We start from the raw sequence: 56,460 nt of genomic DNA, 5'->3' as shown, positions 1-56,460 counted from the left end.
TCGCCAGAGTCGATGCTGCCAAAGCATCTGCTGAATCGTCCAGTCGGCTATTCCAATGAAATCGAGTTTGATGGGGTAACCAAAATACTAAACGTCGAGACGGTCGCCCAACCACCAGGCCGTCTCTACGTGTCTGAAGACATTACGATTATGGAAAACCGGGAATCCCTGATTCAGATCGTACTTCTTTCCCTGGCTGCCGGGCTCATGCTTGTAGGCTTGTTCGTGTCGAAATTTGCGTCCGCTCATCTGTTAAAACCCTTGAAGACCCTGACCAATGATGTGCTGGCCACCGAGCCAGGCGCGTCCATGGAGCGACTGTCACGTAACTATCGGCATCAGGAGTTCAATCAGATTGCAGACGCGTTCAATCGGTTCCTTTCGGCCATGGAGGCGGTGCTTGAACGGGAAAAGTCGTTCGTTAAACTTGCCAGCCATGAACTCAGGACGCCTCTGGCCGTTATTCTGGGTGCACTGGATGTTCTGGAACAGCGCCAGACACTTTCGGAAGCGGACCAAAAAACGGTGAAACGAATCCGCAAGGCCACCCGCACAATGCGGGAAGACACAGAAATGCTATTGAGCATTGCCCGCGGACAACCGGAAATGGGCGACTCAGACAGGATCGATGTGGTATCGGCCATCGGCGAAATCATTTCCGACATCAAGGATCTGGACCCGGCTTTTTACGGCCGAACGGTATTTCATCATGACCGGGATCACGTCATCCTGAACTCTGAGCCTTCCCTCGTCAGAATGATTATTCGCAATCTGCTGCAGAACGCTCTGGGACACACCGAAGCCAACGTGCACATTGCTGTGGCTGACCAGACCCTGCGAATTCAGGACTTCGGCAAAGGTCTTAACAAGTCGGTCATTGAGAACATTTCAGCCGTCAGCAGACCCGGAACCAGAAAGCTTGATCAAAGCAGCTTCGGCCTGCTGATCGTGCAACTCGCTTGTGAACGCCTTAACTGGAGGTTTCAGGTGGAAAAATCGGACGCCGAGGGCACGGTCTTTCTGGTTTTAATGAAAGACCTCGTCAGCTAACAGCCTACTGGCCCGCCGGCGCTAATGCTCAATCCTTCTGGGGCAAGTCGTATTTTTGCTCCCGGTAGAGCCATAGTGGAAGCTGGGCAAATGCCAGAGCGCGCTGGAACGACGCTCCCGGAGGCGGCGTATTCAGATAGTCAGTTTTGCCAGACTCAAGATCATAAAGGCCGTCCAGCGGCGCCCGGTCTGGCCTGAGAACCGTAACCCGATAATCGCTTCCCATCCACGCATAGTAGTCATTGAACTGCATCATCGCGCGACCGGGCGCATCCGGATCCCTGGTGATGTCACGGCCAATCATCGGGTGATCCGTCTCAAGGCCCATCAGCGACAACAGGGTGGGCGCCAGATCAATCTGACTGGCAATGGTGCTTACGCGCTTTGGCTCAATTTCGCCGCCAAGGATCAAGCCCGGAATGTGGAAATTCTTGATCGGCACCAGCTCGTCACCCCACACACGGGCATCATGGTCGGCGACGATCAGAAATACAGTATTCTTCCAGTAGTCCTGCTGGCGCGCGGTTTCTATAAACTCGCCCAACGCATGGTCGGCATATTTCACCGCGTTGTTAACGGTGTTTTTCTCGCTGTCATACAGCGAGATCCTACCATCGGGAAATTCGAATGGCGTGTGATTGGAAGAAGAAAATACCAGACGAAAAAATGGCTGGCCAGACGCATGCAGCCTCTCTAATTCTTCGTTTGCCTTGTTGAACAGGTCCTCGTCACTGACGCCCCAACTGCCGGTAAAATTCGGGTTAGCATAATCGCCTTGGTCCGCAATATGCTGAAACCCGTTCCCAGAAAAGAAGCTACGCATATTGTCAAAATGCGCCTCGCCTCCGTAAATAAAACCGGTGTTGTAGCCGTTTCGCTCCAGAAGCCCCGCCAGGGTGAAGAAATGTGATTGCGATAATGACAGCTTCACCACACTGCGCGACGCTGACGGCAGAAACCCGGAGATCACCGCTTCGATCCCCCTCACCGAGCGGGTTCCTGTCGCGTAGAGGTTTTCAAACCACCAGCCATCGCTTTTCAGCGCCTCCAGCCGGGGCGTAACCGGCCGGCCGCCGAGCGATTCAACAAACGTTGCGCCAAGGCTTTCCTCCAGCACAATCACCAGATTCAGGGGAGTGGCCCTCTCAGTGCCAGGCGTTTGATGATGCATGGTGGGATAGCGTTCGGAGGGAAACTGGTAGCCTGTCAGCCAGGGAGCCGTTGTGACCTCGTTCAACATCGCCTCATCGGTGATTGAGCCATAACTCTGATTGTTTTCGGTTTCATGTTTGAGATTATAAATCGCAAAGGAAACCGACCAGGTTGAATTGATAATCAGTGAATTAACCAGCGGATCGGACGTCAGGGCAAACATGGCCGGATTCGCCGGACGATGGCCTGTGGTTGAGCGCACGCACATAAACACGGTCAGAACCACCAGGGGCCACACCAGGAGCGCCTTTTTGTGGCTTGAGGGTACAGGTGCGCGAAGCCAGGGCCGTAGTGCTCGCCAGAACAACGCAATGGCGCCCGCGGTAAACCCCAGACTCAGAAACACCGTGGGCTTGAACCCGGTCCACAGCATCGAAAAAACTTCCCGTGGGAATTTCAAATATTCGATAAACAGACGGTTGGGTCGTACATCGTACTGGCTGATAAACGTCGGTGTGGCAAGTTCCATAAACACAACCAGCGTAATCGCCAGAACCGCCCAGAACGCGGTGAGCTTCTTCCAGGCAGACCAGCTGTAGCGGTGACCCAACACAGGCAGGACAAGCAGAAGTGGCGCTACCGCCATACCCGCCAGGATCAGATCCACTCTCAGTCCCTGCAGAAATACTGTCGGCAGGATACCGGTCTCCCACACCCGATCAAGCTGCCACAACACAAGCATAAGGCGGGAAAGGCTGCCAATCAGCACAACCGAGCAAAATAGGATAATAAGAGGCGCGTAGGCCCCGGCTTTTGTCAAAAAGGAACTTTGCGGATTGATACTACTGAGCTTTTCAGAGGGCATTCAACGACATTCCTGAGAGGAGGAAACCCTTCCGGGCTGTGCTTTTCGAGCCCGAGCTTAGGTCATTGGCTGTGCAGAAAACCTCACAGTAATGTCAAAAAAACATCAAATTGCCTCGTTGGGACCGGGCGGCAATCAAACATGTTATTGATTGCGTCATTGATGAAAACCGGGGCCTGCGGGTTTACGTTGAGGATCTGGCTCTTGCGCCACTGACCTGCCCCCAATCGCTGCTTAGCAATGTCGGTTAATTTACGTCCCCACTGAAGTGGGGGAAGTCCAAGGTCTTATTGCTAGACTAGTTAGCCGTTTCCACCGCTCTAAAAGTGCCGCCATTATCAGAAAGCGGTCATTATTGGCAGTGTGAAATACGCCTCGAAAATGTCCGCTTATAGGTGAAAGGCATCAATGTTCGCTTTTGTTTAAGAGCGGCGGTCACGACTAAGGGTTATGTCAACATAACTTGGTCGAGCCGGCCAAAATATGATGTCAAGAACACCACTCACGGTCGGCGGTAGGCCCAAACCCAAGCGACCTTCAAAGGATTGACGGATCCGACTGCGCTTATCTCAGTATAGGACCAAGCGGCCCGGCGGCAACACTCTGTATAGAGGCGGGCCTGCCCCTGGGGTTGCGGGTTTCAAAACCCATGAGACATTACTCATATTGAGAGTGCGCGGATCCTGTGGTGGGTGTTGAGTGAGGTTGGCCCTCGAAAGAGGGCCCTTTTTCAACCGTTAAAGGGACATCAACGAAAGACCTATTCTCGATTTACTCCCCGCAGTCCCGGCATACCATGGATTTTTTTCTGAGGAGCCTTGCCATGCCCCACCTTAAGTTTGCGTTAATAGGACTCACAACCTCTCTTCTCCTCGGTTGTGGTGGGGGAGGGGGCGATGGGGCTGCTATCGAGAAATCCTCATCATCAGGCAACACTGACGCAAACAAGGAACTTGTTTTCGAGTTTTCCGGTTCACCACTGGAACCGAGTGTTTTCAATCTGGCCGCGTTCTCAGAAGACCAGGAAAATCAGTTCTCACCGGGAGATATCATCAGTCTGACCTGGAATACGGATGTCTACTATGACGACCTCTCGGTTCCCGGGTTCGATGAGACCTTTCCCTATACAGCGTCTGTTTATCTGAGTGAGGACGGCGCGTTCCAGGTGGAAGATGACGTAGAGCTGTTTTCGGTTCAGTGTGTTTTTCCCTCCTCAGAACAGACGGCCTGTGGTCAGTTTGCATCGTTCCGGTGTGACTATGCCCCTGACAATAGACATGAGCTTGTCTGCTCAAGCTTACCGGCTGGGCGAGAACGGGGGCTTGAAAGTCATGTGGTGGATATCACAGAGTTTCTGAATGTCATTCCTAGAACAGCGGAGCTCTTGATTGTGGCTTGTTTAGATAATGAGCCCGAAAAGTGCGACTCCCACCAGCTCAGCCTGCAGTTGAACTGAGCGCCGTTGCAGATTCTGCGTGATCCTTTCGTACGCGAGGAGGAGGGGCGACAGAACAACCGTGATTTATGTGCGGCTCTGGTGGCCCGTACTTTACGGATACTGATTCGAATTCATCGTCGTGTTGGCCGGCTGTTCCGGAATTCAGGATGGGTTAGAATAGAAAACAGCCTGTCGCGGATTCACAGCAAGGAATGGGATGAGTAAACCCGGTGCCATCAGACCCGAAATCAGATACATTCTTTACTTTGCTGTTTTTTGGGCTGTATTGATCGGTGTTGTGACATATTTATTCGACCGAGTGGATGCCCGCAATAACAACCCCAATCAGCAACTGGTCAGCCATGTCCGTGGCGGTGCCACCGAAATTGAGCTGAAAGCCAATCGCCAAGGGCATTATCTGGTGGACGGCACCATCAATAACCACAGCGTCACCTTTATTTTGGACACTGGCGCCACTACCGTGTCGATTTCAGAATCGGTAGCCCAGAAAGCGGGCCTTACTCGGGGCCGCCCCGGCGTTGCACAGACGGCGGCTGGTAAGGTGAAAGTGTGGAGTACTATCATACCGGAGCTCCGTCTGGGCGATATGAGGTTCACTAACGTGCCCGGCACCATCAGTCCCGCCATGGATCCCGACATGGTGTTGTTGGGAATGAGCGTCCTCAGCCAGCTGAACTTCACTCAGCAATCAGGCGTTCTTACCTTGAGCCGGGAAACTCAGTGAGTCAGAAATGGTTCTCCTGGTTGTTTGAGCCCGCCGCAAGACGTTGCATCCTTTTTTAGTCGAGGGCGACCCGGCGGAGAAAGGGCCTCGCTGATGGGAAACTGAATGCTGGGGTGAGTCGTATTCCTGGTACTTGGCGTACTGCTTTCAGAAGTAAGACCCATTTGTGCAATTTTCCACTAACCAAAACGGAGGTCTGATACCGACCTATGGCCATCCATTTCTATGAGAAAGGCCAGCTATCCTCTGGTTTTCATGGCTGGCAGGTGACAGCGACACTAAGAGGTAAGCGCTACCAAAAGTACTTCAGCCTGGTTCCTCCAGCGTCTGCGATTCCAAATGAATTCTGGCATCGCTATCAGGAAACACGAGCGCGTTATTACGATGCCCGTTGGTCTGCCCGCTCGGCGGCTTTGAAATACATCGATGCCTTAAAAACGAATCACCCAAACACGCGCCCATGCCGTGGTGTGGGGTTCCGGGGTATCACTATGGGAATCACTACCGGGGAACGGATTGATCAGGAGCGGTGTTATTTCTCCGTGAATGAGCCCGGCAACCCAGTCCGCTTCTTCATCACAAAAGACTGCACCTTATCTCAAGCCTGGGAGCAAGCGGTCGACCATTGGGGCAAGGTTTTCGATATTCGGCCTAAAGATATTGAAATGAAGCGCAAACATCCGGTTGGCCCTTCTGCCTTCAAAGCGCTTCGTAAACAACTCAACGAGCATGAAGGCTATAACATCTCGGTTGAAGCACTTCACGATGTCTATGCTGAACAACGCGCCCAGATCGAGCGTCAAAAGGCCAGTGAGCAAACCCAGGGTGAGGTCACCGAGGATGATTTGCTGGGATGGTATGCCAGCCTTAAGCAGGAGATTTCAGAGTACCAAAATCGCTGAGTTTAGACGGTGCCGCGACGGACAGGGATTGAAGAGCATTGCTCGGTGGATGTATTAATTACCTGCAGATTCCCGACAATGGTCCCGGTAGGCACAGGAACGGCATTTCCGGGGCGCCGGCAGACAGGGTACCACCTCGCCATTTTTTGCTTTTCTGGCTAGAATTGTTGCGGATTCAATCTCCCGGTACAGGGCACGGTCAGAGCGGGGCAGGATAATGTATTTCTCGGCCTGTCCTGTTTTGACTAGGATTCTGGAGACCTTGTACTGATCGCCCCTTGCGGACAATGCGGCGCATTTTGCCTGCACGATGTCACTCTCAAAGATCGGGCCATTCCGGCTTTTGTATTCGACCGCCAGAACACCGCCGTTCACGCGATAGAGCAGATCCGGTTTGCCGAACACCTTGTACCTGGCGTTAAAAAACGGCTTGGTACGCCGTCCGTCGTCGACCCAGATTAAACGGCCATCAATGCCAAGCGCATCTGAACGTTTGAGACGGTGCCAGAGAATGACGACTGCGATAGCGAATAAAAGCAGTGCCGAGGCAAGAAAACCTGTCATGACTGATTCCCTCTTCGGGAGCACCAGCACACCAGTCGATCCACCAGGAAGCGCAAAATGCCTGTAATCCTGGGCGATGACTGGCTCAAGTGAATGGCCAGTGGGGACAGTCGATAATAGAGCCTGTCGAGCAGGGCTCCTCCGGGCCACTTTAATATCGCGTCATCTCGAAACTTTCGGAGAACATTGGTTCGTGGATCATCCACGCCATAGAGATATGACGCCACGTAGCAGCGCTTGTCCTGTCGAGCCTGCCGGTTCAATGCCTCATGCTTTAACTCACCCTGCTGCCGGGCCAGGACAGCCTGCTTGGTTGGCTTGGCACCCTGATATTTGAGCGCCACAGAATGCGGGCAGAAAACGGTGCGTCCGACGTCAGAAGCCGAAATCCACTCTGTTCGTTGTTGAGGCTGATTCTTCCCCATGTTCAGTCCTGCTCGGTCGTGCCATTCAGTGCAGACAAATATCCGTCTACCGTTACTCTGGTTGTATCATCTCGATACAAACCCGCAACTGGGTCTTTGCTGGACGGCTTTCCGCATAGGTACACGAGATTCTCCAGTCCATCCCGGTAGCCAGTGATGTCTGTCACGCACCGGGAAAACGCCCGGCGAACCGTGTTATCCATAGTCAGGGAATACTGATCCGTCAGCCTGGGGTTGGCTGCGATATTCAAAATGGCTTTGCCGTCAGGTAACAGGCGTTCGGATACGAGCGAAAAGAATTCAAAGGTGGCCGTATGCATCGGGATGGTGGCGGCGTTCGTGTAAAGATCCACGACGATGACATCCCATTGCCGCTTACTGGTCAGCAAATAGGCTCGGGCATCTTGAGCAACGAAGTCCCCCTGAATCTTTTCCTCCAGAAAGTTTTCCTCAACCACTGATTTCAGCTTTGGATCAATGTCGAGGTAGGTAAACCGCGCACCACCGGTCATTTCTGCGGACAAAGTGAATCCGCCGGCGCCCAACACGAGGATGTGCTTTCCGGTCACATCATCGGAAAAAATGGCCTGCTTCATCATCTCAATGTAGGGCCAGCCTTCGCGATTCTCCCTGCCAATATAGGAGGCGGAGCTGCGGTTGATGATTAAGCGCTTGCCTTCGGCATCCTGCGCAATATGAATATCGCTGTACGGGGTGGTCGCGGCAAACAGCTGGCCCGGGATGCGCACGTTGGCAACAAATGTGATGGCGAGTGAGAGTGCGGCGGCGCCCATCAGGGCGGATTTCAAGGGCGATCGCTCGGGACTGATCACCAATACAGCGCAAATAGCCAGAATTGCGCAATTAATGACGATGGAATAGCCCACGCCAAGAAAGTACATCAGCACCAAAGAGGTTAGCAGGCAGCCAACAACATTACCGATCGTGCTCAAAGCCGTGGCACTGCCGGCCGCTTCACTTTTTCGGGTGTTTTGGTCTGCTGTGTTGAGTAGCAGGGGAACTGTCTGTCCGAGTAAGAAAACCAGTGGCCCCATGATGACCACACAGAAACTCAGCAGATGGATCAGGGGATTGCGGAGTCCCGGGATGCCCGCAGTAATGTCTGCGACCGTCAGAAAATACCAGCTGACAAACGGGTAGGAGAGACCGATGCCGAACAATCCGATGGCAACAATGAGATTTACCAACAGGGCTCTGGTAAATTTTTCAGGTGCCGTTTTCCCGCCCTGATAATAGCCAAGCGCCAGGGCCGCTAAAAAGCAACTGATGATAATAGAGGTGCAAAGCACGGAGCTGCCGACAAACGCCACCGTCTGGCGTATTGTGACCATTTGTACGCCAGAACTGGCGAGACCCTCCAGTAGGAGAATAAGAGCCACACGCTGCTTAGAGATCATTGTTCGCCCTGCCTGAGGTTGCTGGCCAGCGAGCTTATCAACGGTTAATCAGGTGGAGTGATGAAATGGGTCTTGTCCAATAAACCCAAACCGCACCACAACCTGGTTCATATCTGCTGCGGGTGGCTATGGGTTTCTCAACACCTCCTTGATAACGTACGCCCAGTCTCGACCAATCAAGTATGATTGAAAGGATGTTGCAGCAGCGGTAGGTCACGCTGACAGCGCGATGCACCAAAGCAAAGAGCTTGGCCATAATCGGGTAACTATGAACTCCATTCCGCACTATCTAAAAAAACTATTTTCTCGGGCGTATCGCCGTCAGCTTGCCGCTGAAGAACGCCAAAGCGAGCTGAAGGTCTTGATTCAAGAGCATCTTGAGAAACTTCCCAGATGTGAGGGGCAAATACTGGTAGCCACCAGCGAGGACCAGGAAGAGGGTTTTTTCTGCGATGTGACGGTGCCTGCAAGAGTGTTGTTGGCCTGGGCCAGGGAAGACGCCGAGAAAACGGTGATTCAAAACGTCAGTGCCCAAGCGGCGAGGGAGGCTCTGCCGATCTGGCTAGCCAACTCGACCTTCGACACCCGCAAGGTGAGTCGGTTACCGGACGGCCATTTCGGCCTTGTTGAAGAGCGGATTAATGACTGGGTAACCGATGGAACCGCTACGGTGTATTGCCCGGAATGCGGCCATGAAGTCCAAGACGTTGCGATCACGAAGGCAAACGAAGTCCAGGCCGGCAGGGCCTATTTCTGGTGGACAGATATCTGGAGCTGCCCCCGAGGTCACCTGTTACGCCAAAAGGATCAGGAAATACGGTTTATATTGAGGCCTCACCGACAGGGAGCTTGATTCTCAGCAGGCTTCCGGGTAACTCCTGAGTGCGTCAGGGCGCGGCCTACCACGTAGCCAGCTGCCACACCGACCAACGCTGTCACCGGTCCGATCAGGCCGCCGACCAAGCCACCAACAAACATCAGTATCACGCTTTTCATACAGACTTCTCCCGCCTTCTAGGCAGCTGCATTAGTCCGAGTATAGGACATTGTGTCCGGCGATGGGTTGATCCGCTCGTGTTGTCTCGCCAAAATACTGTACATTAGAACAGTGTATGAGGTAAGCATGTCCTGCACTAAGCCTGGTAACTGCGAATTCGCCTCAAGCCTGGGCCTAGAGCGCCCTTGGATTTTGGCTACACTGCCTCAGATAGGTCGGGCAAGGATTCAGTGTATGTGCGGACGTTACAACGTAACCGACTCTCCGGAAGTCCAAACGCTGATGGAACAATTGGGGCTGTCTGGCATTGCACCCAGACCCCAGCACAACGTCCCACCGGGCGGAATCGGCGAGTTTGTCATAGAAGCGGCGGATGACCGGTATCTGCTACCAGGTATCTGGTCGCTATTGATCGAGCCAAACCCAAACGGCTATGGTTTTCGGCCCAACCCGAAATTCCACACCTTCAATGCCCGCAGCGATCGGCTGACCAGCAGTCCGTTATGGAAAAAGGTGTATCCGACCAAGCGTTGCATTATTCCAGTCAGCGCATTTCACGAATGGAAGGGTAAGCAGGTCTACAACATTCACCCGCAGAATGAGGCCACTGCACTGGCGGGGCTATGGCAATCCTGGCATTTCGGGGACGAGCAGGTGAATTCATTCACCGTCATCACACTGCCGCCGCACCCGAGGTTCAGCCATATCCACCCGAAAAGCATTCCGCTGATGCTCCGGCCAGAGGAGTTTGATCTGTGGCTGGATCCGGAATTTCACGAGACGGATGCGTTTCGGGGGCTGATGCGAGCGCATATTTCCGCACCGTTGGTGTGTGAGCCGGTACGGAGTACTCATGACTTGGAGCCGGTAGGCGATGTGGAGGTTATCTCAGCCGATGGTTAGCTGTTTTTAACGCACCCACCAGGAAATAAAAAATACCGGCGCAACCACCAGGATCGGAATCTTTATCCACACCGGGAAGGCCTCCCATTCCTCCCAGCCAACACCGTGGTCATTGAAATAGCTTATGCACAGCATCGACACCACTACCCAGAGAACCGCCCCCAACGTAGCTAATATCAGAATCATCACGCACCTCGCTGGATGTTAAAGACAAACGTCATCGCATTGGCTTTGCTGATGGTCAGCACGTGAATGCTGGCGGTATCTTCGTGCATCTCCAGATTGAGCAACTCCAGCACAGAATTCGAATAGCGAAGCTCCTCAAACCATCGGGCATAGAAATGCTGAACGGCTGCGGGAAGATCATCTGACTGGGTGACGAGCTCGCAGCGCAAGAGGGCATCGGGGCAATCGGGCTGCTCGCGAATGAATGATTGCTCGCTGAACACGGGGTCGTTGTGGATCAGGGCATTAAAGATGTCGTGCTGGAACCCCAGCATGGTGGAGTCGAAATCGTAGGTTTTTGGGGTAAACCCATGTTCTAGCAGGAGGGAGGCAAAGTTGTGTTTTTTCAGGGCAGGGCTCCTTGTGTCGTTGGCAGAATTGGCCACCGGCTTTACTTGGGCAGCACAAGAATCTAGCATGACATAGCGTCAGAATGTGTCGCTTAAGCTGTCGACTTCGAGAAAAGACAAGGATCCCGCTATGTCCAACACGGCCGTTCGCTACCTCACCATGCTCCGGATGGTGCCCCGGTACCCAAGATCCATCACCACCACCGAACTGGCGAGCCGCCTGGAAGAGCAGGGCTTTTCGGTAACCATGCGCTCGATCCAGCGGGATCTGGAAAAGCTGAGTGCAGATTTCCCTTTGTTGGTTGATGAAAACTCCCGGCCTTACCGCTGGTCGTTCGATCGCAATGCGACCATGGACATCATACCGGCGCTGGATCTGCCGGCAGCACTCACGTTTGAGCTGGCGAAGGCCTACCTCTCGCCAATGCTGCCCCCAAGGGCGCTGTCCCACTTAAAGCCTCACTTCGATGAAGCCCACCGCACGCTGCTGCGTGAAAAGAACCCCCTTGGCCAATGGCCAGACCGGGTCAGGGTGATCAATCGGGGGTTAGGAGGTGCGCGCCCGCCTGTTGATGCCGATGTTCTGGAAGCGGTCACCGAAGCCTTGCTCCGGGAATACCAGTGCAAACTCACCTACCAGGCCCGAACCTGGCCGGAGCCGGAAGAGATTGTGGTGCATCCGTTCGGGCTGATATTCCGGGACCCGAACGTGTACCTGATCGGCACTATCGACGGTAGAGAAGGGGTTCGCCAGCTGGTGCTGCACAGGGCGACGGCAGCTGAAGTGGTGGAAGAGCTCATCGAGCGCCCGGAAGATTTTGATCTGGATTTGTACATCCACTCCGGCGCTATGGGCATCCTGAAATCCGATGAGCCTGTGTATCTGAAGTTACGCTGCGACAAACCGGTGCTGAACCACCTGATCGAATCCCCACTGGGGTTTGATCAGATCACCACTGAGATTGATGACAAGACCTTCGAAATGGCCGTCACCGTGGGCGACACCCAGGACTTGCGCTGGTGGCTCACCGCTCAGGCGGTGCATTGCGATATTCTGGAGCCGGCGTGGTTGCGGGATGAGATTGAAACCACGCTTAAGCAGGGGCTGAGGCGGACTCGAAGGACAGGTGACGCATGAGATATTTCGCCAGTGCTGGAGCATACGCTCCAGCCGGTCGTAGTGATTAAAGCAGCGAAAAAACTATGTTTCCTTGGTGTTAACTCTCCGCAACGCTTCTTCCCGGGCAACCTCCCAGCTAGAATCATCTGTAGGCAATCCGTTAGCTCCCAGCGGTGGCACCCCGCGCTCTTTCCGGCGGGCGTTTACCTTCTCGGTGTAGTCCACACTCATAGGATTAATACCACGGCGACGGTCATTGGCGTCTGCGATGGAATCCATCATGGAATCGTATTCTTCCGGGAAGAGTTCGTAGTGTACATCGTGGACCAGCTTGTTGAGCTCATCCAGCTTTCGGCACTCTTCCTCGGATAAACCCTCGCGTTCTGCGGTGCGTTTCTTGAGCATTTCTTTTTCGGCACGATTCATCACTTTCTCGCTGTTTGTTTCAACTTCGGTAATCCTATAGCCGATATGCGACAGTGGATGTCGCACCCTGTTGTAAGAATGGTTTGCGATCAAGGGGTATGCCGGGACAGGTCAAAAGGTGACGTGATTGGCGAAAAAATTCTCAGACATGTAAACAATAGTTACGTTTGTTGGTATCGTCCCAAACTTCACGCAGTATTGCTTATACTCCGAATGACACGCAGCCTAACCTTCTTGCCTGTTAAAGCTGTGCTGTGCGAGAAAGATTCACCAAGCAAGGATGAATGATGTACGACCTTATCGGCGATATTCACGGCCACGCCACTGAACTCAAAGCCCTCCTCGCCAAGATGGATTACCGCGAAACAGACGGCGTGTGGCAGCACCCCGAGCGCACGGTTATTTTCCTGGGTGACTTTGTAGACCGCGGCCCTGAACAGGTGGAAACCGTCACCATTGCCCAAAATATGGTCGAAAAGGGCCACGCCCTGGCGGTCATGGGCAACCACGAATTCAACGCAGTAGCCTGGGCTACGGAAGACCCGCAAAACCTTAGTGAACATCTTCGCCCCCATACCGAAAAGAACCTGAAGCAGCACAGAGCCTTTCTGGAGCAAGTAGGTGAAGGCAGCGAGCTGCACCACAGTATGATCGAGTGGTTCAAAACCTTGCCGGTGTATCTGGACTTGCCGGAATTTCGAGTAGTACACGCCTGCTGGCACCCGGAGCATCTTGCGGCCATAGCCAAGTACACCAATAAAGAAAACCGGTTACTTCCGACCGCTTGGGAGGAGGCAAGTCGAAAGGGCTCAGAAGCCTATGAGGCCGTTGAAACTCTTCTCAAAGGGTTGGAGATTCCGCTTCCGGGCGACCATCACTTCTTCGACAAAGATAAGAATAAGCGAACCAACATCCGCACTGAATGGTGGCGCGAGGGTGAGCTGACCTATCGCGATCTTGCCATGGTACCGGAAGAGGTCATCGATAAAATTCCCCATGAACCAGTAGCTTCTCACGTTTTACCCGGTTACGACGGTGAGAAGCCGCTGTTTGTGGGGCATTACTGGATGAAAGGGGAGCCGGCTCCATTGAATGAGCGCATTGCTTGCCTGGATTACAGCGTTGCCGGTGGGATCGGCGGAAAATTGTGCGCATATCGGTTCGATGGAGCACAAAGGTTGAAAGCAAAGTGTTTTACCTGGGTCCAGGAACAGTAAGGCGCAGATTATAAAAATTTTTTGCTGATTTAGTTGGCGAAAGCAGTAGCTATGGTCAATGAAATCGTCCAAAGCAAATGAAGAAGAAATGCCGTAAAAAGGACTTTCAAATGGATATGGGCATGAGAAGTAAGTCAAAAGCCTGGGTGAATGAGTTTTTGTTCATTAGAGGTATGATTTCGGGGCCAGATGGAAGTCCGTTATACCTATACCACGTGACTGATGAAGAATTTGCCTATCTTCCGACTTTATTGAGACAGACTTTGCCCGATATCGAGAGTCCCGTGCATTCGGTATATTGGTCGGCTGCTTTCTGTCTTTTCGTTGCTGAAAAATATCGCAGAGAATACGACGGCACCAACCTCGGATGGTCTTGGGAGGGATTCGAGAAACCGCTTTCAATCAAGCTTCCAAGTTTGCGTCATTCAGAAATTGTCAGAAAAGGGCTGGAGTTTTGGCGACGTCCAATTCGCCTGAGAACCAATGGTCATGATTATCTTGGCTCTCTGTTTGATGAAGGTGGATTACCCTGGCGCCTGATTCAGAGTGACACGCACGGCTTCGGTCGGGCTGTTCGTGGGACGATTTCTAACTATTATCGAGTCCAGCAGTTAGGCGGCGACATAGCTTCGACTGTGTCGAATTACGCCCAGTATTTTCCGCAGACATTTAGGACCCATGAAAAATATCTATTGATCGCATCCATTGTTGAGTGGCTGATGGGAATTGCAGAAGCCCATCCCATTGCATCAATTGAAGATCCGGCCGATTACCTTGACGAGCATGCACCTGACTGGCGAAAGCTTTCTCCTCTCCCTGTGAGCGAGGGTAATGCGCGCAATCTCATCAATGAATGGCTTAAAGATGCTGGCAAGAGTCGATCTGAGAAAAAGCGGATTGAAGCAGACGAGAAAAACTTTTCCTGTGATCACTGGTTAAAAGGCACCTATGAAAATTGGGCGCTCGAAACAGAGGTATTTCTGCCTTCAGAACTTTCGATTTCGCTTGAAGGTGCCCCCATTCAGAGCACTAGGGTAGAGGTCGCTTTCTACGAAGGCGATGAACTGCTAAGGCGATCGGGAATTGTTCATGGCAAAGTGAATGACGATCGTTCGCAGATTACGTTAAAGATTAACAACCGAGTAATTCGAGTTGGCCGGGTGAATCCGGAGCTCCCTTTGACCGTTCAGCTTCTATCGAACGGACAGCGAATCGATGCCTTCTATTTCGAGGGAAGCGAAGTCGATTTTGCATCATTGCCACTAATTTTCATTGAGGACGGAGGGCAGTTAAAACTAGCCTCAACAGCGTCTACAACCTTGGCGGCTTCATATGCGTTGGTGAGAGTGCCCCCGGCGTTGAGCTCTGAGGATTTATCCAAGAGTGAGCTGTTAGGAAGTGATCAATTGGGAGCAGAATGGATCCGCGTATCGGAAGACATCACCTTCGTAGGTGCGGATTCGCGAGTGGTTGTGCGGTTTGACCCAAATGCAGTAATCACAAAGCCAACTTTGGCCGGAACGGTGTCGTTGTACGACACACTTCCCAATCTTGTCTATAGGGGGTGGCCAAACCTCAGGGCTACTGGAAATGAGGATAATCAGGACATCAGTCTGTTCGCAAACGGTAAATCCCTGGAATTCGATTATCAAAAAAATGAAGTTGGCAGCTTCAGTCTGAGCGCCGTTGCGAAGGGAGGAGAAACCGTTCTTCGCCGAAAGATTGGTGTTATACCCAAAGATCTGCGAGTAATTTCGGTTCCCGCTTCCACTCACAGCTCCGCCAAAATAATTCTGAGGAGTGTGAGGAAGCTTGCGGTTCATATACTTGATGACTCGATACGGGCCGAAACTCAATTAATAGACGATGGTTGTGAGATAACCCTGGAGCCGATTGTACGAGGGAAGGTTCCGCAAAAGGTTAACGTTGCGCTCTCGGATGGCCTTCATCCTGGTGAACCAGTGATTCTGAGATTACCTTATCCAAGGACTGGGGCTCAGCTTTATGACGATGTGGGCACTGAGGTTAAAGGTGGCTTGATATCCCTCGATCAGCTGATAGGGATGTCTATGACGCTGACACCAAAGCCCGATACGAGAGAACAATTCTTTGTTTCTCTTGAGCTTGTGTGTCCGCAACTTCCAAATTTCCGTCGTCATTATCCTTTCACGGTGAATGCCCAGGCGCAAAGAATTAGCCTCTATGCGTTCGAGGAAGATATTCAACAGATGTTGGGAACAACGTCCAATCAAGACGCATTTGTTCGCATTAGCGTCGAAACAGATCGCATCCTCAAACAGCTCAATATCGTTCGTTATGATGCCCGTCTTGAGGGCCCGTCACCGGCAGGAAGGCTCGAAGTAGTTACAGATATTCCATGTGATTCAGCAAGCTCGGTCAGAGTATCGGGTATGCGACTCGACGATCCCCGCGCAATTCCAGTAGAGGTTCCAGAGAGGGTATCCCAGGGTGTAGGAATGGGGGTATTCGAAATCCCACCGAAAATGATGAAAAACGGTCCATGGTTACTATTTCCCCCGGCCGAATCCAACGTTAAGTTCCGGCCAACGGTCTGGGTTACGGAGGACTCTGCTAACACATCCGAATCTCATGTAAACACCCTGCATTCGGCCGCCAAAGCATTTCACCCAGTGCACAATCCTAATGCTTTTGATCAAGTCATCTCGGCGATGGCCCGGGATTTCTCTCACAGTGGTTGGGATTATCTTCGGGCCCTTAAAGAGCAATACAGCACTTTGCCCTTGTCGGCATTCGAGAGTTGGAAGGCTTTGGCGAACAATACTTCAGCGATAGCAGCGGCAGTTTTTCGGCTAGAGTTTGATCCTGCGTTTTGTAGGCGGTTGAGTAACGAGCTTGCAGTGATCTGGGAAACGGTGAATGTGCAGACCTGGATCGATGTTCGGGCTGGTCAGAGCAATTTTCTTGTCGACCAGGGCATCCCCGAAGAATTAGCTGAAAAACTCGTAGAGGATCGGATAAGCAGCGTCGCTACCGCAATTCCCTGCTTTATGCATCTTTCGAACTATTTGCGAGAGCCAAAGCACGTGAACTTGGAACAGGTTCCTTACGTTTTTGCGAAGATATGCTTTGAAGATTTGCGACGTAATCATGCGGACGACCAGAGATGGCCGGAATGGTTCAAGGTGGAGCTCACAAACTGGATTCACCAGCAGAGCTTCCCGGCGGAAATAACGACCCTCCCCGACGTTGGGTTTTCGAGAGCAGTGGCTTACCTGCCTGTTTTTATGGCGGCGGTCACAGCAGGAAAAGCCAATTTTTCAGACCTCACTGAATCGCTTCCAGAATTGAAATTCGCTGTTCGGGTTCTTTCGGACTTCGACCGTGACGCTTGGTATGAACCTACCTATTCACTGGTACTCTCAAATCTTTTGCTCGAAACAGAAGAATAAGGAATCAAAATGAGTGGTTATTTCAAGGATCTTATTAACCAATCACTAGAGCGTACCCGGGAGTCCACGCTCAGCATCTTGGGCTTGGGTGACCCCGGATTGCGAGCCCATTTGGCAAAGCAAATGAGCAACCGATTGGGCGGGGAGGGCTGTTTTCTCGCGCCACCGGTCTTCGAGCACACGTTTGGGTGGGAGCCGGGCAATATTACCTTTAAGGCCCTTGAGGGCGAACTGCTCAGCAGTGAAGTCATCTCTGCTTTGGCCAATGCGCCCAACGAAAACTATCGGTTCGACCCGAATATAAAGCCTTACACGCACCAGTTGACTGCCTGGCGAACCTTGCTCGCTGCAAAGCCACAGTCTGCAGTAATCACCACTGGGACCGGGTCAGGCAAAACCGAGTGCTTCATGATCCCGATCTTGCAGGATCTCGTCAGTGAATATCAGCAGACAAAGAGACCACTGCAAGGCGTGCGAGCGCTGTTTCTCTACCCTCTGAACGCATTGATCAATTCGCAGCGGGAACGTCTCGATGCCTGGACCCGGCCGTTCGATCAGAACATCAGGTTCTGTCTTTACAACGGCAACACTAAAGAATCTAGAGCCTCTGTTCGGAAAGAACAGAAAGAGGCACCCAATCAAATCCTCTCACGGGAGGAGCTGAGGGAGCATCCGTCGCCTATTCTAATGACCAACGCGACAATGCTTGAGTATATGCTCGTCCGTCAGGTGGATGATCCGATCATTCAGAAGTCCCGGGAAGCGCAGTCTCTTCGCTGGATTGTCCTCGACGAAGCCCACACCTACATCGGATCTCAAGCTGCTGAGCTTTCTCTACTGCTTCGCCGTGTAGTCGAAGCCTTCGGCCGCGAAGCCTCAGATATCCGGTTTGTCGCCACATCTGCGACCATCGCTGATGAGAAGGCTGAAGAACGATTGAGAGAATACCTTGCGGGTCTGGCTGGTGTTCCTTTGCACCAGGTTGTAGTGATCGGTGGTCAGCGTCAGGTTCCGGAAATTCAGTGTGACGGCGATGACAACGGCATGTCACTGGCACAGTTGAAGTCAATCGAAGTGGGAAGCACAACCTCGGCCAAGAGATTCGACGCCCTTTGCAAATCCAGAACGGCACAGCTGATACGGAATACGGTAGTCAACTCACCGAAGCCCGTCAGCCTTAACGATCTCTCCGGCTCTGTGGGGCCTCTGTTGGTTAGTAAAGAGGGTGTTCAACAACAGCAGGAACTATTGGAATGGTTGGATTTGCTAACCGACACCAAACCGTCGGATAAAAAAGAGCCATTCCTGAAATTACGGGCTCACCTGTTTCAACGCATGCTTCATGGACTCTGGAGCTGCGTAAACCCCGGCTGCTCCGCAAAATCCGAGGATCTCAAAGACTGGCCATTCGGCCAGGTTTATGTTCAGCAGCGTGGGAAATGTGACTGTGGTTCGCCAATATACGAAGTCGGCTTTTGTGACGACTGCAAGACACCTCACCTGACGGCTGAGCATGCTCATCCGTATCTGCGTCAGGCCAGCCCCTATGTCGGTGATGAGTTCTCACTGCAGGAAGATGACTCGGATGACAGCGGGCTTTCGGACAGCGCCGGGAGCTCATTGAAAGGGCGTACCGTCATTGCGCCCAAGCCCCACGAAGCCTTCGTTTCTGAAGATCTGGATCTGGACACGGCAGAGCTTGGGAAGCTGGACGCCGAAAACAGCATCACGATTTCACAGGCGGACGAACATGAATCGATCTGCGTGAACTGTGGTAGCGCCGGCAAAACGCCAGGCGGCTTTCTGCGCAAGTCGTATCTGGGATCACCTTTCTACGTCAGTAACGCCGTGCCAACGGTTCTGGAGTTTTGTCCTGACCCTTCCCGCGAAGATTGCGATGGGGAATCACCCGAATCCCTGCCGGGGCGTGGCCGCAAGCTGATCACCTTTACCGATAGCCGCCAGGGCACTGCTCGTATGGCGGTGCGTATGCAGCAGGAAGCGGAACGCTCGCGTCTGAGAGGGTTAGTATTTCAGATACTGAGAAATAAGCAGGCAAAGGCTAACGCCGGCCCTAAAAATGCTCCGACGGCTAGCTATGAAGAATTAATACAGCAAGCCGAGCAGCTTGAGAAAATGGGAATGCACGCTGCTGCTTCGGGGGTAAGGTCTGAAGCTGAGAAACTCAATAGTGGGGGGAGTTCAGAAGACCGTTTGGAGGTTCCCTGGCCTGAACTGGTCGAGGATCTAGCCGCCACGAACGACCTCAAATACTCAATTCTGGATTACAACCGCTACGCCAACCCACAGTTGTTCAAAGGCAATGAGGGCAGCTATTCCATGGCGCGAGTTCTCCTCTTGCGCGAATTCGCCCGCCGGCCCAAAAACCAGAACAGCACGGAAACGCTGGGTCTCGTGTCTGTTGGCTACAAAGGCCTGGAGCAGATAACACACACACCCGACTTCTGGACCGAAACTCAGGCTCCGTCGGCAGATGGCAAAAGCGAATCCCGGCTAACCCTGGACGACTGGAAAGATTTTCTGAAAGTTGCCTTGGACTTCCACGTAAGGGAAAACACTTTTCTCCGGTTTGGCGAAACGGAGCGTTCATGGATGGGCGCGCGGTTCGCGCCGAAAGAGCTATACGCTCCGGGCAGCGATGTCAGTGGCACCAGAGACAAGGCGTGGCCTCAGTTTCAAAAGGGTTCGCCGTCGCGCTTGGTCAAGGTGCTTTCTCTCGGAACAGGCTTGAACACCGAGCTGGAATCGCACCGAAACAAGCTGAACGGTTGGCTCAAGGCCGCCTGGCAAGCATTGGTAAAATCACAGATTCTGCAAACTCAGGGTGGGGGTTATGCGCTTTCCCGCGAAACACTGACCTTTTCTCTGCCCAAGTCGGCTTGGGTATGCCCGGTTACAAACCGGCTAATCGACACTACATTCCGTGGGTTAACTCCCTACTTGCCCAACAAGGCCGAAGTAGAGAAGTATCGATGCACAAGAATTGATATGCCTGAATTCACCTCGCTTGCCCCGGAAGGGGAGACGGAAGGTGTGCTCCGGTCTATCCGAAACCGCGTTGCGGCAAATGACGTTGTTGCGTCTCTTCGTGAGCAAAACCTCTGGACGGACATTTCAGATCGAACCGCTGAGGGCGGCTTTTACTATCGCACCGCCGAACACTCCGCACAGCAAGCTGCAGAGCGCCTACAGAGATACGAGGATGATTTCAAAAAAGGCAAAATCAACGTTCTCAATTGTTCCACCACCATGGAAATGGGCGTCGATATTGGCGGTATTTCGGCGGTGGTCATGAATAACGTACCACCCCACCCAGCCAATTATCTCCAGCGAGCGGGTCGGGCTGGCCGGCGTAGCGAGCCGAGAGCCGTCGCCTACACGCTGTGTAAACCAGATCCGCACAACATCAGGGCCTTCCAGAACCCCCAATGGCCCTGGGTAACGGCCATTCCCGCACCGGTGATTACCCTCAGTGCGGCGCCGCTAGTGCAACGCCACGTGAACTCATTCTTGCTGGCGAACTTCCTCAAGTCCGAAACGGACAGTGATGATGATCGCACCCGATTGAACGTTCATTGGTTCTTCGGCGGCAACCCATCGGTGTGCGAACGGTTTGTCGATTGGCTGGATACACTGGCAGCCGGATCTTCTGAAAACGATGTGGTAAAGGGAGTCGGCCGGATCACGCGAGAAAACACAGCGCTATCTGCCACATCCTTTGCCGTGTTGGCAGCCGACTGCAAAGAAGTGATCCAACAATTGTCATCGTCCTGGCGGGAAGAATACCGCCGCTTGAACGAACGGCATCGCGAAGCGTCGGATGATGCATACAAAAAAGCGTTGGAACTCGAGAAAAAACGCCACGAAGAGGAGTACTTACTGCGCGACCTGGCGGCCCGCGCTTTCCTGCCGGGGTATGGCTTTCCCACAGACGTAGTGAACCTCAATACCTACAACGTCGAAGATTTCATCAATAAGACCGCCCGCAAACAGGAGAAGTCCCGCGAAGACAACATCTTTACTTACAAGGAAAAACCATCAAGGGGCCTACCGATCGCCATCCGCGAATATGCCCCTGGAGCACAGGTTGTCATCGATGGACGTGTATACCGCTCTGCCGGTGTGACCCTGTACTCCTATTACGACAGCGCGCAGGATGGCGCACAAAAAATCGATTGGGCATGGAGTTGTCAGAATTGCGGTGCGCATGGCTACCGAGAGTATGCCTATGTAAACAGTGGTGAGCTGTCATGCACACAGTGCCACAGCATGATTAACCCGAAATATGTCAAATGGGTACTCAGACCAGCTGGCTTTACCACGGATTTCTACGATTCAACGAGCAACGATGTCACTTCTCAGAAGTTCATCCCTGTTGAGAAGCCCCGGATCAGTGTAGATGAAAATGTGATTTCGCTGCCTGACGAACGCTGCGGTTTCATCCGGTTCGGTGACAAAGGGCATGTCTTCCATCACTCGGGCGGTGAAAACGGGACGGGGTACGCCGTCTGCCTGAGCTGTGGGCGAGCGGATTCCATGTCCGCCAATCACGAAATACCGAGTGATCTCCAGCCTGACAAGTTCCACCAGCCCATCGGCGGGAATGCGGGTAGCCACAAAGAGAAAGATTGTTCCGGTGAGCAGGTAAAGGCCGGGATATACCTCGGCTACCAAGCTCAGACCGACGTTCTGGAGCTCATACTCAAGAGCCCGATTACCGGCGAATGGATACCGGCCTCAGAAGGTGGCCGGGTCATTGCCACAACTCTGGCAGTCGCGCTGAGGGATACCATTGCGGACCAACTCGGCATTGCGACCACTGAAATGGGCTTCGGCGTCCGGCAAGACAAAGACCTTGATACAGGAGCAACCCGTTACGTCATCCAGGTATACGACGACGTTGCCGGTGGCGCGGGCTTTGTTCTGACGGGATTAGAGAATCTGGCAGAGCTGATTGAAAAGATGCTCAAAAAGCTTGAGTGCCCGGCCAACTGCGGCAATGTCTGTTCCGCCTGCCTTGCCAGCAAAGACAGCCGGGTGGAGTTCGATGAGCTCAACCGTAAGGCGGCACTGGAATGGGTCGCTCACAGCGGTATCAGAAACCATCTATGTTTACCTGAACCTTTCGCTTCTGTTCCCGGCGCAGCCTACTGGCCGTATGATCCTGAGCGATTTGTCCGGCATTGGATTAACAAAGGTGCGAAAGCTGTCTCATTGCGTCTAAAAGGAGACCCCAGCGAGTGGGATCTCGGTAACCCTGATTTTCGCCGGAAACTCATGGGATGGCGTGCTATTGATGGCTTGCGAGTAACTCTAATCTTGCCGAAGGGCACTACGTTGAGTGAGGAGATCAAACAGGAGCTCGCCAATCTCGGCCGATTCGGTATCGACGTCTCAGAAACCGGCGAGGATCACCCCAATCCAGATATAAGAATGCCGCTTCAGTTCGAGTTTGAAAAGGGCGGGCTCGTTACTCTGATCACCAACAGCACCAACGCCCAGAGTCCCGGTGAAAACTGGCTGAGCGGCGATGACCAGGCCTTGTGGGTTTATTCACATCAGGAGCCTGCTTTCTCGGCCAGCACGCTCGATATGGCAGGTTGGTCAGCTCAGCCTAGCGGCGCCGCGGTGTTAGAGCTGACCACTGAACTGAACGGGTCCATTCAGGATTTGGCCCGAAACTTCTGGAGCATACTCAAGCAAAAGGCTCCGGGTTATGCGGAAGCCATTGATCAAGAAAAAATTGTTTCGCTGCAGTACGAGGATCGCTATCTCAAGTCTCCTTGGGCGGTAGTAATGCTCGCCAATATTTTGAAAGCGGTGGAAGTAGGCGATGAAACATCATTGTCTGTTATAACCATGCCCGGAGATGGCCGTCGGGATAGTCGAATGGCGTGGGACGATTGGGTAAACGCCGAAACGCAGCGCGTCGTCTCGGGTGCGTTTCTTAGGGCCGTTCTAGGGGCCAAACAGGTAGACTTTCAAGTCAATAATGATAGGCGTGAACTTACCCACCGTCGGATACTTAGCATTGGATTGGCCTCGGGGCGTACGATCAAGTTGGCTTTCGATCAGGGCATGGGTTACTGGCAAATGAAATCGCCGCGCTACGACCTGAAAAATTTTAATTTTGATATGGACTTGAAAGCACAAGTCGAAAAAATGCTGGAGCTTGATAAGAGTGGTGAACTAGTCAACGCCGGTGGCTGGGCTACCGACATTGCGGTTTACGAAGACAGTAGTTTGGATCATTAACGAAAGGAATCACCTATGACGAACGATGCACACGAACTATAGCAGGACCCGGCGGATGTCGGGTTTTATGTTTGCCGTGGATAGGCAAAAATCTCAGGAGAGAGAAAACCTGGGAAATGCGAAGGTTCCGCACATTTGGAGTAATTACGCCCCTTTGGGTGGAGCTTGGTTACGCTTACGCTGGTCAAGATGGGAATATCGGACGGTTACTTATTTGTGCACTATCTGTGTACTACAGTATTACCGGCCTGGACCGGCTGGATCGGAACGCCAAACAGGGCTTCACATTGGGTGTTTGTTGGAGAAACGGTCGTCAAGGGTCGTTTGTTGGATGTTATCGCTCACCCAACAAAAATACCCGATTTCGGCTTGTTTGATGTACAACAATCTATGAGCAGAAAAGGTATCTTTTATGATCATAGGTTATGCACGGGCCAGCACAAATGACCAAAATCCGGAGTTCCAGATGGATGCCTTGGATAAAGCCGGAGCCGAACAGGTCTTCTAGGAAAATTTACTGGGACATTGAAACAGCGACCCGAGCTGTCGCAATGCTTACCTATGCTGTGGCAAGGCGATATTCTGATCATCTGGAAGCTGGATCGCCTAGCTCGCTCTCTGAAAGACTTGGTTGAGATTGGTCAAGACCATCCATAATCGAGGCGTCGGATTTAAATCCCTGACGGAATCCATCGACACCACCAGTTCCGGTGGCCGCCTCGTTTTTCATTTCTTTGGGGCTCTAGCTGAGTTCGAGCGCGACCTGATTCGAGAGCGGACGATGGCTGGACTTCAAGCAGCCAGGGCCCGAGGTTGGAAGGGGGGCCGCAACCAGCCATGTCTGATACTGATGTGAAGAAGGCAGCGGCCATGCTTTCAGATCCTCAGATCACAAAGACCGAAGTTACCGCGCATTTCAGAGTAGCCCGAACGACACTGAACGCTTCTTTGAGACGTCTAGTTTCGGCCAGCAATGGTAACTAAAGTTTGGAACTATGCTGGTAAACCTTTGCCCCCTGAGGGAGAATACTGTGAAAAATTATCACACAGTTGACCCGGGGGCGCGCAATGAGGGATGAAGAAGGCTTGACGTTAGTAAATAAACTACTTGAGATATACGACCAAGCCTACTTGGCTGATGCTCTCAATGACTTGGGTTATGACTCTTGGAACCGAGAGCGTATCAATCGTTGGGTAAAAGGTCGTGCCGAGGCCAAGCTCAGTCATTCAGAGTATGAGCACTTGAAGAGTTTCTTGCCAAAGCCTTTCCAGGACGCCGGTCATGAGTTTCGCTTTATTGATCTCTTTGCTGGCATTGGCGGTCTCCGTCGCGGTTTTGACGAGATTGGTGGCAAGTGTGTTTTTACCAGCGAGTGGAACAAGTACGCCGTTAGAACCTATAAAGCAAATCACTATAGCGACCCGGAAGACCATGTGTTTAACGAAGATATCCGTGAAGTTACACTGTCTGATCAGCCGGAAATCTCTGAAGAAGAAGCCTATCGCCATATAGACCAAGCGATCCCGGATCATGACGTGCTTTTGGCTGGGTTTCCCTGCCAGCCCTTCTCACTGGCCGGGGTCTCGAAAAAGAACTCGCTAGGTCGCAAGCACGGTTTTGAATGTGATACCCAAGGCACACTGTTTTTCGATGTCGCTCGAATTCTCAAAGCCAAGCGTCCAGCGGCTTTCTTATTGGAGAACGTGAAGAATCTGAAAAGCCACGACAAAGGAAAAACGTTCGCGGTAATTCTTGAAGCCCTTGATGAGTTGGGGTATGCCGTGGCAGATGTTGACTACGATGGCACCAAGGATCCTAAAGTCATCGACGCGAAGCACTTTGTACCCCAGCACCGAGAGCGGATCGCACTGGTGGGATTCCGCCGCGATCTGGGAATTCACGAAGGGTTCACTCTGAAAGATATCGAGAATCTTAAACCGAAACGCGTCCCAACTTTCGGTGAAATCTTGGAGCCAGACAATGAAGTCGATCCCAAGTACATCCTCACGAAAAAGCTTTGGAAGTATCTGTTCGACTACGCTGAAGGGCACCGGAAAAAAGGAAATGGGTTTGGTTTTGGGCTGACTGGCCCAAATGATATCGCCCGTACCCTTTCGGCACGGTACCACAAGGATGGTTCTGAAATTCTTGTAGATCGGGGGTGGGACCATTCCGCGGGCTTTGATGATTTATTGAACATGGAGAACCATCGCCCCCGCAGGCTTACGCCGAAAGAGTGCGCGCGTCTGATGGGGTTTGATAAACCAGGCGAGTCGAATTTTAAAATTCCGGTATCAGATACCCAAGCCTACCGTCAGTTTGGTAACTCGGTTGCGGTCCCCGTATTCCGGGCTATGGCGCAGTTGATGAAGCCTCGCATCCTTGCTGCGAAGGCGAAACTTGGTGGCAAGGGCTCAGAAGCAGCCTAATGGCTGATGTACACGATCGTGCTACCCGCCGCCGCAATATGCAGGCGATTCGGAGCAAAGATACCAAACCGGAAGTTTTGGTGCGTAAGGCCCTCTTTCGGGAGGGCTTTCGTTACTCTCTCCATAGAAAAGATCTGCCGGGAAAGCCCGATTTAACACTGCCGAAACACCGAGCTGTGGTGCAGATTCACGGCTGCTACTGGCATTTTCATGGCTGCCACCTCAGCAAAATTCCAGACACCGATTCAGAGTGGTGGCGCGATAAACTTCAAACCACTCGTGCCCGTGACCATCGTAATCGAAAATTTCTGGCCGCAGAGGGTTGGCGAGTCTGCGAAGTATGGGAGTGTGCACTGCGAGGGAAAAACCGCCGGGTCTTGGCGGATATAATTTCCCAGATAAAGAGCTGGCTCAATAGCGATGCTAATTATATGGAGATTTCAGGACAGGAGAAGGAATGAATGCTAGATACAGTGAGTGAGATTTTTGATGCGGCAGCCGCCAAGTACTTGACAGCTGTGGATGCGGCTCCCAGTAAAAATTCAACTCAGCATGAGGTTGGAGGACTGGTAAGAGCCGGGATGGGCAAGTTGCTGGGCGTCGGGCCTGAAACATTTCGTTACTCTACAACTTATGCGTATCTCCCAAGTCATTCTGACGTGGATGATTTTCCACCAGTTATTTGCGAGGCAGAGTCAAGCTGGTATGACTGTCGTCGCGATGACCCTGCCCGCAGTCCAGAGTACCGCCTCTACTACGATGAAAACGAGGTGACACAGCAAATCCGGGAGGGCGACCTGCTGGTTGTTGCGAAAAACCGCAACGGCTCTCTGGCTCTGATATTTACGCCTCGCGGTTCCCCCGCTGAAGCGCAGTTGAGGCATCTTTTCGGGCTGCAGGATCTGACCAGAAGCTTGAAGCCAGCATCACTCCCAGAGCAGTCCATGATCCTGCCATTGCGGCTGCTACTGGAAGAAATCGGGATAAAACCCTTCCGGGAAAAGGACGTTGATGACGATCTGGAAATGCTGCTTGAGCGGTTCCCTGAAGGCCTGCCCAAAACTGATGTCCTTTCCGGTCTGGCTAGGGATCTGACTGGAATTGATTCTCGTGATGATGCCGATCTAGCATTACTCGCATGGTTGGATCGTGAAGAGCTTCTCTTTAGAGCTTACGAAAAGCATCTGGTTGCCCATCGACTGCGAGAGGGCTTTGGAGCCGATGGTCTCGATGTAGATGCATTTGTAAGCTTTTCTCTGAGCGTCCACAATCGCAGGAAATCCCGGATGGGGCATTCGCTTGAAAACCACCTTACAACTGTATTTGAACAGCACGGTCTGACCTTCGAACGGGGCAAAGGAACTCTCTACACAGAGGGTAGACAGCAGCCGGACTGGATTTTCCCCAGCTTCTCTGCATATCACGACTCCAACTTTCCTATTGAACGGCTTACGTTGCTAGGCGCCAAGACTACATGCAAAGATCGATGGCGGCAGGTACTGGCTGAAGGCGACAGATTAGAAAAGAAGTATCTCGCAACGCTCGAAGCTGGGATTTCGGAGCGTCAAACTGATCAAATGCAGGAAAAAAAGCTACAACTTGTTGTTCCGGGGCGCATTCACAGTACTTACTCAGACAGCCAAAAAACTTGGCTATACACTATTTCGGACTTTATAGAAGATGCGTTTAAGAAATCCTCATAGTAAGGTTGTTTTGAAGCGGGGGGCTCTTAGAACCAAGTTGTAAGGACGGTATTGACATGAAGAGCTGGGTCCTAAATGGGGACGTTCTGGAAGTAGAAGATGGTAAGGATCGCATCTCTGTCAGCGCGGAACAGGTCTATGAATCCATTTTAGAGGGAGTTTCGCCATGGCCCGATTTGGCTGCCGGGAAATCTGGAGATGCCAAGGAGATCAGTTTCTCTCGCTATCCGGTTGAGCTGGCTTTGGTCATGTCTGCTGATGAGGTCTCAGGGCAGCCATTCCTATCGATCAGGGCTCGGACTCAGCAAGGGTTCAGTTTTCTGGTTTCTAATGAGGCTCTGGCGCGTGGTCATGTGGTGCATGAGGGTACATGGTACCCCGAGGCCCCGGGGTCTGCCGACGAGGTTTTATCGCTGATGAGCGAAGTCGGATATACCGCAGAAAACGGTATGCCAAAAACCTTAAGGGGGTTTTTACACCTTAAAAAAGTCGCCAGCAAGGGCGGCCCGGTAGTCGATGAGATTGGAAGTGATTCCCTAAAATACCTCCTCTCGGAGCATGGCGGCACTGGCAATCCAGAAAACATTCAAGCGCAGCTTTATCCCTACCAGCGTGACGGTTGGTTATGGCTTGGCTTCATAATGCGCGAACAGCTAGGTGGGCTGCTTGCTGATGAGATGGGGCTGGGCAAGACTCTCCAGGTGATTAGTGCGTTGCGTGATCCGGGAGGAGAGGTTGCTGCAGGTGGAGCGCTTGTAATCGCGCCGGGTTCACTCCTTGAAAACTGGATTCGTGAGGTAAAGAAGTTCTGCCCGGACTTCAGGGCGTACAAACATCAGGGAGCGATGCGCACAGGTAGCCCCTCGGATCTAAAGGGATTTGATCTAGTCGTTACATCCTATGACACGGTCATCAGAGATTTATCTCTCTTGAAGATGATTGAGTGGAATGTGGTCATCTTGGACGAAGCCCAGAATATCCGGAACCCGGAGGCTCTGCGTACGAAGTCAGTCAAGGAAATTAGTCGACGGGTCGGTTTGGCAGTCACAGGCACTCCAGTCGAGAATCGGTTGCGTGACCTCTGGTCGATAATGGATTTTGCGGTCCCTGGCTATCTGGGTGACCTGAATAATTTCGAATCGAGCTATGTTGACGATGTCGATGCTGCTTCAGCGCTGGAGCCACTTATATCACCACTCATGCTTCGGAGACGCGTTGCTGATGTTGCTACCGACCTGCCACAACGAATAGACATCCCTGAGTTTCTGGAAATGAGTGAGGTCGAAGCCTCGGCGTATGAGAGAGTGCGTCGAGAGGTATTCGAAGAGTATGGAAAAGCTGCCACGCTTGTCTCATTGGGCAGGCTGAGACAATTCTGTACACATCCGGATATTATTGGAGCCCCAGGCCGCGCTCCGAATGTCGGTTTTTCCAAGTTCGTTCGCCTCATGGAACTTCTGGATGAAATCTTTTCTCGACGCGAAAAGGCTTTGGTATTCACCTCCTATACAAAGATGGCAGACTTGATTTCAGAAATGGCTGTCAGAACATTCGGCGTCATGGCAGCGACTCTTGATGGTCGACTCGCTATTGATGAGCGTCAGCAGCTCATTGATCGTTTCTCAATGCATGATGGCCCCGCAGTTTTGATTCTAAATCCCCGGGCGGGAGGCTCGGGCTTAAACATTACGTCAGCGAACCACGTCATTCACTACAATCCGGAGTGGAACCCAGCGTTAGAGGACCAGGCTTCAGCGCGTGCGTACCGACGGGGCCAAGAGCTCCCAGTAACAGTGAGACGGCTCATTTACGCCGGAACGGTTGAAGAAGCGATGGATGAGCGGTTACACCGCAAACGAAACGTTGCCGAAGCGGCCATCATTGGGACCGGGGGCCAAGATGAAGACTATGCAGATATACTTGAAGCGCTGCAGCGCTCTCCGTTTACTGATAATACGGGGCAAACATGAGTGAACACAGAGTCGTAAAGGTTTTAAGTGCGAACGACACGGGAGAGACCGGGGGCCACCAAGCCGGGCTTTTGATACCCCGAAAAGAAGAAATACTATCTTTTTTTCCAAAGCTTGATAGTGCTCAACTTAACCCACGTGCCCATCTGCATTTCGAGGATCAGGAAGGGAGGTTCTGGGAGTTCGCATTCATTTATTACAACAACAAATTTTTCGGGGGCACTCGGAATGAATACCGGTTAACCCGCATGACGAAATACATTCGTGACGCCGGGCTGGCAACTGGTGATGAGGTAATCCTGAAATACAGAGCCGATGGAAATTATTCTATCTCGTACCAGCGTGGGACCGCAGCTTTAATTACAGAACAGGAAGAAGGCGGAACTGTTCTCAGACTTGGGTCGGGTTGGAAGGTCATTGATCTATAAGGAGTAATTATGTCTGATGTTGAAAGTATTGTCTCTATTCCCGATCCGGGGAGAACAATGGAAGGCCTGCGTGACACGGGGTATAACTTTGAAACCGCTGTCGCTGATCTCGTTGATAACTCTATCGCTGCAGAAGCTACAAAAGTTGATATACAGGTCGCGAGGGACTTTCGAGGCAACATACGGCTTTTGATATCAGACAACGGGGTAGGCATGGACAAGGAGGGCCTCATCCAAGCCATGCAATATGGCTCTCCAAGGCGGCCTGATCCAGCAAGTCTCGGCAAGTTCGGGCTTGGCCTGAAAACCGCTTCAACCGCGTTTTGTCGTCGCCTGTCTTTGATTTCACGCCCCTTTGGCGATGCTAGTGCTCTCATGGCCACGTGGGACCTCGACCATGTCATAGATAACCATGAGTGGCTTCTACAGATGTCCGACGAAGCAGATGATGAGGGCTTGGAGAAGCTGAACGAGGTTGCGCCTGCAGGCTCGGGGACAGTCGTGCTCTGGGACAAGGTTGATCGGCTGCTAAAGAATTATCAAGACCCCACTGGAGCGCCAGCTCGGAAGGCTCTTGAAAAGCGCTGTGGTGAGCTCAGGGAGCATATCGCAATGACTTATCAGCGCTTCCTGGACAGATCTGACAAGCGTGCGCAAGACGTTGAAATTAAGCTCAATGGCGAACCGGTAGCAGCATGGGACCCGTTCCAGAAAGGTTTGTCTGAGCTGGTGGCTGAGGATTCTCCAAGCGTGGAGGGTTCAGGAGCTGGGTTCCAGGTCCGAGCCTACATTCTACCGCGTCGAGAGGAGTTTCCTGACGACGAGCAGGCCAAGGCTGCTAAGCTCTCCTCAGGCAGACAAGGCTTGTACATATATCGTGAAGAGCGTTTGATTCATGCTGCGGACTGGCTTGGAATGTTCCAGAAGGAGCCTCACAGCACATTACTCCGTGTTGAATTCTCCTTCGATCACAAGCTCGACGATGCATTCCACCTTGATATCAAGAAGTCCCAGATCATACTCAATGAGGATCTTTGGAGCTGGCTAAAAGACCAGTTTTTAACGGCCCCTCGTCGAGAAGCTGATCGTCGTTACCGTCAGGGAAAGAAGAAAGAGGTCTCTAAAAGGGCAAAGGATGCTCACGATGCATCCAATAACTCGATTCGGAACAAGGAAGCCGAGCTTGGTGGTGCCCAAGTCAACGTGAATAATCCTGATACTGGTGAGGTAACGGTAACGAATGAGCGCGGCACCTTCCAGACGACTCTTAAGATCAGTTCTGCGACCAAACCAGGGGAGGTCTTTGTTCAGCCTGCTGATGACGTGGCGGACGGCCTGCTTTTCGAGCCAGCGATGATTGAGCAGCACAAGGCAGTCCGCATAAATACCCAACACCCCTATTATCACAAGGTGTACGTCCCGAATCTGAGCAGCAGCGTGACTGTTCAGGGCATGGACTCGTTGATCTGGGCACTCTGCTCTGCAGAACTTACTGCTACGACAGATAAGACTGCAGAGGCCTTCAAAGACATGCGCTATGAGGTCACACGTATTCTGCGTAAGTTGGTCGAGGGGCTGCCGGAGCCCGATACCGGTGGGGATGATGATGCTGCTTGAACTAAAGCATCTTGAGAATTCCGTTTCTATGGAAACGGGCCTGGCTTTTGAGGCTACTACTGGTATTGATAGTGAAAGGCAGCGCTGGTTTGAGCTTCGGCCTAGCCATGTTTCGAGGGACCATGCATTCGCCATTCGTGTAGCGCTTGACTGGAGACGTATACGTATTGACTTCCAGCCGGGTAAGTTTGCTGGCGAGTTACTTGGTAACATGGCGTGTGCTGATGAAACTGGGCGCGCTGCATTCTGTGCCATCCTTGCCGATTGTGCTGAGAGAGGGGCAGAAATAGATTTTCGTGTTAACGGTAGTCCATACCATTTTCAAAGTGACGAGCCGTGGGAGCAGAATTGGAATCGATTTGTTCTCCATTTGAGTAAAGGACTGTTAGAGCTTGGCACGGATGACGGAGAGCCGGATGCGGACATTGTCTGTCGATGGACAGGACGTTTTGCCGCAGCAATCACGGCGATTTTGCCACTTGAAGAGGAAGCCCAGTCTTTAGATGACCAAATGGAGGGCTACCCGGAGGGCGTAATGACGACAGTGCAGGCGAATCGGTTTGAGCGCGATCGACGTAATCGCGCAGCAGCGATTGCGATTCATGGAACGTCATGTCTTGCATGTGGAGTCGAACTGAGTCGCGTCTACGGAGGTGTTGCTGAGGGCTTTATTGAAATTCACCACACTACGCCTGTTTCTGAGCTCGGTGCAGCGTATGTCATCAACCCGGCAAAAGACCTCGTTCCACTGTGCCCCAATTGTCACGCGATCGCCCACCGGCGCTCGCCTCCATTTTCTGTTCAAGAAATCCGGCGCCTGATCGACAATAATTAAGTTTATTGCTTTCGGAATCCGTCTCTGAAACCGAGTTCTAACTGGGCACAAATTTGTCACGAAAAATCAGCGATCTCAATTACGACATAGAGCCAACATGACTTGGATTCGATCTAAGTCATACTGTAGTGGCATAGTGAATCTGGCCACCTGATGTTGAGTGTATGATCACTCACATAATGAATCAGGTGAAGACGAAGACGAAAAAAAGAGGTCCTTCAGTCCTGAAGTCCATTTGGAGGCCAGCCCAGCTGGTGGTCGAGCAGAGATACACGGTGAAAGCTGCCTGCGATGCCATGGGTGTGGGTAAAACTACCATGGAGTACTGTGTTCGAATACTTCGCTTCGAACACACATGGCTTCCATTTCAGAGATAGTCTCGAGGTATTCGGCAGGCTGCGAGATATACTGACTGCATAAAACACTTCGCCCCACAGGCAAATCCATGGAATCCAGTTGTGGAGCTCAGTTTTCCATCCACTAACACCCGAGGGTGATCGGTGAAGGTCTTGTAGTGGTTAGAAATGAGAAATCGATGTAAGGATAGATCATGAGCAGAAAAGCTACGGGACCGGTATTTATTCTTCCAGACGAGCCGGTCGCTCGGTTTTCACCAGAGATGGAGTCGTGCTTCGAGATGCTGCATCGAGCGGTTTCACGAGGGGTCGAAATCCCAGCTACGGTGGACTCAATTGTGGGATTAGTAAAGCAGCTAAAGAGTCTTTACTACATCATGCGGGATCACTTCGAAGCTGATGATGGCATTTCCCAGACTGTAGCTGAAGCGCTGCCGGAAATCGAGATTGGGCCGGTGACGACTATGCTGTCCTCGTGGGAGCGGAATCACGCCATAGGGAGTCGCGAGTACGAGCAAAGAAATTATCAGACGACTCAAGTGCCACTGTATACGGATCCCGCAGATCGGTTTCATGGGTACGTGGACTGCTGGCGGCTATACCGTGTTTGGCTCTTTGAAGCGAATCGAGCACTCACAATATGTAGAACACGGATATCAGATGAGGCCCCAGATCAGCCACTAAGGCGCTATGATTGGCTGATATAGCAAAGAAACTGTAAGCCAACGGCGACCTTCATCCACTGCCGCGCTGTTACCAATTCTGAGCCTGGTACAGCAAGACATCCTCAACCGAAAGCTCCATCTCTGCTTCCTCACCAAGATCAACGATGATTTTCTGCGCCTTCTCCAGAATGTCGTCCGCCTGGTGCTCCTGGAAAAAGAACTCATCACCGTCGCCGCGCATGATCGATACCGTGGGCAGCATTGACTCGATTTGCACGTCTTGACCGCTTTCACGAGCACTGTTGGCGATTCTCAAAATTTGCTGAATCAGTTCTTTGTTTTGCACGGGGCGCGCCCTTTTGTCTAACGTGGATTCGGTGGACTGCATTTAGCTGCCGATACTAAACGCATCAGCACATCTCGTAAATCTCTACCTATGTGTTTCCTGGCTACTCTTCTAGGGTATAGGCGTCGGCGCCACGGGCCGCGACTACCGTATCGCGAACAAACACCCAACGCGAACCGACGGGTTTGCTTTCGTACTCCCCCTGATAGTAACGCTTATCTTTGAGCTGCCGGAAATGCCATTGCCGGTAGTGCATACCCGGTGCCGAGTGGTGCTCACTCATTGATTCACTGTAGCCGAGCGTGAAGCTCTGACTGCCTTTGCGATCCAGCCGACCCTCGATATGGGGTGCCCGCTCGCCCGGAAAACCGGGTTTCAGCAGATCACCGTTGGTCGTCATGTTGTATACAGACAGCGCACAAACAATCTTGAATGCGTAGAATTCAGCCGCTTCGTCCTCTCGGGAGAGTCCGCGAACCCGGTAATTGGCCTGTTTCATAGGACCAAGCCGTTGTGAAAACTCCTCCGGAGTTGAGGCTGAAAGAAGATCGCCGATTCGACTAAATCCTTCTGATCCCCTGATGGTCGAAGACATCACGGGATCCCGGTTGCCATCCAACAATGAGATGCACAGCAAAGGTTCATCCGCTTTTAACTCCTCAGAGACCGGATTCTGAGCTTCTTCGGGCACCTTAAAGTGGCGCTTGCAGGATTGTTCGTCAATACCCAAGCCCCGCGACAGCACCGGATTGAACGGCTGCTGCAGATAATCTGCATATCGCAGCATGATCTCTCGCGTCTCGTTCAGGCGGTAGCTGGTCACTAGAACGCCCCGAATGTGGGTGCCACCATGGGTAAAGCCCAGTGGCATCGGCAGCATGAACGCAGGGAAGGGCAGCTGGAAGCCGCCAACCACACTCAGATCGAATTTTGCATTGAGGAGACGTTCGATAAAACCAGCCGACTGGGGGAAAATAATGTGTTTGCCTTCCGACTCCCAAAAAAGCTCCTCGGCTATGACCAAACCGTCGAGGCCATACGCAGCTTCAGGGCTGGAAGCGATGAGATGCCGCGCCAGGTCATCATCTGACATCTTTCGAATCACTTTCTTCAGACCTGGCTCACTGCCCAAGGCTAGTCGGCCGCTCTGGGCAATCAGGCTTCGTCGTGTTCTGTAGATCTCGAATTTTTCGCGGCTCATAAAAAGCTCTGGTTGTTGGTTGTGTGTATTGGATTAGCTTATATCCGCGATGAGTCTAAGCAACCTTAATCGACGATTATCACATTCGGTAACGGGCGGCGTCTGGTGAGGTCCCCTCAAAATCTTGCCCATTGTGCGTCCATACTCATTGCGCTGTTGCAGATTCCCAGCAGAAGGCCCTATAAACCGTGAGATCTGTATTACGGCCCGTCACAACTCACGCAATCCACCACCGGTAACAATCCTGAGCATTTTGCTCGAATAACTGCTTGTCAGGCGCAGACCGGTGTTGTAACTTTCTCTTTGATGCCTCACCGAGTCGACCCTGGCATCAGGTTCATAGCCAGACTCAAACCTCCCGTATCCTCGCATCTGCGTTGTTCAACCCTGTAGTTCAGTTCTTCAGTGCAACCCTTGCTGCTGGATTTTCTCGCTATAAGCCAGAACTCCGGTCATGCCGTGCTTTTTTCTTTGAGAGGGCAGGGCTGACCGTGTAAACGGCGATCTCCGGAATCTTGCTGCTGCAGTTCTCCGAACTCGGCACCTGATAAGCATCCCCAATCTAGCCACGAAACGGATGCGATTGCTGCGGCAATCTGGCTTAACGCTAAACCGGAGAAAACCATGTTCACATCAAATCAAAAGCTGTACATCAGCTCAAAAACCAACGCTGCCCGCTGGAGAGCTGTTTCAATGGCGGTAACCAGTTTTACTGTGTTACCCATCAGCCTGTCTCTTTGGGAAGTCATGATAAACTCTGACATCCTGAAGCTGGCGATCTATATGATCTTTGCGATCATCATTCTCGCCATACGGGTCATTGTTGCTGGTAAGGTCGCTTATCACACAACCGTTGTTGAACTCTTACGAACCCGTCTGGATCATCCCCCCAATTCCCCAAAGGAGTTGCAGGATGATCAAGAATCAACCAAACTGACAGGAGGTTCATAAGCTATGGAGGCTCAAGTGATAGTCTTTGTAGGTGTTTTAACAGCGCTCATCGTCGCCGGAATCGCAGTGGCTGCGAGAATTGATACTCTCAATCATCGCAAACTACTGGCCGAAGCCGATAAAGAGCACGGCCATACCGCACATCAGTCCTGAGTCTTCCGACTCTATTCTCCTCGCTTCTCGCGAACTCCCCCAGACAGTACGCGCAACTGACTCGAGCTGCTTAACCTCAGCCCGGTGTCTTTGCGTGTCTGTCTTTATCTCACCTGGTACGCCAATTCTCACGCCCTAGTGTTCCGAGGCCACTGCGGCCTGTGTCCCTGTCAACGGATACAGACTTGAGTGTGTCCTCAGTGAAGCTTTCCAAGAATCTTGCTGCTGACCGTTCATAGAACGCCGGCGCCTGATAAGCATCCCCAACTAAGCCATGAAATGGATGCGATTGCTGCGGCAATCTGGTTTCACACTCAAAAAAGGAACGCTTCATGAATCTTCATGAAATCGATGCCCCCAAGCATCACTCTACCCACACCAACAAAATCGGGCACTTAATCAAACTGGCCATCGAGAAAAGCACCCATGGGCGCTATATCGTGGCCACCTCGCAAGCTGGTGAAGTGTTGGTTCTTCCTCACTTCAACGCTTCGACCAGAAATGACCTGACCTGGGTGTATGACACCGAGTTCGGCTATGTCTTTTCGACTAAACGGAGTGCGTGATGGAACTGTTGATCGGTTTGTTTGCGCTTTTCTGGTTCTGCTTCGGCAGCCTGGTTGTCTTCAATGCCATGAGATGGGGCACCGCTCTTAGCGATCGCCTGCTCGTGGTTACGGGGCAAACCCTGAAATGGGCCCTTCAGCACTGTGTTAAAGGGCTTGTCCTTCTGATTCGGTATGCATTTAGCCGCGTCAAGAAACCTGAAAACATGGCTATCCGGCCAATTATTGCTACGCCTCTCGAACTTGAGCACATGCGTAGGCAGCAACTCATTCAGTCCAACAGCCGTGTGCCTGTTGAGATTGAATACACTCCACCCAAGAGGAAATGATTATGTATCAGAGAGTCCAGCTCATCGGCCGACTTGGCCAGAAAGATGTTCGCTCTACGCCAACCGGCACCCAGGTTGTCTCTTATTCTGTCGCTACATCCAAGTCCATCAAGGACAAGGAATCGCAGCAATGGAAAGAAACAACCGAATGGCATCGCTGTGTTTCATTCGGTAAAGCCGCTGAACACATCGCGATGAATATCGAACCTGGGGATCTTCTGTTCATTGAAGGCGAATTGAAAACCCGTCAATGGCGAAGTCAGAACGGAGAAGATCGGTTTACCACGGAAATTATGGTGAACGACTTCCCGAAAAAGCTCCCGAAGTATTTCAAACGAGATGCTCAGGGCGCCCAGTCCGGTCTTGCCGTACCTTCAGGTCAGACTTCACAGGAGAGCCCGCCCATCGACAACTACGATTGGGACGACATTCCGCTGTAGTGAAGTAGACCAATAAACCCGGATGGGGACTTTCCCCTGACCGGAGAGCCCCATCCTTTTCAAAGGAACAGCCATGGGGTTTTCAAGAAAAGAGGTCCATTACTGGCTGGAGACAGCGAGTGATGAGCAGCTCAAACGGCACCTGGCAAATTCGCAAGAAATGCTTGTGCTACTCACCAACCGGGAGCAGATCAAATCGCTGAAGTGGCTTCGCGCCAGAATCATCGAAGAGATCAATGCCCGTGCCGAGGCTAAACAATCCTGAACGATTGTTTGCGCTTCATCTTTTCAATCAGAGCTTTCTGCTCTTCATCTGAACCAAACGCAATGGATCGCACGGCCTGCCACTCTGTGGTGTTCGGCTGACCTTCCAGCATTCGGTCAGTTTGCTCTCTGAGGTACTCCAGAAAGTAAGGCCCCGCGGCCTTTCTGCTCTGAAGGTACTCCTCATAGGACTTGATGGACTTCGGATCAATGCCCGCTTTTGCCAGCAAAGGCCCCTGTTCCTCAAGCCCAACCGATGTGAACCGAAAATTGCCTGCGTCATCGACGATGTAATGGTTGGTCTGCATCAACTCTCACCTCTTCAGGGATTATCCCCCTGAACACTCAACTCGCAAGGGATCATTTTATGACTCACACACCGCAAGTCGTGAAACCCGCTCAGTGGCATCAGGCCATTGAATCCTCAAAAGAGAAGTTTTCCGGCTCCGGCCTGGACTTCAAACAAGAGCAGATCTTTGCCACTCAGCAGTTAATGAACAATTCATACCTGCTCGATGTCGCAAAGAATAACCCGTCTAGCCTCAGGCTCGCGATGTACAACGTCGCGGCTGTGGGCTTAACCCTCAACCCAAACCAGGGGCTGGCCTATCTCGTTCCACGCAGATTGCGCCGAAACGAAGACGCCAAGGTCATGCTCGATATCTCTTATCGCGGCCTGATCGCAATCGGCGTTGAAACTGGTGCTATCCGGTGGGCCAAGGCCGAACTCGTCTATGAGAATGATGAGTTCACCTACAAAGGCCCCGCCGATAAACCCGATCACAAATGCGATCCGTTTTCGACGGACCGAGGCGCTATTCGCGGGGGTTACTGCCTTGCGGAGCTGCCTTCCGGTGGCGTTCTCGTTGAAGCTATGTCCAAGGCGGACATGGATAAAATTCGGGATGTCAGCGAAGCCTTCAAAAAAGGCTTTGGACCATGGGTTGATTGGGCTGAACAAATGATGCTCAAGAGCATTGTTAAACGAGCGAGCAAATGGTGGCCGATGTCGACGCCCCGTATGGCCCGGGCCCTTCAGATTCTCAATGAGGAAAATGGAGAAGGCCTCGCTGTGCTGGCAAACAATGTCGTCTCACCGGCTGCTCTTCCTGCACCACCGCCACGTGACGAGGTATCCATCGCTGTTCAAAACACCGTGAAACAACTGGTGGACCGGGCAGTGCAACAAAATGCCTTCGAAGCGTGCAAAGAAGTTATGGAAAGTCGAATCAAACAGCCAGCAGAGCTGGCCTGGGCGTTCGACGAGCTTGAAAAAGCCAGAACCGAGTGCAACTCGGACATCAGCGATCAAGCAGTCAATTCCTAACCACCTATAAACCACCCAAGGGGGTCATGAGCCTCCTTCGGAGTGTTCATCCCCCCTCTTAACCCTCAAGAGGACTTAACCGATGAACACTCAACGCAAACCCGTGATGTTTTACTTCGAGCGACTGGAACAGATTCGTGACTTCAACTCATTCAGGGTCAAAGCGGTTTTTGAGTCTCACAAGGAAGCTGAGCAATCCGACGGGAAACCAGCCTGGTATTCCGTCATTGGTCAATTCAGGCCTGACGTTCAGTTTCAGTATCCGGAGTTCCCGGTTGCTGATTTTCCGTGTGAAAACTACGCGAAGTTGTTCGCCGAAATGTGCGAGCAGTACATCACAGACCAAGCGATCGCAATGACCGCTTAATCACTCAACCTTCCCAATGGGGTAATGCACCCCTTTGGGCGGCATTACCCCGATCAGGAGATCTCGTAATGCCGAAAATGACTGTAGTAGACCTGAACCAGCGTTCAGACGAATGGTTGAACTGGAGAAGTCTGGGGGTTACCGCCACCGACATTCCCGTCATTCTGGGACTCAGTCCATACAAGACCGTTTGGCAGCTCTGGGCTGAGAAAACAGGTCGCATTAACCCGCCAGATCTCTCAGGTAATCCCAACATCCAGCGGGGCATTGCTCTTGAGGATGAAGCACGCAAGGTCGCAGAAAACCGTTACGGTGAAATTCTGCTGCCGGTGTGCGGCGAATGTGCGCGATGGGATGTACTTCGTGCGTCATTCGATGGCATCGATTCACACAATCAGCCTTATGAGTTCAAAGCGCCCTCCAAAGCAGTCTGGGAGGATCTTGAAGCCAACGGCGTTGCGTCACCGACATTCAAGCTTTACGAAGCCCAGGTGCAGGCACAGTTAACTGTTGCTGGCACCCGTGTCGGACGGCTGATTTTCTACCGTGAAGACGGTTCGGATCAGGATTTCGAGATTCGACTGACGCCTGAACGCGAGAACCAGATTCTGGAAGCGGCCAAGCAGTTCTGGGAGCAAGTCCAGACCAAAACCCCTCCTGAACTGGACCCCGATCGTGACTGGTATATACCGGCAAGCGGAACGGAAAAGTTCAAGTGGGAAGCCTATGCCGATGCCTGGCGCAGCCAGCAGCATCGCATCAGGAAACTGAAGGACGAACTGAAGGCCTTGGAAAAAGACCAGAAGGGCGTCCAGCGGGCGATGACGGATCTGATGGGGGCGTTTCAACGTGCGGATATCGGAGGTGTCAAAGTTACGCGGTTTGAGAAGGCCGGCAGCATCGACTACCTCGCTTATCTGCGGGATACCTTCCCAGGTAAAGATGTGAGTAGCGAACTGGAACCCTATCGCAAACCAACTCGGGAAGAAGTCCGCTTCACCAAGTCAGAAGATGATTTGGTCAACCCCGCGGTTGATGAGCTGGTGACGTCAGTGAAGGCCGCTTACTTCTAATCCACTGCATGACTGTTCCGAGGTTTACCCCTCGGAACAGCTCATTTTCCGCTTTGTATCTGTCTCCCCTATGTTCTTCTTGGATAGGGCCATAGGGAAGGCGGTTACCTGGCTCCAGGCAACTCCGAAAGCATTTTGTTCGTGCTTGCACGACAAAATAAGTGTCTATCCCGGATATTGAAACGGACACGACGGCTACGGCTGTATATCCACACTCTTCAAATCTTTACCAGCCAGTAGGCCATCATCACCTACTGGGTGGTTGATGCGCTCTGGTTCGGTGAGAAACCTCACTCAAGGAGCCCTTTTATGACTGTACGCGACCAAGCTATGGCTATTCGCAACACCTTTAACCTGGACGTCCCGGTCGAAGTGATGACCGCTGGATTCTCTGATATCAGCAACCCGTTTATCCCAAAACGAAATGACGGTTATGTATTTCGCCGGGAGACACTGAGGGACATCCTGAGTTTTCTGGATGATCCCGATGGTGACGGATTGTACTTTTCTGGTCATTACGGTGCCGGGAAAACCACCTTGCCGTACCAAGTCGCCTCACGCCTTAACTGGCCGGTGCAGAGTTTTACTGCGCACTCGCGCATGGAATTCGATGACCTGGTGGGCACTTGGAAACTGGTCAATGGATCTATGGAGTTCGTCTACGGACCCCTTTCCATCGCCATGCGTGACGGCCATCTCTTTATTTTGAACGAGATTGACCGAGCTGATCCTGGTCAGCTAGCGGCTCTCCACGATGTCCTTGAAGGACACCCGCTGGTCATTGCGACAAACGGGGGAGAGATCATTCACGCCCATGAAAACTTTCGGTTCATCGTAAACGGCAACAGCCTCGGTTCTGGCGACAGCACCGGGCTGTATCAAGGCGTTAACCAGCTTGATATTGCCTTTCTGGATCGTTTCAGGATGGTTGAAGTGGACTATCCAACCGAGGATGTCGAACTGATGATCCTCGAACAGAAAACACCGGAGCTGCCCGAAGAAATCCGCCGGAACATGGTTCGCGTTGCGAATCAGATCCGCAGGCTGTTCATCGGCGGTGAGGAATCAGCGACACCGCTGACCGTCACCATGTCCACTCGTACGTTGTGCCGGTGGGCAAAGCTGTCTCTGAGTTTTCGTAATGCACCAAACGCTCTGGCCTACGCGCTTAAGCAGTCTCTGACCGCAAAAGCCGAACCTGAGCAGCGAATTGCCATCGAGCAGATCGCGAAGGACGTTTTTGGTTCGAACTGGACACAGGGAGATACCCAATGAGCGGATCGATTACCGTCCTGCACTACCGGGACTCAACCTCAGACAAGATCTGGGCCATCGACAGTAAGCCTAATTCGGATGGGGGTCATGACATCTGGTATGGCCGCCGTGGTTCCAGTCTCCGCTATTCGCCAACGAGTGACAGCAATTGGCGGAAACGGCTGAACGATAAGTTAGGCAAAGGTTACACCCGGGCAGAAGGCCTGACCGTGGACCCTGAAACCTGCCGCGTGATCGCTCTTTCCGAAGAGCAGAACTCGCTTCCCTCATCCTTGTGGTATCACGTCAGTTCGAAGGTCTCTGACCATCAAATGCGTGACTGGCTGGACGCCACAAGCGATCGTTTTGCAGAGCAATTCTGCGATATGGCGGAAGAACTGGAGCAGTTGCCGGTTTTTCAGTCGATTTACCATGGCAAGTACAGTGGCGGCGCTGAAATCAGCGAAGGGCCCCTTGCATTGCTTCTCCTGTTTGCATTTCGGCGCCACTTCCGGAAATCCGATACCTCGGACACCTTGCGTGGCCCGGTTCAGATTGCAGACGACAACAACCAACTTCTGACCTCGGACTTTGATGAGCTCATCGAGCTTATCGCCAAAGGATCAGAATTCGCGGCGCTGCGTCAGCGCTGCACCGAATCGGATTTCAAAAAATACGGTGTTGCACTGGGCGCATGTGATGCCCCGGTTGATCTGAACGCCATCTGTTCAGGCACCAAAGCCGCATTTTTCTGAGATCGACACTGAACCTCCAGGCTCATTGAGCCAAACCTCATACCCGCCGGAATCCCGGCGGTCACCACCTTCTCAACTCAGGAGATCCGACATGGAATTTATCCATGGAACCACCCTTGTCTATTTGAAAATGCGTTGCTGGTCCGGCGAGAAAAAAGCCTCACGGGACAGCGATATTCTTTTAGGCGTCAACGGCAAACTACCGCCACAGAAATTGCTGGACCTGGGCCGGAAGAAAATATTTCCGCCCAGGGCTCTCGATCCGCTGCTGAATAAGCGAAAAGCGGCTGAAAGAGCGTGTCTGGCACAGGGAACCCGCTTTATGGGTGGTTTCGCCGTTCGCGACGATGCCATCGATGACGTGGTTGCCAGACTGGAAACCGTAAAGCAGTCCTTTGAGTCAGCGTTGCAGCAATTTCTCAACGATTTTGACAGGAACAAAGAGGACTGGATCACGGAGAACGACGAATACGCTCACATTATCCGGGACCAGGTACCAGACCGGGAAACGGTAGCGAACGCATTCAAGTTCGAGTTCAAGCTCTACAAACTCCAGCCCCTTAAGGGTTTTGAGCCGGATGAGGTCGAAATTGCTGACCAGATCCTGCACGAAATAGGCCTGAGCTGCCGGGAAATGTCCGATCGTCTGTTGGAGCGGAAACGCGCCATCAGCGGTCAGAACCTCTCGAAGCAGCTGGACCCGCTGGTCAGCAAACTGGACACCCTGAGCTTTGGCAACGGCCGGATTCTCAGGGTCCTGAGTGAGTTCCGAGCACTTCGGGAATCCATCCCTGCGGTTCGGATCGATCAGGATCACCCGTGTTTCGGACGTGTGCTGACCTTTCTGACCATGTGTTCCGACGATAAAAAGTTGGAATGCATCGTAAACGGCCAGTTCTCGGTGACCAGGCTCATTGAAGGACTGAGAACGGATGTGAGCGAAAGCGGCGCTTCACTTGCATCAACCACACCAAAACCGTCTGTCGTTTCGACGGGCGCCTACTTCTAGGGGGTTATATGAGACATCAGAAAACTGCCCTGGAACGGGCATTGCCGATCGTAGCTGCAGCCTATGGGGAGCAGTTTGGGGTTCGCGTTGTGCTTTCGGGCAGCGATGCGTGCACCAACGGCCAGACGATTGTTCTACCGATGCTCGATTCGCTGTCTGAGCTAAAAGATGTTCTGTTCGGATATCTGGCTCATGAATCGGCTCACATTCGTGATTCCGACTTCACCACATTGAGCAGGTGCCGGTCGGCGATCGAACGCAACCTGACCAACCTGATTGAGGACATCCGGATAGAAGGCCTGATTCAGGACGCTTTTCCCGGTACCCGATTCACCCTGACGGCAATGGAGGAATATATCCATGCACAGGGATGGACCCCCGTACCAAGCAGTGAAGAAAACGAAGCATCACAGCTGTTTCGTTACCTCTACCACCGCTTGTATGGAGAGTATCTGTCCCGCGAGGTCTACCAACCGCTCATCACTGCCAGTCGACAGGTAGTAGAGCAAACCTTTCCCGCTGGCTTTTTCGTCCGTTTGGATGGATTGCTTGGGAAATACATGACCAACCTGCAGTGCAGTGACGATTGTCTTAAAGTTGCCCGAGCAATACTCAAGGCGCTGAAAGACGCTGAGGATGAGAAACAACAGCAGCAAACCGATTCCGGTGAAGCTCCGCAGCAGGACAAGCCCTCCCAGGGCGAGTCGTCTGGTGGAAGCGGAAGCCAGGACGCTGATGCCAATGAATCAACCTCAGAAAACCAGGGGGCAGGGGAGTCCGATTCTCCGGAGGATCCAGCCACCGCCCCGTCGTCCTGCACGGACCCGGCGAATCCTTCCGTTAGCTCCGATCCTGGGGATAACTCAACGGACGGCACGATGGATCAATCATCGAATGGCGCATCGACCCACGATCGGATCTTGCAAGAAACCGATTTGCCGGAAGATACCGCCAACCAACTGCGTGATGCTTTGTCGTCTCAAGCCCGCAAAGACCAGTCTGGACAGCATTTCCAGATTGATTCAGCTGTGGGGGAACTTGGTGGCAACGACCGGGGTGACAACGGGCAATTGCAGGCGGGCATTCTGACGTCGTCAGCGATCCGCAGTCGCCTGATTGGCCTGCTTCAAGCCCAAACCCGTCAGTCTCAGAGGCTTCATATCAGGGGCAGGCGGGTAGACGGTCGTCGACTGAGCCGTCTGGCTTCAGGTGATGCTCGCGTGTTTATCCAGCGCGATGAGACATCGCGACCGGAGACCTCGGTGCATGTTCTGCTTGATTGCAGTGGTTCCATGCAGCATCAGCAAGAAATTGCTAACCAGGCAACGGTCTCACTGGCGCTGGCGATATCAACGATTCCCAAGTGTGACATCGCAGTTTCGATGTTTCCCGGGAACGGTGGTTCTGTCAGCCCCATGATCCGACGCGGACAACCCGTTCGCCCGAATCTGGGGAGGTTTTGCGTGGACTCCGGTGGAGGAACTCCTCTGGCGGAAGCCATGCTTTACGCAGCCCGTGAACTTACTGCGAGCCATAAAGCTCGTCAGGTGATGATCGTCATAACCGATGGGGATCCCAACAATCCCCAGGCAGTGAACTACCTCAACGGCCTGATCAAAGGCCATATCGACACCTACGCCATCGGCATAGGGTCACCAGCGGTGAAACGCTTCTTCGAGAACTGGTGCGTCATCAGCGATGTGAGTCAGCTCCAATCGGCGCTTTTCAGCATCGCGAGCAACGTGCTCGAACTCGATATGTGATTTCACTTCTTTCCACCAACCCAGCGGGAACACGTTACCCGCAAGGGGTTGGCGTGTTTCTCCGCAAGGAGGACACATGGAGAACTACACCAGAAAACCGGAGCTCAGTGCGCCTTTGGGCGAACCGCTGGCGTTCCAGGACCAGGAGATCCCTGTCATCAGGGAAAAACTCCTGATCGAAACCGTCCGAAGTGCCTTTGGCGAATCACGTGGTGGCCTGCGAAGGAAGCCGTCTGACGAAGCCTGGGATTGGATACTGTCTGAAAACCGGGAAATGCCCTTTTCGTTTGCGCAGTGCTGTCGTGAATGGGAAGTCGACCCCGACAAAATGCTCGATTGGCTTCGGTACTACCGTCGCAAATTCATGAGCTGACTCAACCCCCACAAGGGACACACTGTCCCTCATGGGCTGGTGTGTCCCGTTCTTTTGAAAGGAACTCACCATGCCCTCATCCGAAAAAATCGAGCAAAGCCTGACAACCCGTCAGGGCAAGCCGATCCGCCTCATCACCATCTATGAGCCCGAGCGTGTCACCGAACTGTTTTACCAGCAGTTCGGTGACACCTGGGTGCCCTATAAGCGAGTCGTCCTGACGATTCACTGATGTCTCTGAGGGGGCTTTCGCCCCTTCTGTCCACTGCTCTGCAGTGGCAATCCATTGATAGTCACTGTTATTGAGGAGAAAACATGAATAAAAGAGACTCAACCAGCCTGAAACGCCGAATGGAGGGCCGCTGGCTCAGTGCCTTTCTGGCGCTTGCTCCGGCTCTGGAACAGGCCATCAGTAAAGTGGGCACCAATGTGCCTTGCCCCGTAGAGGGTGGTGTGGATGGATTTCGGCTTTTCCGCGACGCCAACATTACTGGAGGTGGCGTAAAACAGAACTGGCGCGTCATTCCCGAAGGCATCGATATGCTGATGTGGGTCAATGAGTGGTCCTTTACCAGGGCCTATGACGAACTCGAAGCCTTTCTTGGCAATCGATCTGTCGTAGCCGGCCCGATACGTGTGCCCCAGCCAAAACCCATTGACGAGACCACGCTCAGGCTATGGTTGAATCAGGTTTGGCGGGAATCGGTATCCTTAAACGATCTGCGTGCATATCCCGCAAGGGCCTACTTTGAGCGCAGAAGAGTGAAGAAAGCCGCGATGACAGCCTGTGACCTGAGATTCCATTGCGCCCTGAATTACGTGGGCGCAGATGGCGGAGTTTTGGGGACCTATGGCGCGATACTGGCCCTGGTTCGCAACAATGCGGGAGAGCCGGTATCCATTCATCGGACATTCATCACCAAGAGTGGCCTGAAAGTGGATTTTCTGGGACGTAAGAATAAAGCCAGAAAACTGACCCCCTCTGTGAATAAACACAGTAAGGGACGGCAGATCCGCCTCTTTCAGCAACCAAAAGGCGTCATTGGGATCGCGGAAGGGCTGGAAACGGCTCTCGCGGTGTCGCAGATGACAGGCCTGACGGTTTGGCCAACGCTATCGACCACCATGCTGCGGTCGTTTGAGCCGCCAGAAGGCGTCAACACAGTACTTGTGATGGTGGATAAAGATAGAAACCAGGCCGGAGAAATCGCTGCCAACACCCTGACTCAGCGTCTGACTGAGAAGGGGGTAGCTGTGATTCAACTTCTGCCACCAACGCCGATTCTTGAATCGGACATTAAAGGTGTCGATTGGGCAGATCAGCTGGTGAGAGATCCTCGAGGGTTTGACCTCATCTCTCAGGTGCTGAAAGATCGTCCACGAAAGACAGCTTAAACAACCATTGCCAAGGTCCAGGGGGGAAGCCAGACCCCTTGGGCCCTGGCTTACTTTTTGGTCATCGGGCCAATGGGTTTCATTTTCTCAAGCAGTTGGTCGATTTGTTTGGCATGATGCTGCGAAAGCTCATCCATTTGCGCTCTGAGTAAGCTTATCGTCTTGGCGAGCTCCTCATTCTCCCTTTTCTCTTCTTTCAAGGCCTCAAGCGCAGCGTCTTTTAGCGCGCCTTCATGGTGGTATTTTTCCTGAGCCACCGCCAGTGAGCGCTCAAGTTCTGAGACCTGGCGCTGTAGAATTTCTATATCTTTTCGAGCGGATTTCAGCTCGGACGATAATTTAATGCGCTCAGCGCGAGCATAACCGAGATCTTCTTCGAGCTCCTGCAGCATGGATTGGGCATCCAGCAACTCGGCCCTCGCTTTTTCCTGTTCCTTTCGGCTCATCTCCATATCCGACGCTGTTTGCTGCTGGATATGCGTTTCTGATTTTTCGTAAAGCTCAAGCGCTAACTGGCGCACACAGTCCATCAAAGGGGAGGCCAAGTCCTTCAGCGAGTGCTCGATATCTTTGGGTATTCCCTGAGTTCTGGCGCTTGGACGCCCTTGGTTGCGCTCAGCTTCACAATGCTCCTCCCATACCCGAAGAAGGCGGTCTGGCGATCCACCCCCGGTCATTTTTCTGAGACCAAAGCCAGTAATCCGACGGCCCGCTTCCTGCAATTTTTTGCCGGCAGCAATGATTGCTTCATTGGATATTTCCGGGTGCCGCATGGCTAATCCTTCCGTGTTGTGGATGTGCCTAACAATAACAAAGAAACAAAAGAAATAAAAGAAACAAACTAATTATGGTTGTTTGAAGTGACCCAACTGAGATAGTGGCGTTTACTCAATGCTTCTCGCCAGGGAGTCTATGAGCGCTTTGGCTTGAGGGCTCTCGCAATCGGCTAAGCGGATGCAGTAAGCGTTGCGGTATTTCTGACCTGCAGGTGCAAGTGGGTCATAGCCGTTCAGCTGTTCAAGACTGCGAAATGCCCCACAGCGGGAGCAACGAGGTCTGTCGATGCTGAGGACGTTCGATTGATCACTGGACATTGTGAGTTTCCGGCATGCTTTGATTGCTTCGCGATTCGCGCTGTTTTTGAGGATCACATGAGTGCGACCGTCGCTCCAAGTGTCTTAGAAACATACGCCAGGAACAAGATATCGTCTGGAGACAATGGGGTGAGTTGCCGGATCACGAGAGTGTGAGAGGGTAGTTTTGTGATCATTCGTGAGGGCTAACCCATGGTTTCAGCGATTTCCGGCATAGATTTGAACAAGCTCCAATGTCGGGGCCTATCCTCATCAAGGCACCGAAAAATAGCGCTATTCAGCACCCTCTCAATATGGGGCGGCACTGGCTACCTGTTGGTGAAGCTGGCGTTGTTACTTGAAGCGTCCGGTCTGGCTGACGAGGTAGGGCTGGCCTTAGCCTCAACAATTCTGGTCCATTTCATAGTAACCGGACAATGTGTGGTGCAGGCGATTGCCCGAACATTGGTCGAGAAAACACCTGTCGGTATTCTGTACCGGCGGGACAAGGCGGTTTTATCCATGGCGAGGGCTCAGTTGCTGGACCTGGCGGATAAAATCGCTTTCGAAGAGTTGCAAAGCTACGCAAAGATTAACCCTGCTGTGGCCGTTGCCGCCGCCGAGGTTATTGCGCACCAGAATGCGGGTGACCTTCAGCAATGGCTAAGTGCCCCACAAAACCTCAAGGCAATGGCAAATCATGTATACCAACTGGCTCTGGTAGAGGAAGCCATAAAGGCCGGCGACTACCCAAGACCATAGTCCCCCAACATCCTCAAAAGGGTCGCTCCATGGTGATCCTTTATCTCTCTTCGGCGCCGGTTGTTCTGCCTACCATCTACCGCTGTTGTTGATAGAGGAGAGCAGGGCATGTTCATCACCACACCATTTATCCGGTATTTCGTTAACCGGCTTTATGAATCCGGAAAACTCGATCTTCAGCAACGTGACCAGCTGATTCTTCAGGATCGCCAGTTCAATGTCGCAATTACCGGCGCAGCCCTGTTCCTAATCGCGTCTCTGTTTATCTGATTGGAGTCTTCTTTGAACAATATTGTGCCTTTCGGATTCAAAGACAGAAAAAGATCGCCACAGATGTTCTCGGCTGATCTCTACGCCAGTGATCGGCGGAAATATCAATTCCAGACCGATGCAGAGTCGGTGACCGCCGTTTATTTCAAAGCCGTTGCCTTCGCGTTCCAACAGGGTGCCGCGTTAATTCAGTGCGTTGCAATCTATGATGGGGCGGTATGTGAGCGCCAATCACACCAGGCACCGGTGAAAGTGTGGCATCAGGTTGACCATCGCGCCGCCGGCCAGAGCTGAACAATGATTCGTTGGTTGAGGTCGCCTCGTTCCTACCCCGTGCTTGTTGTGACGCTCGCTTCCATTGCGATGTTTGCTGTCATCAGGTCAGGCGACCCGATAAGCCTGACGTTCCCGATTTTGCTTTTTATTTCGGCCAAGCTCAGCGTTCTTTTTGGCTTGGTTGAAATCGCCCTCTCTGTGTCCGGTTTGTACAAGTACAAAGACCGTGTTTATAGCTCGATCAGCCGCGCTATTACGGCTTTTGGCATGGCCATTAGCTTTATGTTGCTACTGGGGGCCTATGAGGCCGCGCGCCAATAGGAATAGCAATGAAAGTCTTCCATATTACGGAATACACGAGTTCGGGGCCGGTCGCAGACCGAGCTCTTTACACGCTGCTCGAAACGGTCACCAGCTTCAGCCTCTGTGAGTGTCGTGGTCGTGAACACGTCATGTTCTCGGGAATACACCCAGTCCTGGTTCTGGACCATTTCGATCAGGCCTTGAACCCACTTGCGATCATGAATCAGGTCAGAGCCTCGGAAATCAACATTGAGTGGCTGATGATCGTTGATAACTCCCCGCAACTCGATTTTTTGGAACAGCAGGGTCTCCGCCCCCTATGTCATTTGGTTCTGGGTGCGGACAGTAAACAGCGACAGTCTGTTTACCCGGCACAGACCCGAATAATCACAACGGTCTCAGGTGGCGTCAGTTTCCTGAAACAGCATCAACTGGCCGCATAGGGAGGTTTTATGGCGGAGAGTCATTCACAAGTTATCGGAGAACCAGGTTCAACGAAGAGGGTGGACGAGCCGGTTCGCTATGACGATGAGGAGGTGATCTGGCAGGGGAGTCCTTCACAGTTGGTGAATCTAGGGACGTACATTTTCTGGGGAATCATCACATTTGCCGCCGCGTTCGGACTGCTTTTGTGGAACTCTGGTATCGGGCGCTCCTACGGTGATGCCTTAGATCAAGTGATCGAGTATGCAATTGCCGGCACCCTGGTATTTGCGATTCTGTCCTGTTTGATGGCTTATCTGAGCACTCGCTATGAGCGAACCGTGATTACCCGGAATAAAATCAAAGAAGCTAAAGGGATTACGTCAATTTTTCGCCGGGAACTGTTCTGTGAAATCAGCGATATAACAGATTTCAAAAGTCCCCCTGCAGGACTGCTCGGAATCTTCGGGCTATCCACTCTCGTTATAGAAACACACGATGACGATCAGCCGATCATAAGCATTCGAGCCATTCCGGACCGGGATGCTCTCATCAAACTCCTTCTTCCAGTGTGGCGCAAAGCCAAAATGGACCGAAAAGGCTATTTCGCGGAGTAACTATCCAATGAAGCCACAAGCCCTCACCATTCTATCTTTCCTGCTGGCCGCCAATGCCGTATGGGCTGATCCGCCTGAACCTGGAGAGAAATCACGCAAATTCGCGACCCAAGACAAGGCAGCTCAGCTAGTTCAAGGCTATTACCAGAAGGCAGCGATTGGACTGTCAGATGAAGATCTCGATCGCTTTTTTACAGCGCACAAACGTGAGCGTCACAACAAGCTGGTACGGCGGCTTGCCACGATTACAGGCCAGAACGAAGACATTGAGCAACGGCGTGTTCTGGATATTGAGCGACTCAATGCCCAGTGCGAGACGCTAAGCCTTCAGGGAGGCCACACGTCAGGTTCTGCAACCCGGATGGCTAAGCTTATATATTCTGTAAGCAACCAATGTGTCGATTATTCACCCATGATCCAGAGAACCATTGTGCTGTCCTATTCCTCGGACTTTGGCCAGTGGCAAATCCACCGTGTACGTAATTCGGTGGTTCAGTAATGACATTCAAGAGCCTGATCCTGAGCGTTGCGATCTGGGGCGCCGTGGTGGCCCCAACCGTTGCCGCAGAGACTGATGCCAATCGAGCAAAACCGTTCCCGGAAGTCACCTTTGATAGAGTGAATGCGATCTTTGGGGACAACCTGGATACCAGCGATCCGCGGCTTAAAACGCTGCTTCTGGCGATCGGAATGGATCACACATCGACAAGCTCACCGCACAAAAGAGAACAGGTTGGGGTGCCTTTCATTGTCCATTACGGAGCCCATTACTGGGTCAACCGATTGGCCGCCGGTGATGCCAGCATAGATGTGCTTGTGAATAATGCCCTTCTGCTGTTGTTCGCCGAGACTGAGATTCCTGGGCGGGAAGAAGCTGCCTATAGTTTGATGACGGCGGCAGCGGGATCAGGTTACTGGCCAGCGGATTACTTTATCGCTGAAACGGATCTGCAGAATCACCTGGTCCGCGATCCTGTCAACATTGTTCCATTGTCGAACGAAATTGATAGAAGCCACCTTCAAGAAGTGGCTCAGAAAACAATGGCTGCCTACAACCGATGCGCAGAGTTAGGGTTCGCACCATGCCGATACCGGATTGGATTTTGGTTGAGTAACTCTCAGCCGACGCTGGCGGATGGTCTTACTGTGTTGCAGAACGCAGTCAACACAACCTTGCGTGACACCCGTTACCAGGGTGTCCTGGATGCTGAACTTGTGTCTGCGACAACCGCTCTGGTCGAGCATGGTCATCTGATTGGGCTGACAGCCGACATGCGCCAGCAATATGACCAGTTATTGAAGAGCGTGCTCAAGTAATACCCTAAGGCTCAGCTCGTCCTAAAGGAATAGGGGCAAAGGTGAAATGAATAATGGGGAAAGTGTGCCGGAAACGAAGGCTTATAAGTGCGGACCTTATCTCGGATCGGTTGCTGCGGCCGTTCGCTATGGCTCTTTTGAAGACGTCGAAAAATTTGCGAAGTGCCTGGCCACTGCGGATAAGGAGGCGCTCATTGCTATATGGGATGCCCAAAACAAGCCGGTAAAACTATTCCTTGGCGACATCGAGCTTCTTCACAAATGCGCCGCAATACCGATCTCATAGGCCGGTAGACCAAGAAGTAAGCAGGGCTCGGGCCCATTAATTTAATCAAACCTCAGTCGAACCAACCCAGCTGTTACCCAAAAAGGCATCCAGAGGAAGCCCTGTAATATCCCGCGTCGCGTATTCCAGCGTTGACTGAGTCCAGCCGCTATTAGGCGGCGGCACCTCCAGTAGGACAGCTCCGGCGGTAGTCAAAATCCTCAGATTCTGGTGCGCAATAGACGTCAAAATGTCCGGCTCATCATCCACTTGATCCACAATGAAGGTGATCGCCACGACAGTCAGCCCCTCAGTATGTGCTGCACGGCCTGGGCTATTTGCTCGGCCGTCTTGTAGCCCTTGATCAAGTACGCATCACCAGTCTGAGTATCAATAATCCGTAGTGCCGGTGTCCCTGTTATTCCAAGCGCCTGTCCTTCCCGATAGTCACTCTCAATGCGATTCTCGTGGGCGTCCGACGCCATGCACAGGTCGATTGCGACGCCGCTAAGGCCCATACCTCGTACAAAATTCGTAAGGTCTCCAACCCCCTTACCGTTTCCGGCAGTCTCGAAAATGAACCGATCCAATGCAGCCCAGGCGACTTTGTTACCGTAAGAATCTTTCACGCACTCAATGACTTTGGCCTGCAATGCCGCTGCCGGATTATGACTTTCGAGAGGGAAGTGCTTGAACTCCCAGTTGACGGTGTTCTCTGCGTTGTCGACAACCTGTTTTAAGTCATCGTGCATTTTTCGACAGAAGGGACACTCGATATCACCAAATTCCTGAAGGGTAATCCGCGCTTCGGGGTTGCCGTAGATCAACCGGTGGTCCGGCGTTGACTGCTGCGCCAGTTCGAACTCAAACACCTTTTTCTCAAAGCCATCTTTGGCGCGCCGGCGTTCCAATACCTCCAGTCGCTGATCGACCAGGGCTACAACCGTATGTTCCGAAATTGCCTGAGATTGCCTTGGCTGACCCTTCAAGGACTGAATCTCCGAATATTGATAAGCAAGAGCAGTCGATATGGCTCCGAGTGTTGCAATCAGAGCAATATGGGGAAGTTTGGGCATATTACGCGCTATCCAGAGAGAGATCTGGGCATCCTAGCGGTGCCACCGGCAGCTGTTTCAACAAAAAGATCTGTTCTGCCAGACCCATTTCAGGTCAAGGTGTTCAAGTCTCGGCTTAGAATTCTGACAATCAAAGTTATGAGTGAGATTCACCATTGATCAAAAGCGTTACTGATACTGGCGTAGTTATCGCCCAAATCTCCGAGCAATTGGGCGGCATGCAGGCTCTGAGCTATTTGCCGCCTGGATACGTTGGTAATTGTGCAGTCATGTCGGGTAGCGAGACGTTAGCTGTCTTGAACAGTGGGATGGAAGCAGTTCGAATCGCAGCCTACGCAATTACTCCGGACGGAGGTTACAGTGATGTGTCTGTACACCCGTCCTCTTTGGAACCAACGCATTCAAGTTTCTGTAACTGGATCAATGGATTGCAATAGCGTATAAGGGGCGCAGATCAGTGGGCTGAGGTGGTTAAGCAGGAATGTCCCCGGGCCCACATGGCATTTTCAACGCAGTATCCTTTCTAATTCTGCTTCACCAAAAGTAAGAAAACCTCGCTCGTGATCAGTTCTCTAGTAAAAGCCATTATCGTCGTTTTGCTCGTCTCTGCAGCTCCGACTGCAACCGCTTTAGTAAAAATGTCCAACAGCGGTGTTTGTCACCCACCGCAAAGCAGCTGGTATGACCGTACCAAGAGCTACCAACCATTTGAGTCAGTAGATGCGTGCCTTGCATCCGGCGGCCGGCTACCGAAAAACATTGCACATCTAGCCCAATCGGCTTCAGCCAATCAGAACGTAGCGCCGATGCGGAATTATTCACGGTCTGCCTTTGGCCACGGCTGGGACGACTCTGATGGTGATTGCCAGGACAGCAGAGCTGAAGCATTGATTTCAGCGTCGTCTACCCCCGTCCGGTTCGCGACGGGAGATAGATGCCGGGTGGTAACGGGGAGGTGGATTAGCCCGTTCACAGGTAAAGTGATTCAGAACGCCGCTGAAGTAGATATTGACCACGTAGTACCGCTCAATTGGGCGTGGGATCATGGGGCCAGCTCTTGGCCCCGGCAAAAGCGTGAGAAGTTTGCGAACGATCCGGTGAATCTGATACCTGTTGAAGCTAGCTTGAATCGCAGCAAGGGTGCCAGGGGCCCGAAAAACTGGTTACCGCCCTCTGGTAAATGTGCGTATGTCGCCCGGTTTTATAGGGTTACAAAAACTTACCAATTACAGCTGAGCGCAGCTGAGGCTATGTGGATCCGAGATTTTTTGCAGCAATGCCGCTGAAAGGAGCTTGATCATGGTGATTGGCGAGTGGCCTCTATTTAAACAAAAGGGAGAATTGGTGAACCGCCTGGAGCCTGTAAGATGAACGTTTCAAATGGATACCGGTCCTCGGATAATGGAACCCACCTGAGGCCAAAAAAGATGTTGGTGGCCATCTGATGATCTATAAAAATCGGCAGCGTCCTTACATATTCAACGACGGCATTTCGCCCGTTGTTGCTGAGGAAAACCTTAAAATACTGTCCGGGATTAGTTGACCACTACACAGTTTATGGATCCGGCTATCTCCGTGATTTGTTGTTAAGCCGCGGTAGCATGCCAATGTCACCCTTCCATTGATAAAAAAAGGAAGCGCTATGTTTGGATGGTTCAAATCAAAGGCGAAGGGCTTAAAAGGTGACTGGCGATCATCCAAAGCGCATCTTTCATTGCTGAGTAAGTTCAGTAACCCACAAGACGCTGGCGCGTTCTTCAATAACTCCCGCTGGACACAAGCGCTTGGACAGAGCCCTCAGAAGGCCCTAAAAACTTTTCGGGCCGATGGCGTGTTGCGTTCCTGCGAGCTCAATGAGCTTCTGGAAGCCAAGTTCACTGGGGCCGATTTGAAGAAAATGCTCTCGGCGGAGGGGCTCAAGGTCTCCGGTCGAAAAGCAGACCAAGCGATGAGGCTCGTTGAACATGACCCGTCAGCAGCGCGTTCTGCGCTGGGTGACTTTTCTGCCATGCGCTGCACGGAAGAGGGGGAGCAAGTTGTTCATGAGTTTCTTGAGCAGCAGACACGGGATCAGTTAGAGGCCGAGGAGTCGACCCTTGCCAAGCTGAGAGACAAGAAGCTTCGCGCAGCGGCTTTAATTGTAAAGGACTATGAGGCGTCCCAGGTATTCAGTCGTGGACTTGGAATTGACTGGAACTCGACTGATATGGCTCGAGAAATCGATAAACTAGAAGTAATTTTCTCTAGTGCTCCGGCGATTCTTGGAGACTTGGACCCTGATGTTCTTTCTGAATTGCGTATTGCAGGCGGGATGATGGAGCTTTGGGGGACAAACAAAGCATCGCAATGGTTCCAGAGGGATTTCGAAACTGGTTCGAGTTTGAGTCTAGACGTTGCAGCGAGAATGCTGGTTTTTGCCGCGACGCATAAGATGGATCTGGCTGATGCAAAACGGATTAAGGCCAAGTCCATTGAGATCATGGGCGCGAACGACCAGAACCAGTGCGAAGCATGTAAGTCGATCGATGGAAAAAAATTCTCTTTAAAAAAAGTGCCAGAGCTACCCCTCGCTGAGTGTACGTGTGTGATGGGATGTCGCTGCGGTTACCTATTGCATGACTAACCTTATGCTTTCGGCCTCAGCCATGACAGGCTTTCTTCATGCGCTTGATCATCTTTCTCTCACGGGATCGATATTCAAGCCGGCACTTGTCCAAAACCGAATCAAACCTTGCCAGGAATTGGCACCGGTTGGACTTGCCCCGATACCCAGGGCATACGGCAGCTTAAACCGGAAACGTTCGATTCAGATTCGAACGTTCGCTTTGCGACCGTCCCGTATCCCAGGCTCACTAAACAAAAGCGAACGTTCGAGTCAGGTCTTTCCTCCGGAGCTTCAAGGCCAATCACAGTCATTTCATCCAGTATGATTGGCGGGCCAACTTCCAGACGCTTATGATTACATGTGGTGTTAACGCGGGGATCTTGTGTCGACCGGTCATCC

Annotated in this window: 58 protein-coding genes and 1 pseudogene (1 of these 59 only partly in view); 45 read left to right on the top strand and 14 right to left on the bottom strand. The window is 52.3% G+C overall.

Features of this window, described 5'->3' with window-relative positions:
• Positions 1-1,050: the 3' portion of a sensor histidine kinase gene (locus tag QUE75_RS19965; RefSeq protein WP_286256000.1), read on the top strand. It extends 231 nt beyond the left edge of the window; 1,050 of the gene's 1,281 nt are visible here — the last part of the coding sequence; its start codon lies beyond the left edge, outside the window; the stop codon is at positions 1,048-1,050.
• Between the two features lie 28 nt (positions 1,051-1,078).
• Here QUE75_RS19965 and QUE75_RS19960 read toward each other — a convergent pair whose 3' ends face one another.
• Positions 1,079-2,944, bottom strand: coding sequence for an LTA synthase family protein (locus QUE75_RS19960; RefSeq protein ID WP_286255998.1), 1,866 nt, complete (start codon positions 2,942-2,944; stop codon positions 1,079-1,081).
• 946 nt (positions 2,945-3,890) lie between these two features.
• Here QUE75_RS19960 and QUE75_RS19955 point away from each other — a divergent pair.
• The 3 genes from QUE75_RS19955 to QUE75_RS19945 all read left to right on the top strand — a co-directional run bounded on the left by QUE75_RS19955 (position 3,891) and on the right by QUE75_RS19945 (position 6,152).
• On the top strand, positions 3,891-4,523 hold the full coding sequence (locus tag QUE75_RS19955) for a hypothetical protein (protein ID WP_286255996.1): 633 nt from the start codon (positions 3,891-3,893) through the stop codon (positions 4,521-4,523).
• A 199-nt stretch (positions 4,524-4,722) separates the two neighbouring features.
• The gene (locus QUE75_RS19950) at positions 4,723-5,250 is read left to right on the top strand and encodes a retropepsin-like aspartic protease family protein (RefSeq protein WP_127334538.1); all 528 of its coding nucleotides are present in this window, start codon (positions 4,723-4,725) and stop codon (positions 5,248-5,250) included.
• A 209-nt stretch (positions 5,251-5,459) separates the two neighbouring features.
• Entirely contained in the window at positions 5,460-6,152 is a 693-nt protein-coding gene (locus QUE75_RS19945) for a hypothetical protein (protein WP_286255993.1), read from the top strand.
• A 54-nt stretch (positions 6,153-6,206) separates the two neighbouring features.
• On the opposite strand, the gene QUE75_RS19940 is transcribed toward QUE75_RS19945, so the two are convergent.
• From QUE75_RS19940 to QUE75_RS19930, 3 genes are read right to left on the bottom strand one after another with little or no spacing between them, the layout of a single operon-like run.
• On the bottom strand, positions 6,207-6,716 hold the full coding sequence (locus tag QUE75_RS19940) for a PD-(D/E)XK nuclease family protein (RefSeq protein WP_286255991.1): 510 nt from the start codon (positions 6,714-6,716) through the stop codon (positions 6,207-6,209).
• Positions 6,713-7,141, bottom strand: coding sequence for a CFI-box-CTERM domain-containing protein (locus tag QUE75_RS19935; RefSeq protein WP_286255989.1), 429 nt, complete (start codon positions 7,139-7,141; stop codon positions 6,713-6,715). Before QUE75_RS19935 ends, QUE75_RS19940 begins: the two co-directional genes overlap by 4 nt.
• A 2-nt stretch (positions 7,142-7,143) precedes the next feature.
• On the bottom strand, positions 7,144-8,559 hold the full coding sequence (locus tag QUE75_RS19930) for a fused MFS/spermidine synthase (RefSeq protein ID WP_286255986.1): 1,416 nt from the start codon (positions 8,557-8,559) through the stop codon (positions 7,144-7,146).
• A 229-nt stretch (positions 8,560-8,788) separates the two neighbouring features.
• Here QUE75_RS19930 and QUE75_RS19925 point away from each other — a divergent pair, with 229 nt between their 5' ends.
• Together QUE75_RS19925 and QUE75_RS19920 are read left to right on the top strand one after the other, a co-directional pair.
• Positions 8,789-9,412, top strand: coding sequence for a hypothetical protein (locus tag QUE75_RS19925; RefSeq protein ID WP_286255984.1), 624 nt, complete (start codon positions 8,789-8,791; stop codon positions 9,410-9,412).
• 378 nt (positions 9,413-9,790) lie between these two features.
• Positions 9,791-10,459, top strand: coding sequence for an SOS response-associated peptidase (locus QUE75_RS19920; RefSeq protein ID WP_286255982.1), 669 nt, complete (start codon positions 9,791-9,793; stop codon positions 10,457-10,459).
• A gap of 6 nt (positions 10,460-10,465) precedes the next feature.
• Here the strand turns inward: QUE75_RS19920 and QUE75_RS19915 are convergent, their stop codons facing one another.
• Positions 10,466-10,645, bottom strand: coding sequence for a hypothetical protein (locus QUE75_RS19915; protein WP_286255980.1), 180 nt, complete (start codon positions 10,643-10,645; stop codon positions 10,466-10,468).
• On the bottom strand, positions 10,645-11,070 hold the full coding sequence (locus QUE75_RS19910) for a hypothetical protein (protein ID WP_041657540.1): 426 nt from the start codon (positions 11,068-11,070) through the stop codon (positions 10,645-10,647). The genes QUE75_RS19915 and QUE75_RS19910 overlap by 1 nt, the downstream gene beginning before the upstream one ends.
• 94 nt (positions 11,071-11,164) lie before the next feature.
• Between QUE75_RS19910 and QUE75_RS19905 the strand changes: the two genes are divergently transcribed.
• A complete protein-coding gene (locus tag QUE75_RS19905; RefSeq protein WP_286255977.1) occupies positions 11,165-12,172 on the top strand; it encodes a helix-turn-helix transcriptional regulator in 1,008 nt (335 codons plus the stop codon).
• 63 nt (positions 12,173-12,235) lie between these two features.
• Here QUE75_RS19905 and QUE75_RS19900 read toward each other — a convergent pair whose 3' ends face one another.
• Positions 12,236-12,580: a hypothetical protein gene (locus QUE75_RS19900; protein ID WP_286255975.1), complete on the bottom strand. Its 345-nt coding sequence runs from the start codon at positions 12,578-12,580 to the stop codon at positions 12,236-12,238.
• A gap of 287 nt (positions 12,581-12,867) precedes the next feature.
• Between QUE75_RS19900 and QUE75_RS19895 the strand changes: the two genes are divergently transcribed.
• From QUE75_RS19895 to QUE75_RS19845, 11 genes and pseudogenes are all read left to right on the top strand, one after another.
• A complete protein-coding gene (locus QUE75_RS19895) occupies positions 12,868-13,797 on the top strand; it encodes a metallophosphoesterase (protein ID WP_286255973.1) in 930 nt (309 codons plus the stop codon).
• Between the two features lie 77 nt (positions 13,798-13,874).
• Positions 13,875-17,228: an STY4851/ECs_5259 family protein gene (locus QUE75_RS19890; protein ID WP_286255971.1), complete on the top strand. Its 3,354-nt coding sequence runs from the start codon at positions 13,875-13,877 to the stop codon at positions 17,226-17,228.
• Positions 17,229-17,237: 9 nt separating this feature from the next.
• Complete coding sequence (locus QUE75_RS19885; RefSeq protein WP_286255968.1) at positions 17,238-23,504, top strand: DEAD/DEAH box helicase; 6,267 nt, start codon at positions 17,238-17,240, stop codon at positions 23,502-23,504.
• A gap of 412 nt (positions 23,505-23,916) precedes the next feature.
• Positions 23,917-24,488, top strand: a pseudogene (locus tag QUE75_RS19880) (recombinase family protein).
• 84 nt (positions 24,489-24,572) lie between these two features.
• Positions 24,573-25,934, top strand: a complete 1,362-nt coding sequence (dcm, locus tag QUE75_RS19875; protein WP_286255966.1) for a DNA (cytosine-5-)-methyltransferase — start codon at positions 24,573-24,575, stop codon at positions 25,932-25,934.
• Positions 25,934-26,395: a very short patch repair endonuclease gene (locus QUE75_RS19870; RefSeq protein ID WP_286255965.1), complete on the top strand. Its 462-nt coding sequence runs from the start codon at positions 25,934-25,936 to the stop codon at positions 26,393-26,395. Before dcm ends, QUE75_RS19870 begins: the two co-directional genes overlap by 1 nt.
• Entirely contained in the window at positions 26,396-27,637 is a 1,242-nt protein-coding gene (locus tag QUE75_RS19865) for a type II restriction endonuclease (protein ID WP_286255963.1), read from the top strand. It begins immediately after the preceding gene.
• A gap of 56 nt (positions 27,638-27,693) precedes the next feature.
• A complete protein-coding gene (locus QUE75_RS19860; RefSeq protein WP_286255961.1) occupies positions 27,694-29,607 on the top strand; it encodes a DEAD/DEAH box helicase in 1,914 nt (637 codons plus the stop codon).
• Positions 29,604-30,035 carry an EcoRII N-terminal effector-binding domain-containing protein gene (locus QUE75_RS19855; RefSeq protein ID WP_286255958.1) on the top strand — a complete coding sequence of 144 codons (432 nt, stop codon included), beginning with the start codon at positions 29,604-29,606 and terminating at the stop codon, positions 30,033-30,035. Before QUE75_RS19860 ends, QUE75_RS19855 begins: the two co-directional genes overlap by 4 nt.
• 9 nt (positions 30,036-30,044) lie before the next feature.
• Positions 30,045-31,652, top strand: coding sequence for an ATP-binding protein (locus QUE75_RS19850; RefSeq protein WP_286255955.1), 1,608 nt, complete (start codon positions 30,045-30,047; stop codon positions 31,650-31,652).
• Positions 31,639-32,487, top strand: coding sequence for an HNH endonuclease (locus tag QUE75_RS19845; RefSeq protein ID WP_286255953.1), 849 nt, complete (start codon positions 31,639-31,641; stop codon positions 32,485-32,487). The genes QUE75_RS19850 and QUE75_RS19845 overlap by 14 nt, the downstream gene beginning before the upstream one ends.
• Before the next feature lie 1,109 nt (positions 32,488-33,596).
• On the opposite strand, the gene QUE75_RS19840 is transcribed toward QUE75_RS19845, so the two are convergent.
• A complete protein-coding gene (locus tag QUE75_RS19840) occupies positions 33,597-33,896 on the bottom strand; it encodes a hypothetical protein (RefSeq protein ID WP_286255952.1) in 300 nt (99 codons plus the stop codon).
• A gap of 61 nt (positions 33,897-33,957) precedes the next feature.
• Positions 33,958-35,055: a hypothetical protein gene (locus QUE75_RS19835; RefSeq protein ID WP_286255950.1), complete on the bottom strand. Its 1,098-nt coding sequence runs from the start codon at positions 35,053-35,055 to the stop codon at positions 33,958-33,960.
• 624 nt (positions 35,056-35,679) lie between these two features.
• Between QUE75_RS19835 and QUE75_RS19830 the strand changes: the two genes are divergently transcribed.
• From QUE75_RS19830 to QUE75_RS19805, 6 genes are all read left to right on the top strand, one after another.
• Complete coding sequence (locus tag QUE75_RS19830; protein ID WP_286255948.1) at positions 35,680-36,006, top strand: hypothetical protein; 327 nt, start codon at positions 35,680-35,682, stop codon at positions 36,004-36,006.
• Positions 36,007-36,009: 3 nt separating this feature from the next.
• Entirely contained in the window at positions 36,010-36,159 is a 150-nt protein-coding gene (locus QUE75_RS19825; RefSeq protein ID WP_286255947.1) for a hypothetical protein, read from the top strand.
• 332 nt (positions 36,160-36,491) lie between these two features.
• Complete coding sequence (locus tag QUE75_RS19820; protein ID WP_222562889.1) at positions 36,492-36,725, top strand: hypothetical protein; 234 nt, start codon at positions 36,492-36,494, stop codon at positions 36,723-36,725.
• Entirely contained in the window at positions 36,725-37,054 is a 330-nt protein-coding gene (locus QUE75_RS19815; RefSeq protein ID WP_286255943.1) for a hypothetical protein, read from the top strand. Before QUE75_RS19820 ends, QUE75_RS19815 begins: the two co-directional genes overlap by 1 nt.
• Before the next feature lie 2 nt (positions 37,055-37,056).
• A complete protein-coding gene (locus QUE75_RS19810; protein WP_286255938.1) occupies positions 37,057-37,494 on the top strand; it encodes a single-stranded DNA-binding protein in 438 nt (145 codons plus the stop codon).
• 73 nt (positions 37,495-37,567) lie between these two features.
• Positions 37,568-37,759, top strand: coding sequence for a hypothetical protein (locus QUE75_RS19805; protein WP_041657523.1), 192 nt, complete (start codon positions 37,568-37,570; stop codon positions 37,757-37,759).
• Here the strand turns inward: QUE75_RS19805 and QUE75_RS19800 are convergent.
• Entirely contained in the window at positions 37,746-38,066 is a 321-nt protein-coding gene (locus QUE75_RS19800; protein ID WP_072678482.1) for a hypothetical protein, read from the bottom strand. The genes QUE75_RS19805 and QUE75_RS19800 overlap by 14 nt on opposite strands.
• A 59-nt stretch (positions 38,067-38,125) precedes the next feature.
• Here QUE75_RS19800 and QUE75_RS19795 point away from each other — a divergent pair, with 59 nt between their 5' ends.
• The 10 genes from QUE75_RS19795 (at position 38,126) to QUE75_RS19750 (ending at position 47,074) form a co-directional block, all read left to right on the top strand.
• Positions 38,126-39,085: a recombinase RecT gene (locus tag QUE75_RS19795; RefSeq protein ID WP_072678483.1), complete on the top strand. Its 960-nt coding sequence runs from the start codon at positions 38,126-38,128 to the stop codon at positions 39,083-39,085.
• Positions 39,086-39,167: 82 nt separating this feature from the next.
• Complete coding sequence (locus QUE75_RS19790) at positions 39,168-39,452, top strand: hypothetical protein (protein WP_286255933.1); 285 nt, start codon at positions 39,168-39,170, stop codon at positions 39,450-39,452.
• A gap of 68 nt (positions 39,453-39,520) precedes the next feature.
• A complete protein-coding gene (locus QUE75_RS19785) occupies positions 39,521-40,525 on the top strand; it encodes a YqaJ viral recombinase family nuclease (RefSeq protein ID WP_286255931.1) in 1,005 nt (334 codons plus the stop codon).
• A gap of 309 nt (positions 40,526-40,834) precedes the next feature.
• The gene (locus QUE75_RS19780; protein WP_138436174.1) at positions 40,835-41,800 is read left to right on the top strand and encodes an AAA family ATPase; all 966 of its coding nucleotides are present in this window, start codon (positions 40,835-40,837) and stop codon (positions 41,798-41,800) included.
• Entirely contained in the window at positions 41,797-42,534 is a 738-nt protein-coding gene (locus QUE75_RS19775; RefSeq protein WP_011783428.1) for a hypothetical protein, read from the top strand. Before QUE75_RS19780 ends, QUE75_RS19775 begins: the two co-directional genes overlap by 4 nt.
• A gap of 91 nt (positions 42,535-42,625) precedes the next feature.
• Positions 42,626-43,543 (top strand): DUF3150 domain-containing protein, encoded by a 918-nt coding sequence (locus tag QUE75_RS19770; RefSeq protein ID WP_286255928.1) that lies wholly within the window; start codon positions 42,626-42,628, stop codon positions 43,541-43,543.
• An 8-nt stretch (positions 43,544-43,551) separates the two neighbouring features.
• A complete protein-coding gene (locus tag QUE75_RS19765) occupies positions 43,552-45,306 on the top strand; it encodes a VWA domain-containing protein (RefSeq protein ID WP_202348401.1) in 1,755 nt (584 codons plus the stop codon).
• Between the two features lie 76 nt (positions 45,307-45,382).
• On the top strand, positions 45,383-45,679 hold the full coding sequence (locus tag QUE75_RS19760; protein ID WP_011783431.1) for a hypothetical protein: 297 nt from the start codon (positions 45,383-45,385) through the stop codon (positions 45,677-45,679).
• A 70-nt stretch (positions 45,680-45,749) separates the two neighbouring features.
• The gene (locus tag QUE75_RS19755; protein WP_157680783.1) at positions 45,750-45,911 is read left to right on the top strand and encodes a hypothetical protein; all 162 of its coding nucleotides are present in this window, start codon (positions 45,750-45,752) and stop codon (positions 45,909-45,911) included.
• 83 nt (positions 45,912-45,994) lie between these two features.
• On the top strand, positions 45,995-47,074 hold the full coding sequence (locus QUE75_RS19750; protein ID WP_286255917.1) for a toprim domain-containing protein: 1,080 nt from the start codon (positions 45,995-45,997) through the stop codon (positions 47,072-47,074).
• 50 nt (positions 47,075-47,124) lie between these two features.
• Here QUE75_RS19750 and QUE75_RS19745 read toward each other — a convergent pair whose 3' ends face one another.
• Positions 47,125-47,847, bottom strand: coding sequence for a DNA-binding protein (locus QUE75_RS19745; RefSeq protein WP_286255915.1), 723 nt, complete (start codon positions 47,845-47,847; stop codon positions 47,125-47,127).
• 513 nt (positions 47,848-48,360) lie between these two features.
• On the opposite strand from QUE75_RS19745, the gene QUE75_RS19740 reads away from it, so the two are divergent.
• From QUE75_RS19740 to QUE75_RS19700, 9 genes are all read left to right on the top strand, one after another.
• Positions 48,361-48,909, top strand: a complete 549-nt coding sequence (locus QUE75_RS19740) for a hypothetical protein (protein WP_202348411.1) — start codon at positions 48,361-48,363, stop codon at positions 48,907-48,909.
• Between the two features lie 108 nt (positions 48,910-49,017).
• Positions 49,018-49,179: a hypothetical protein gene (locus QUE75_RS19735; protein WP_171040003.1), complete on the top strand. Its 162-nt coding sequence runs from the start codon at positions 49,018-49,020 to the stop codon at positions 49,177-49,179.
• Positions 49,180-49,242: 63 nt separating this feature from the next.
• Entirely contained in the window at positions 49,243-49,473 is a 231-nt protein-coding gene (locus tag QUE75_RS19730; protein WP_049756964.1) for a hypothetical protein, read from the top strand.
• A 3-nt stretch (positions 49,474-49,476) separates the two neighbouring features.
• Complete coding sequence (locus QUE75_RS19725; RefSeq protein WP_286255905.1) at positions 49,477-49,776, top strand: hypothetical protein; 300 nt, start codon at positions 49,477-49,479, stop codon at positions 49,774-49,776.
• A gap of 8 nt (positions 49,777-49,784) precedes the next feature.
• Positions 49,785-50,201 (top strand): hypothetical protein, encoded by a 417-nt coding sequence (locus QUE75_RS19720; protein WP_041657520.1) that lies wholly within the window; start codon positions 49,785-49,787, stop codon positions 50,199-50,201.
• Positions 50,202-50,210: 9 nt separating this feature from the next.
• Entirely contained in the window at positions 50,211-50,798 is a 588-nt protein-coding gene (locus QUE75_RS19715; RefSeq protein WP_011783438.1) for a YdbT family protein, read from the top strand.
• A 7-nt stretch (positions 50,799-50,805) separates the two neighbouring features.
• Positions 50,806-51,297, top strand: a complete 492-nt coding sequence (locus QUE75_RS19710) for a hypothetical protein (protein WP_286255900.1) — start codon at positions 50,806-50,808, stop codon at positions 51,295-51,297.
• Positions 51,297-52,115, top strand: coding sequence for a hypothetical protein (locus QUE75_RS19705; protein ID WP_286255898.1), 819 nt, complete (start codon positions 51,297-51,299; stop codon positions 52,113-52,115). Before QUE75_RS19710 ends, QUE75_RS19705 begins: the two co-directional genes overlap by 1 nt.
• 46 nt (positions 52,116-52,161) lie before the next feature.
• A complete protein-coding gene (locus tag QUE75_RS19700; protein ID WP_072678497.1) occupies positions 52,162-52,401 on the top strand; it encodes a hypothetical protein in 240 nt (79 codons plus the stop codon).
• 45 nt (positions 52,402-52,446) lie between these two features.
• Here the strand turns inward: QUE75_RS19700 and QUE75_RS19695 are convergent, their stop codons facing one another.
• The 3 genes from QUE75_RS19695 to QUE75_RS19685 form a co-directional block, all read right to left on the bottom strand.
• Positions 52,447-52,677 carry a hypothetical protein gene (locus QUE75_RS19695; RefSeq protein ID WP_286255896.1) on the bottom strand — a complete coding sequence of 77 codons (231 nt, stop codon included), beginning with the start codon at positions 52,675-52,677 and terminating at the stop codon, positions 52,447-52,449.
• Positions 52,678-52,682: 5 nt separating this feature from the next.
• Positions 52,683-53,456, bottom strand: a complete 774-nt coding sequence (locus QUE75_RS19690) for a DsbA family protein (RefSeq protein ID WP_286255893.1) — start codon at positions 53,454-53,456, stop codon at positions 52,683-52,685.
• Positions 53,457-54,349: 893 nt separating this feature from the next.
• A complete protein-coding gene (locus QUE75_RS19685) occupies positions 54,350-54,502 on the bottom strand; it encodes a hypothetical protein (protein WP_228263768.1) in 153 nt (50 codons plus the stop codon).
• Here QUE75_RS19685 and QUE75_RS19680 point away from each other — a divergent pair.
• Both QUE75_RS19680 and QUE75_RS19675 read left to right on the top strand, forming a co-directional pair.
• Positions 54,437-54,742, top strand: coding sequence for an HNH endonuclease family protein (locus QUE75_RS19680; RefSeq protein WP_286256032.1), 306 nt, complete (start codon positions 54,437-54,439; stop codon positions 54,740-54,742). The genes QUE75_RS19685 and QUE75_RS19680 overlap by 66 nt on opposite strands.
• Positions 54,743-55,098: 356 nt before the next feature.
• On the top strand, positions 55,099-56,079 hold the full coding sequence (locus tag QUE75_RS19675; protein ID WP_286255891.1) for a hypothetical protein: 981 nt from the start codon (positions 55,099-55,101) through the stop codon (positions 56,077-56,079).
• The last annotated feature ends 381 nt before the right edge of the window (positions 56,080-56,460 follow it).

This window comes from Marinobacter shengliensis, from assembly GCF_030297115.1.
In the GTDB taxonomy this organism is placed as follows: domain Bacteria; phylum Pseudomonadota; class Gammaproteobacteria; order Pseudomonadales; family Oleiphilaceae; genus Marinobacter; species Marinobacter shengliensis.
This window is presented reverse-complemented; position numbering and strand designations above follow the sequence as displayed.

Bases quoted from the DNA above. Each gene is read 5' to 3' on its own strand.
- QUE75_RS19945 (WP_286255993.1), top strand. From the start codon at position 5,460: ATGGCCATCCATTTCTATGAGAAAGGCCAGCTATCCTCTGGTTTTCAT.
- QUE75_RS19700 (WP_072678497.1), top strand. From the start codon at position 52,162: ATGAATAATGGGGAAAGTGTGCCGGAAACGAAGGCTTATAAGTGCGGA.
- dcm (WP_286255966.1), top strand. From the start codon at position 24,573: ATGAGGGATGAAGAAGGCTTGACGTTAGTAAATAAACTACTTGAGATA.
- QUE75_RS19675 (WP_286255891.1), top strand. From the start codon at position 55,099: ATGTTTGGATGGTTCAAATCAAAGGCGAAGGGCTTAAAAGGTGACTGG.
- QUE75_RS19855 (WP_286255958.1), top strand. From the start codon at position 29,604: ATGAGTGAACACAGAGTCGTAAAGGTTTTAAGTGCGAACGACACGGGA.
- QUE75_RS19685 (WP_228263768.1), bottom strand. From the start codon at position 54,502: ATGATCCCACGCCCAATTGAGCGGTACTACGTGGTCAATATCTACTTC.
- QUE75_RS19810 (WP_286255938.1), top strand. From the start codon at position 37,057: ATGTATCAGAGAGTCCAGCTCATCGGCCGACTTGGCCAGAAAGATGTT.
- QUE75_RS19755 (WP_157680783.1), top strand. From the start codon at position 45,750: ATGCCCTCATCCGAAAAAATCGAGCAAAGCCTGACAACCCGTCAGGGC.
- QUE75_RS19925 (WP_286255984.1), top strand. From the start codon at position 8,789: ATGCACCAAAGCAAAGAGCTTGGCCATAATCGGGTAACTATGAACTCC.
- QUE75_RS19865 (WP_286255963.1), top strand. From the start codon at position 26,396: ATGCTAGATACAGTGAGTGAGATTTTTGATGCGGCAGCCGCCAAGTAC.
- QUE75_RS19690 (WP_286255893.1), bottom strand. From the start codon at position 53,456: ATGCCCAAACTTCCCCATATTGCTCTGATTGCAACACTCGGAGCCATA.
- QUE75_RS19815 (WP_286255943.1), top strand. From the start codon at position 36,725: ATGGAACTGTTGATCGGTTTGTTTGCGCTTTTCTGGTTCTGCTTCGGC.
- QUE75_RS19775 (WP_011783428.1), top strand. From the start codon at position 41,797: ATGAGCGGATCGATTACCGTCCTGCACTACCGGGACTCAACCTCAGAC.
- QUE75_RS19785 (WP_286255931.1), top strand. From the start codon at position 39,521: ATGCCGAAAATGACTGTAGTAGACCTGAACCAGCGTTCAGACGAATGG.
- QUE75_RS19805 (WP_041657523.1), top strand. From the start codon at position 37,568: ATGGGGTTTTCAAGAAAAGAGGTCCATTACTGGCTGGAGACAGCGAGT.
- QUE75_RS19895 (WP_286255973.1), top strand. From the start codon at position 12,868: ATGTACGACCTTATCGGCGATATTCACGGCCACGCCACTGAACTCAAA.
- QUE75_RS19835 (WP_286255950.1), bottom strand. From the start codon at position 35,055: ATGAGCCGCGAAAAATTCGAGATCTACAGAACACGACGAAGCCTGATT.
- QUE75_RS19770 (WP_286255928.1), top strand. From the start codon at position 42,626: ATGGAATTTATCCATGGAACCACCCTTGTCTATTTGAAAATGCGTTGC.
- QUE75_RS19830 (WP_286255948.1), top strand. From the start codon at position 35,680: ATGTTCACATCAAATCAAAAGCTGTACATCAGCTCAAAAACCAACGCT.
- QUE75_RS19745 (WP_286255915.1), bottom strand. From the start codon at position 47,847: ATGCGGCACCCGGAAATATCCAATGAAGCAATCATTGCTGCCGGCAAA.
- QUE75_RS19890 (WP_286255971.1), top strand. From the start codon at position 13,875: ATGAAGAAGAAATGCCGTAAAAAGGACTTTCAAATGGATATGGGCATG.
- QUE75_RS19790 (WP_286255933.1), top strand. From the start codon at position 39,168: ATGAACACTCAACGCAAACCCGTGATGTTTTACTTCGAGCGACTGGAA.
- QUE75_RS19800 (WP_072678482.1), bottom strand. From the start codon at position 38,066: ATGCAGACCAACCATTACATCGTCGATGACGCAGGCAATTTTCGGTTC.
- QUE75_RS19850 (WP_286255955.1), top strand. From the start codon at position 30,045: ATGTCTGATGTTGAAAGTATTGTCTCTATTCCCGATCCGGGGAGAACA.
- QUE75_RS19760 (WP_011783431.1), top strand. From the start codon at position 45,383: ATGGAGAACTACACCAGAAAACCGGAGCTCAGTGCGCCTTTGGGCGAA.
- QUE75_RS19825 (WP_286255947.1), top strand. From the start codon at position 36,010: ATGGAGGCTCAAGTGATAGTCTTTGTAGGTGTTTTAACAGCGCTCATC.
- QUE75_RS19780 (WP_138436174.1), top strand. From the start codon at position 40,835: ATGACTGTACGCGACCAAGCTATGGCTATTCGCAACACCTTTAACCTG.
- QUE75_RS19740 (WP_202348411.1), top strand. From the start codon at position 48,361: ATGGTTTCAGCGATTTCCGGCATAGATTTGAACAAGCTCCAATGTCGG.
- QUE75_RS19930 (WP_286255986.1), bottom strand. From the start codon at position 8,559: ATGATCTCTAAGCAGCGTGTGGCTCTTATTCTCCTACTGGAGGGTCTC.
- QUE75_RS19840 (WP_286255952.1), bottom strand. From the start codon at position 33,896: ATGCAGTCCACCGAATCCACGTTAGACAAAAGGGCGCGCCCCGTGCAA.
- QUE75_RS19730 (WP_049756964.1), top strand. From the start codon at position 49,243: ATGTTCTCGGCTGATCTCTACGCCAGTGATCGGCGGAAATATCAATTC.
- QUE75_RS19720 (WP_041657520.1), top strand. From the start codon at position 49,785: ATGAAAGTCTTCCATATTACGGAATACACGAGTTCGGGGCCGGTCGCA.
- QUE75_RS19870 (WP_286255965.1), top strand. From the start codon at position 25,934: ATGGCTGATGTACACGATCGTGCTACCCGCCGCCGCAATATGCAGGCG.
- QUE75_RS19920 (WP_286255982.1), top strand. From the start codon at position 9,791: ATGTGCGGACGTTACAACGTAACCGACTCTCCGGAAGTCCAAACGCTG.
- QUE75_RS19725 (WP_286255905.1), top strand. From the start codon at position 49,477: ATGATTCGTTGGTTGAGGTCGCCTCGTTCCTACCCCGTGCTTGTTGTG.
- QUE75_RS19750 (WP_286255917.1), top strand. From the start codon at position 45,995: ATGAATAAAAGAGACTCAACCAGCCTGAAACGCCGAATGGAGGGCCGC.
- QUE75_RS19940 (WP_286255991.1), bottom strand. From the start codon at position 6,716: ATGACAGGTTTTCTTGCCTCGGCACTGCTTTTATTCGCTATCGCAGTC.
- QUE75_RS19715 (WP_011783438.1), top strand. From the start codon at position 50,211: ATGGCGGAGAGTCATTCACAAGTTATCGGAGAACCAGGTTCAACGAAG.
- QUE75_RS19955 (WP_286255996.1), top strand. From the start codon at position 3,891: ATGCCCCACCTTAAGTTTGCGTTAATAGGACTCACAACCTCTCTTCTC.
- QUE75_RS19900 (WP_286255975.1), bottom strand. From the start codon at position 12,580: ATGAATCGTGCCGAAAAAGAAATGCTCAAGAAACGCACCGCAGAACGC.
- QUE75_RS19765 (WP_202348401.1), top strand. From the start codon at position 43,552: ATGAGACATCAGAAAACTGCCCTGGAACGGGCATTGCCGATCGTAGCT.
- QUE75_RS19860 (WP_286255961.1), top strand. From the start codon at position 27,694: ATGAAGAGCTGGGTCCTAAATGGGGACGTTCTGGAAGTAGAAGATGGT.
- QUE75_RS19915 (WP_286255980.1), bottom strand. From the start codon at position 10,645: ATGATTCTGATATTAGCTACGTTGGGGGCGGTTCTCTGGGTAGTGGTG.
- QUE75_RS19950 (WP_127334538.1), top strand. From the start codon at position 4,723: ATGAGTAAACCCGGTGCCATCAGACCCGAAATCAGATACATTCTTTAC.
- QUE75_RS19795 (WP_072678483.1), top strand. From the start codon at position 38,126: ATGACTCACACACCGCAAGTCGTGAAACCCGCTCAGTGGCATCAGGCC.
- QUE75_RS19710 (WP_286255900.1), top strand. From the start codon at position 50,806: ATGAAGCCACAAGCCCTCACCATTCTATCTTTCCTGCTGGCCGCCAAT.
- QUE75_RS19845 (WP_286255953.1), top strand. From the start codon at position 31,639: ATGATGCTGCTTGAACTAAAGCATCTTGAGAATTCCGTTTCTATGGAA.
- QUE75_RS19905 (WP_286255977.1), top strand. From the start codon at position 11,165: ATGTCCAACACGGCCGTTCGCTACCTCACCATGCTCCGGATGGTGCCC.
- QUE75_RS19960 (WP_286255998.1), bottom strand. From the start codon at position 2,944: ATGCTTGTGTTGTGGCAGCTTGATCGGGTGTGGGAGACCGGTATCCTG.
- QUE75_RS19935 (WP_286255989.1), bottom strand. From the start codon at position 7,141: ATGGGGAAGAATCAGCCTCAACAACGAACAGAGTGGATTTCGGCTTCT.
- QUE75_RS19735 (WP_171040003.1), top strand. From the start codon at position 49,018: ATGTTCATCACCACACCATTTATCCGGTATTTCGTTAACCGGCTTTAT.
- QUE75_RS19885 (WP_286255968.1), top strand. From the start codon at position 17,238: ATGAGTGGTTATTTCAAGGATCTTATTAACCAATCACTAGAGCGTACC.
- QUE75_RS19705 (WP_286255898.1), top strand. From the start codon at position 51,297: ATGACATTCAAGAGCCTGATCCTGAGCGTTGCGATCTGGGGCGCCGTG.
- QUE75_RS19820 (WP_222562889.1), top strand. From the start codon at position 36,492: ATGAATCTTCATGAAATCGATGCCCCCAAGCATCACTCTACCCACACC.